The 57,671-nt window shown below is 53.6% G+C and carries 45 protein-coding genes, 1 tRNA gene and 2 pseudogenes (2 of these 48 running past the window's edge); 24 read left to right on the top strand and 24 right to left on the bottom strand.

Annotated elements, in window-relative coordinates; translation table 11 throughout:
* The 6 genes from fimD to MHZ89_RS11940 form a co-directional block, all read right to left on the bottom strand.
* On the bottom strand, positions 1–1,252 hold the 5' portion of the coding sequence (gene fimD / locus MHZ89_RS11915) for an outer membrane usher protein FimD (RefSeq protein ID WP_311783167.1). Its footprint begins 1,247 nt before the window's first position; 1,252 of the gene's 2,499 nt are visible here — the first part of the coding sequence; the start codon lies at positions 1,250–1,252; the stop codon falls past the left edge of the window.
* A gap of 129 nt (positions 1,253–1,381) precedes the next feature.
* Positions 1,382–2,062, bottom strand: coding sequence for a fimbria/pilus periplasmic chaperone (locus tag MHZ89_RS11920; protein WP_311783168.1), 681 nt, complete (start codon positions 2,060–2,062; stop codon positions 1,382–1,384).
* A 51-nt stretch (positions 2,063–2,113) separates the two neighbouring features.
* The gene (locus tag MHZ89_RS11925; protein WP_311783169.1) at positions 2,114–2,698 is read right to left on the bottom strand and encodes a fimbrial protein; all 585 of its coding nucleotides are present in this window, start codon (positions 2,696–2,698) and stop codon (positions 2,114–2,116) included.
* Positions 2,699–2,745: 47 nt separating this feature from the next.
* Entirely contained in the window at positions 2,746–3,291 is a 546-nt protein-coding gene (gene fimA / locus MHZ89_RS11930) for a type 1 fimbrial major subunit FimA (RefSeq protein WP_311783170.1), read from the bottom strand.
* Positions 3,292–3,831: 540 nt separating this feature from the next.
* Positions 3,832–4,413 carry a winged helix-turn-helix domain-containing protein gene (locus MHZ89_RS11935; RefSeq protein ID WP_311783171.1) on the bottom strand — a complete coding sequence of 194 codons (582 nt, stop codon included), beginning with the start codon at positions 4,411–4,413 and terminating at the stop codon, positions 3,832–3,834.
* Between the two features lie 606 nt (positions 4,414–5,019).
* On the bottom strand, positions 5,020–5,733 hold the full coding sequence (locus MHZ89_RS11940) for a GNAT family protein (protein ID WP_311783172.1): 714 nt from the start codon (positions 5,731–5,733) through the stop codon (positions 5,020–5,022).
* 84 nt (positions 5,734–5,817) lie between these two features.
* On the opposite strand from MHZ89_RS11940, the gene MHZ89_RS11945 reads away from it, so the two are divergent.
* Entirely contained in the window at positions 5,818–7,287 is a 1,470-nt protein-coding gene (locus MHZ89_RS11945) for a PLP-dependent aminotransferase family protein (RefSeq protein ID WP_311783173.1), read from the top strand.
* On the opposite strand, the gene MHZ89_RS11950 is transcribed toward MHZ89_RS11945, so the two are convergent.
* Entirely contained in the window at positions 7,280–8,350 is a 1,071-nt protein-coding gene (locus MHZ89_RS11950; protein WP_311783174.1) for a LacI family DNA-binding transcriptional regulator, read from the bottom strand. The genes MHZ89_RS11945 and MHZ89_RS11950 overlap by 8 nt on opposite strands.
* Positions 8,351–8,545: 195 nt before the next feature.
* Between MHZ89_RS11950 and MHZ89_RS11955 the strand changes: the two genes are divergently transcribed.
* From MHZ89_RS11955 to MHZ89_RS11970, 4 genes are all read left to right on the top strand, one after another.
* The gene (locus MHZ89_RS11955; protein WP_120455537.1) at positions 8,546–9,358 is read left to right on the top strand and encodes an ABC transporter substrate-binding protein; all 813 of its coding nucleotides are present in this window, start codon (positions 8,546–8,548) and stop codon (positions 9,356–9,358) included.
* A gap of 73 nt (positions 9,359–9,431) precedes the next feature.
* Positions 9,432–10,241, top strand: a complete 810-nt coding sequence (locus tag MHZ89_RS11960; protein WP_126689067.1) for an amino acid ABC transporter permease — start codon at positions 9,432–9,434, stop codon at positions 10,239–10,241.
* Positions 10,242–10,252: 11 nt separating this feature from the next.
* Complete coding sequence (locus MHZ89_RS11965) at positions 10,253–11,014, top strand: amino acid ABC transporter ATP-binding protein (RefSeq protein WP_158591253.1); 762 nt, start codon at positions 10,253–10,255, stop codon at positions 11,012–11,014.
* Between the two features lie 36 nt (positions 11,015–11,050).
* Positions 11,051–12,163 carry an FAD-binding oxidoreductase gene (locus MHZ89_RS11970; RefSeq protein WP_311783175.1) on the top strand — a complete coding sequence of 371 codons (1,113 nt, stop codon included), beginning with the start codon at positions 11,051–11,053 and terminating at the stop codon, positions 12,161–12,163.
* A 140-nt stretch (positions 12,164–12,303) separates the two neighbouring features.
* Here MHZ89_RS11970 and MHZ89_RS11975 read toward each other — a convergent pair whose 3' ends face one another.
* Together MHZ89_RS11975 and MHZ89_RS11980 are read right to left on the bottom strand one after the other, a co-directional pair.
* Positions 12,304–12,810, bottom strand: a complete 507-nt coding sequence (locus MHZ89_RS11975) for an RcnB family protein (protein ID WP_311783176.1) — start codon at positions 12,808–12,810, stop codon at positions 12,304–12,306.
* A 173-nt stretch (positions 12,811–12,983) separates the two neighbouring features.
* Positions 12,984–13,757, bottom strand: a complete 774-nt coding sequence (locus tag MHZ89_RS11980) for a CDP-diacylglycerol diphosphatase (protein ID WP_409373265.1) — start codon at positions 13,755–13,757, stop codon at positions 12,984–12,986.
* 681 nt (positions 13,758–14,438) lie between these two features.
* Between MHZ89_RS11980 and MHZ89_RS11985 the strand changes: the two are divergent.
* The 4 genes and pseudogenes from MHZ89_RS11985 (at position 14,439) to MHZ89_RS12000 (ending at position 18,319) form a co-directional block, all read left to right on the top strand.
* Positions 14,439–15,200 (top strand): annotated as a pseudogene (locus tag MHZ89_RS11985) (N-acetylmuramoyl-L-alanine amidase).
* A gap of 31 nt (positions 15,201–15,231) precedes the next feature.
* A complete protein-coding gene (locus MHZ89_RS11990; protein WP_311783178.1) occupies positions 15,232–15,984 on the top strand; it encodes a hypothetical protein in 753 nt (250 codons plus the stop codon).
* A gap of 169 nt (positions 15,985–16,153) precedes the next feature.
* The gene (locus MHZ89_RS11995) at positions 16,154–17,224 is read left to right on the top strand and encodes a glycosyl hydrolase family 18 protein (RefSeq protein ID WP_311783179.1); all 1,071 of its coding nucleotides are present in this window, start codon (positions 16,154–16,156) and stop codon (positions 17,222–17,224) included.
* Between the two features lie 180 nt (positions 17,225–17,404).
* On the top strand, positions 17,405–18,319 hold the full coding sequence (locus MHZ89_RS12000) for an N-acetylmuramoyl-L-alanine amidase (RefSeq protein WP_409373266.1): 915 nt from the start codon (positions 17,405–17,407) through the stop codon (positions 18,317–18,319).
* A 383-nt stretch (positions 18,320–18,702) separates the two neighbouring features.
* Here MHZ89_RS12000 and MHZ89_RS12005 read toward each other — a convergent pair whose 3' ends face one another.
* Complete coding sequence (locus tag MHZ89_RS12005) at positions 18,703–19,494, bottom strand: MetQ/NlpA family ABC transporter substrate-binding protein (RefSeq protein WP_311783180.1); 792 nt, start codon at positions 19,492–19,494, stop codon at positions 18,703–18,705.
* A gap of 9 nt (positions 19,495–19,503) precedes the next feature.
* Positions 19,504–20,520, bottom strand: a complete 1,017-nt coding sequence (locus MHZ89_RS12010; RefSeq protein ID WP_311783181.1) for an isopenicillin N synthase family oxygenase — start codon at positions 20,518–20,520, stop codon at positions 19,504–19,506.
* A 496-nt stretch (positions 20,521–21,016) separates the two neighbouring features.
* Between MHZ89_RS12010 and dndB the strand changes: the two genes are divergently transcribed.
* The 4 genes from dndB to dndE are packed head-to-tail and all read left to right on the top strand — an operon-like array spanning position 21,017 to position 26,082.
* Positions 21,017–22,102: a DNA sulfur modification protein DndB gene (gene dndB, locus MHZ89_RS12015; protein WP_311783182.1), complete on the top strand. Its 1,086-nt coding sequence runs from the start codon at positions 21,017–21,019 to the stop codon at positions 22,100–22,102.
* The gene (dndC, locus tag MHZ89_RS12020) at positions 22,099–23,733 is read left to right on the top strand and encodes a DNA phosphorothioation system sulfurtransferase DndC (protein ID WP_311783183.1); all 1,635 of its coding nucleotides are present in this window, start codon (positions 22,099–22,101) and stop codon (positions 23,731–23,733) included. Before dndB ends, dndC begins: the two co-directional genes overlap by 4 nt.
* The gene (gene dndD, locus MHZ89_RS12025) at positions 23,723–25,723 is read left to right on the top strand and encodes a DNA sulfur modification protein DndD (RefSeq protein WP_311783184.1); all 2,001 of its coding nucleotides are present in this window, start codon (positions 23,723–23,725) and stop codon (positions 25,721–25,723) included. Before dndC ends, dndD begins: the two co-directional genes overlap by 11 nt.
* Positions 25,723–26,082 carry a DNA sulfur modification protein DndE gene (gene dndE / locus MHZ89_RS12030; RefSeq protein WP_311783185.1) on the top strand — a complete coding sequence of 120 codons (360 nt, stop codon included), beginning with the start codon at positions 25,723–25,725 and terminating at the stop codon, positions 26,080–26,082. Before dndD ends, dndE begins: the two co-directional genes overlap by 1 nt.
* Before the next feature lie 284 nt (positions 26,083–26,366).
* On the opposite strand, the gene dptH is transcribed toward dndE, so the two are convergent.
* The 5 genes and pseudogenes from dptH to MHZ89_RS12055 form a co-directional block, all read right to left on the bottom strand.
* A complete protein-coding gene (gene dptH / locus MHZ89_RS12035; RefSeq protein ID WP_311783186.1) occupies positions 26,367–31,415 on the bottom strand; it encodes a DNA phosphorothioation-dependent restriction protein DptH in 5,049 nt (1,682 codons plus the stop codon).
* Positions 31,396–32,751: a DNA phosphorothioation-dependent restriction protein DptG gene (dptG, locus tag MHZ89_RS12040; protein ID WP_311783187.1), complete on the bottom strand. Its 1,356-nt coding sequence runs from the start codon at positions 32,749–32,751 to the stop codon at positions 31,396–31,398. Before dptG ends, dptH begins: the two co-directional genes overlap by 20 nt.
* Complete coding sequence (gene dptF, locus MHZ89_RS12045; RefSeq protein WP_058675763.1) at positions 32,751–34,349, bottom strand: DNA phosphorothioation-dependent restriction protein DptF; 1,599 nt, start codon at positions 34,347–34,349, stop codon at positions 32,751–32,753. Before dptF ends, dptG begins: the two co-directional genes overlap by 1 nt.
* A 125-nt stretch (positions 34,350–34,474) precedes the next feature.
* Positions 34,475–35,083, bottom strand: a pseudogene (locus MHZ89_RS12050) (tyrosine-type recombinase/integrase); the annotation flags it as partial.
* A gap of 71 nt (positions 35,084–35,154) precedes the next feature.
* A tRNA-Leu gene (locus MHZ89_RS12055) sits at positions 35,155–35,239 on the bottom strand.
* A gap of 269 nt (positions 35,240–35,508) precedes the next feature.
* Here MHZ89_RS12055 and MHZ89_RS12060 point away from each other — a divergent pair.
* Complete coding sequence (locus MHZ89_RS12060; RefSeq protein ID WP_311783188.1) at positions 35,509–36,030, top strand: DUF2501 domain-containing protein; 522 nt, start codon at positions 35,509–35,511, stop codon at positions 36,028–36,030.
* A gap of 70 nt (positions 36,031–36,100) precedes the next feature.
* Here the strand turns inward: MHZ89_RS12060 and MHZ89_RS12065 are convergent, their stop codons facing one another.
* Positions 36,101–37,483, bottom strand: coding sequence for a PLP-dependent aminotransferase family protein (locus MHZ89_RS12065; protein WP_311783189.1), 1,383 nt, complete (start codon positions 37,481–37,483; stop codon positions 36,101–36,103).
* Positions 37,484–37,578: 95 nt separating this feature from the next.
* On the opposite strand from MHZ89_RS12065, the gene MHZ89_RS12070 reads away from it, so the two are divergent.
* From MHZ89_RS12070 to MHZ89_RS12085, 4 genes are all read left to right on the top strand, one after another.
* Positions 37,579–38,184 (top strand): NAD(P)H-dependent oxidoreductase, encoded by a 606-nt coding sequence (locus tag MHZ89_RS12070; protein ID WP_311783190.1) that lies wholly within the window; start codon positions 37,579–37,581, stop codon positions 38,182–38,184.
* Between the two features lie 14 nt (positions 38,185–38,198).
* Positions 38,199–38,678, top strand: a complete 480-nt coding sequence (locus tag MHZ89_RS12075) for a carboxymuconolactone decarboxylase family protein (RefSeq protein WP_311783191.1) — start codon at positions 38,199–38,201, stop codon at positions 38,676–38,678.
* A 95-nt stretch (positions 38,679–38,773) separates the two neighbouring features.
* Positions 38,774–39,409: a hypothetical protein gene (locus tag MHZ89_RS12080; protein WP_286870780.1), complete on the top strand. Its 636-nt coding sequence runs from the start codon at positions 38,774–38,776 to the stop codon at positions 39,407–39,409.
* A gap of 48 nt (positions 39,410–39,457) precedes the next feature.
* Complete coding sequence (locus MHZ89_RS12085) at positions 39,458–40,135, top strand: MarC family NAAT transporter (RefSeq protein ID WP_311783192.1); 678 nt, start codon at positions 39,458–39,460, stop codon at positions 40,133–40,135.
* A 256-nt stretch (positions 40,136–40,391) separates the two neighbouring features.
* On the opposite strand, the gene MHZ89_RS12090 is transcribed toward MHZ89_RS12085, so the two are convergent.
* Genes MHZ89_RS12090 through MHZ89_RS12100 form a run of 3 tightly spaced genes read right to left on the bottom strand, consistent with a single transcriptional unit; the run spans position 40,392 to position 44,185 of the window.
* A complete protein-coding gene (locus tag MHZ89_RS12090; RefSeq protein WP_120455479.1) occupies positions 40,392–41,648 on the bottom strand; it encodes a cytochrome c in 1,257 nt (418 codons plus the stop codon).
* 4 nt (positions 41,649–41,652) lie between these two features.
* Complete coding sequence (locus tag MHZ89_RS12095; protein WP_120455477.1) at positions 41,653–43,422, bottom strand: GMC family oxidoreductase; 1,770 nt, start codon at positions 43,420–43,422, stop codon at positions 41,653–41,655.
* A 34-nt stretch (positions 43,423–43,456) separates the two neighbouring features.
* Positions 43,457–44,185 carry a gluconate 2-dehydrogenase subunit 3 family protein gene (locus MHZ89_RS12100; protein ID WP_120455475.1) on the bottom strand — a complete coding sequence of 243 codons (729 nt, stop codon included), beginning with the start codon at positions 44,183–44,185 and terminating at the stop codon, positions 43,457–43,459.
* 583 nt (positions 44,186–44,768) lie between these two features.
* Here MHZ89_RS12100 and MHZ89_RS12105 point away from each other — a divergent pair.
* Both MHZ89_RS12105 and MHZ89_RS12110 read left to right on the top strand, forming a co-directional pair.
* On the top strand, positions 44,769–46,340 hold the full coding sequence (locus MHZ89_RS12105) for an ABC transporter substrate-binding protein (protein WP_311783193.1): 1,572 nt from the start codon (positions 44,769–44,771) through the stop codon (positions 46,338–46,340).
* A gap of 73 nt (positions 46,341–46,413) precedes the next feature.
* Entirely contained in the window at positions 46,414–47,694 is a 1,281-nt protein-coding gene (locus MHZ89_RS12110; RefSeq protein WP_311783194.1) for a DUF445 domain-containing protein, read from the top strand.
* A 127-nt stretch (positions 47,695–47,821) separates the two neighbouring features.
* On the opposite strand, the gene lptG is transcribed toward MHZ89_RS12110, so the two are convergent.
* Positions 47,822–48,898 (bottom strand): LPS export ABC transporter permease LptG, encoded by a 1,077-nt coding sequence (gene lptG / locus MHZ89_RS12115; RefSeq protein WP_120455467.1) that lies wholly within the window; start codon positions 48,896–48,898, stop codon positions 47,822–47,824.
* A complete protein-coding gene (lptF, locus tag MHZ89_RS12120) occupies positions 48,898–49,998 on the bottom strand; it encodes an LPS export ABC transporter permease LptF (protein ID WP_311783195.1) in 1,101 nt (366 codons plus the stop codon). The genes lptG and lptF overlap by 1 nt, the downstream gene beginning before the upstream one ends.
* Before the next feature lie 257 nt (positions 49,999–50,255).
* On the opposite strand from lptF, the gene pepA reads away from it, so the two are divergent.
* From pepA to MHZ89_RS12135, 3 genes are all read left to right on the top strand, one after another.
* Positions 50,256–51,767: a leucyl aminopeptidase gene (gene pepA / locus MHZ89_RS12125; RefSeq protein WP_033749345.1), complete on the top strand. Its 1,512-nt coding sequence runs from the start codon at positions 50,256–50,258 to the stop codon at positions 51,765–51,767.
* A 145-nt stretch (positions 51,768–51,912) separates the two neighbouring features.
* Positions 51,913–52,371: a DNA polymerase III subunit chi gene (locus MHZ89_RS12130; RefSeq protein ID WP_120455463.1), complete on the top strand. Its 459-nt coding sequence runs from the start codon at positions 51,913–51,915 to the stop codon at positions 52,369–52,371.
* Positions 52,372–52,376: 5 nt separating this feature from the next.
* Positions 52,377–55,232 (top strand): valine--tRNA ligase, encoded by a 2,856-nt coding sequence (locus tag MHZ89_RS12135; RefSeq protein WP_311783196.1) that lies wholly within the window; start codon positions 52,377–52,379, stop codon positions 55,230–55,232.
* 70 nt (positions 55,233–55,302) lie between these two features.
* On the opposite strand, the gene MHZ89_RS12140 is transcribed toward MHZ89_RS12135, so the two are convergent.
* Complete coding sequence (locus MHZ89_RS12140; protein ID WP_311783197.1) at positions 55,303–56,499, bottom strand: hypothetical protein; 1,197 nt, start codon at positions 56,497–56,499, stop codon at positions 55,303–55,305.
* Positions 56,500–56,595: 96 nt separating this feature from the next.
* Here MHZ89_RS12140 and MHZ89_RS12145 point away from each other — a divergent pair, with 96 nt between their 5' ends.
* Positions 56,596–57,099 (top strand): GNAT family N-acetyltransferase, encoded by a 504-nt coding sequence (locus MHZ89_RS12145; RefSeq protein ID WP_311783198.1) that lies wholly within the window; start codon positions 56,596–56,598, stop codon positions 57,097–57,099.
* A 14-nt stretch (positions 57,100–57,113) separates the two neighbouring features.
* On the opposite strand, the gene miaE is transcribed toward MHZ89_RS12145, so the two are convergent.
* Positions 57,114–57,671 carry the 3' portion of a tRNA isopentenyl-2-thiomethyl-A-37 hydroxylase MiaE gene (gene miaE, locus MHZ89_RS12150; protein ID WP_311783199.1) on the bottom strand. The gene runs 204 nt beyond the window's last position, so only the last 558 of its 762 coding nucleotides appear in the window; its start codon lies off the right edge, out of view; its stop codon occupies positions 57,114–57,116.

Raw genomic sequence — 57,671 nt, forward strand, 5'->3', positions numbered from 1 at the left:
CGTATAAAAAGCGCAGGGACTGCCCTGAGTAATCTTTATCATCTGCGAGCTTGCTCCAGGCCTGAGTCACGTCTAAAGAAACCGCGCCGACATGCCCGATATTTTGCGCAATACCGCCAACGATTGATCTATAACGTTCCGCAAACTGCATCCCGCCATAGAGCGTGCTGCTTTTCGTGATGCCGTACATGGCGGCGCTTTCAGCGAATATCGGTTTCCTGCGGTTGGATGAGCCGCTGCGATACTCGCCCACGTTCATGTTATAAACCACGCGTCCCTCGCGCTGCAGGAACGGTACGGTTGAGTAGGCAACGGTAAAGGTCTGCGTTTTTCCGCTGGTTTCCTCAACCGACACCACCAGGTCACCGCTGGATGACGCAGGCGAAATATCATTAATAACAAAGGGGCCAGGCTGCACGTAGGTGGTATAGATAACGTAGCCATTTTGCCTGATCACCACTTTGGCCTTGCTTTGCGCAATCCCTCTTACCGTCGGCGCGTATCCTTGCTGACTATTGGGATACATACTGTCTGAGGAGTAAAGCCGGAGACCGCGGAAAGAGAGGCTGTCGAAAATTTTGCCGTCTGTTGAGGTATCCCCCAGCACCAGCTGTGATTTCAGCGGAATAATGGCTCTTTCAGCATAGGTGCTGATGCTGTTCCATCTGTTTCGCGTATAGCTGTCGCTCTCGGAATGGGTATAGCTTCCGTTATGCCTTAATCGCCATGGCCCCCAGTTCACGCCGCCATTCAGTCCAAGGTAGATGCTCTCGCTATTGCTGGAGCGATCCCCCGTCAGGGTATAGCTGAGTAGGGAGGCCGGCACGCCTTCGTCCCACTCCTCCGGCGGAATATAACCTTTGGCGGAGTTACTGAGCATCGCCTGGGGAAGGGTAATTTTGAGCTTCAGCTTATCGAAATCAAAGTTTACCGTTGCCTCGGTAATCAGTTTTTTCAGGACGAGACACTGATTACCATCCTGACTTTGCAATTGCGGGAACTGCTTAAAATCCAGGCCAAACCGCCGCAGCCACTTAGCGTTCAGGCAGGGGTAAAGCCCGGTATTGTCATCGCTTTTCGCGACCACATCCTTGTCGGCGTCACGAAACTCAATATCAGAGGCGGTAATAAACTGATCGTTTACATAGATATCCACCCTGTATTTGCCTGGTGCCTGCTTGCCGCTGGTAAAGCGTGAAAGATCGGCGACGGTACTCCCATTTTCCGATAAGAATGCTGGATCAAAATACATCCCTGCCTGAACGCCTGACGAACCGGAAAAAATCGTCATGAATTGCGCGCTCCAAAAGAGTAGCTTTCGGTTCACTTTTCTCATTTTAATAATCCGTATTCACTGGAATAATGGCGAGCAAAGCCTGTATCAGAAAAGCACACCATTATATTTTTTCGTTATTGCACCGTAATCGTTCACAGCTTTATAGGTGATATCTCTTTTTATTGATTTTCCGATATCAACAACTGTTTTACCTTTAGGAGCAACCAGGGTATTTGCCTGTTGTTTGCCACCCACATAAAACTCAACAAGCGAAACGTAGTAAGGCGTTGGGTTATCAATGGTCAGCTTGCTGCCATCAAAATGGAACTTCAGCGCTTCGGGGGCGCTCTCTGACATTAAAGCAAGCTCTTTCGGCCTGACGAAAATTTTAATACGCGACAGCACCGCCATTTTGAGCACGTTTTTATTTTCAAGCTTGTCTTTATCAAACTCCGGTATCGCTTTTGAATTAAGGTAGTAAACGGACTCTCTGTCAGCAGGCAGCGCGCCGCCAACGTAGACGATTCTGAGTGTATTTTCGCTTTTGGCATTACTGACGAACAAAGGCGGCGTAACAATAAAGTCGGATGACTTTTTACCGTTTTTGTCTTCAACCCATGTCTGAATAAGGTAGCGAAGTTTTTCATCCGTATTTTTAACGGCAAGAGACGCCTGCTTATCGCCCTGAGAATAAATTACCCGCGTCGCGCCAAGCAGCACGCCACCCGCTACAGCTGAATAGCTGTTAGCAAATACAAGCGTTAAAAAAACAAAAAGCGAAGCCATTCCTCTTCTCAGAGGAGAACTGAATAGTGTCATTTTAAAATCTCTGCGTTATCAGGGATAAAAAACCTTGAAATTCACTTCGGAGAAAAGCTCTCCGGGACGCACTTCATTTTTTATTACTTTATATTTTGCCAGAAAAGTCAGTAACCCGTCTCTTCCGCGAAACTTAGAACTGCTGAGCACGCTATTAGGAACAAGCGCATTATATTCCTCGTCGAACAGAGCCAGCCCCAGGCCAACTTCTTTATTGCCCCTTTCTTCTTTCAGGGCCGAAGGCGTTTTGTCGGTATAAACCCTGAATAGCGTGCTGTCTTCAGATGCTGTTTCTCCGTTAAAAACGATTTCAATATTTCTTTTTGAGTCAATATTACATTGCCCTACGTAGATCCGGAACGTGACGTACTCTTTGTCAGGATAGAAGCCAACCTCTTTTAGCTGATCGCTTCTGTAACTCCCCATATCAACGATAATATCATCTGAAGCCCGGTTATTGACTGTCACAACGCATGCGCCCTCGATGATATTGCCGCGCAATTTCACCTTGCCCTTGTTATAGATGCCAATATCAGCGGAACACAACGAGCAATAAAGAAGGAGACCAGAAAAAATGAATAAAGAGAAAGTCCGATTAAGCATTTTTTAGTCTCCTTCTTTAGTTCAGATCACTTCACGTTAACGTCAAATTATGAGTAGTTAACGACAAAGGTGACGTCGGCGTTAGCAACACCGGCTGTTGGTGTGGCGCTGGTTGAAACATAGCGTGCGGTGTAGTGCATCGTGTTGGTGCCGTCAGCCAGCGTGAAGGAAGACGTTGCGGTACCCGGCGTTACTTCTTTATCAGCGGTATCCAGGATCTGAATGCCTACGCCAGTTGCCGTGGTCTGGTTAGAAGAGGAGTTAACCGCAAAGAGTTTGTTATTTTCCCCATCGGTCTGACCGGTGAAGGTAACGGTAGCGGCAGTAGAGACAGTGGTGTCACATTCATTCAGCACGATTTCAAAAGGAATCAGCGCCGTTTTATCGCCAACCGCAGAGAAAGCGCCGGTACGGTATTCACCCAGAGCTACAGTTTGATCTGCAGATTCAGTGGCAACCGCGCAAGCGGCATTTACCAGGCTACCCGTAAAGTGAATGGTGCCGCCTGAAGCAGTCACGCTTGATGCTGCCTGAGCGCCGACGTTCGCCAGTAACAGAGAAGCCGCCAGCAGAGCAACTTTCGTTTTACCCATTTTTCTTTTCTCCAGATTTTAATTACACAAAGAGTTTCTATAGGGCTGATAGAGAACAGAACCAGAGTGTATTACGTCTGTTAAGACGCGTTCTCTTCAACGGGGGCTATATTTAGTCATGAAGAGATACAAAAAAAGTGAAAATAAAACATTTAAGCGATAAATTCACAAAACGAAAACGAATTTATTTACTCCTCGCAGGCAGAAAAAAAGCCTTCTTAATTAAAGAGGTAAATAAACACAGGCATTCTTAACAGAAATACAGCATGGATTATAAAACCGGAACGGGAGTTAAATAAAATCGGCGAATAAAAAATACCATCTGGTTATTCCGGTAATAATAAAAGGTCATTACCAGCTTCAGATAAGCCTGAAGCTTAAAGGTATTTTTTTATTACCAGAGGTATTGTAACGCTTTGCGTTAAGAGAGGGGAATTTGCTTCGGAGGAGAAGATAAGGTAAGCACCAGGAAACATGCCCGGAGGCATGCAGTTAAAAGAAGAAGTAGATGAGGCTATTTATATGAAAGAACACAACCCTTCACAAAGCCAGATAAGCCGCCACGACCAGTATACAAACGATGACTGCTATTATCACGCCGCCATATCTGGCTTTAACGGTTGAGATCCAGGGCTTACTGTTATTCTTTTCGGCTTCGCTGGCATCGGAGAGTACCTGTTGATTGTCGTCAGGTAAACTGCTGCTGGTCATTGCGTCGCTATCGGGCGCGCTGGCTTCCTTTGCTTCAGCCTCTGCCTCAACAGACTCAGGATTGAGGTCGCTTTGCTTAATAATCGCTACCTCTTCTGACAGCATAAGCCCTTTGCGCGGCAAGGTGACAATAGCATCATCATCAAAACCGAGCGCTTTTAATCTTTTCCTTAAAATGGATATGCTCTGGTAGTAGGTATTTTTAGTGACGATAATGCCCTTCTTACCCCACACCTCATTAATAAAATCATCATGACTTACTACCTCGCCCTGACGCTCAATCAGTAATAAAAAGCAGCGCGAAGCGGGTTTACTTAAAACAACCTCAGCTATACTGTCATCGAGCGGTCTAAGGACGTTCGTTACAGGATAAAAACAGAGGCGACCATCAATAAGGTAATAGTTTTCCATAAGGTGCTGTCTAAGTAGTCAATTTAACGAGAAACGTTACGTTAACCCCTTATAAAACAGGCTTTACGCACTGAGGCGGGTTAACATTGAGATTTATTCTATTCATCCCTTACTGTTTGAATAGAAATATAATGCCTGAAATGAATCATTCTTATAACGCATTCCATTAATTCACCCCTCACCTGACGATAATCTTTAAGTGATTCCCTGTGCTAACCACTCAGCCACTATATACTCTCATTTTCCTGATTTGAAGAGCTATTTTATTACCCTTTCTATTACATAAACCTTACAAAAAAGATAATGCTGTAAATTTAATAATGATATTCAATGCGTTAGCAAAAAGTCTTTTCAGACACCAGCCTTTAGCAGCCTTAATATATCTTTATTCATTCCAAAATGAGAATATTACCAGCAGCGAGAATGCGACCTCTCTTTTTTTACACAATCAAAATATTCAGATAAAAAAATCAAACTCCATTCTCAAATGAGAATATAAATTACATAACGCCAGGCTTCACGCAGAAAAAATCTGCTATTAATGCTGACGCATCAGCAAAATGAAACGTCAGCATTTAGCCATTTTATACAGGCAACAGCCAAAACCTAAAGGTTCTGGCGCAGCGTCTCCAGCCGCTCCCGCTGCTTCTGTCCGGCATCAAAGTTCTCCTCGGCCAGCCAGCGCTCAAAGCCACCTTTCACCTGCGGCCACTCGCCGTCGATAATCGAGAACCAGCTGGTGTCGCGCGTGCGGCCGCGATACACAATCGCCTGGCGGAACTCGCCCTCATACTGAAAGCCCAGCCTTGCGGCGGCGCGGCGCGAAGGCGCGTTCAGGCTGTCGCATTTCCACTCATAGCGGCGATAGCCGAGCTGCTCGAAGGCGTAGCGCATCAGCAGATAGTGGGCTTCGGTCGCCTGCCGCGTCTGTTTCAGCAGCGGCGAAAAGGCGACGTGCCCGACTTCGATCACGCCATGCTCCGGCGCGATGCGCATCAGCGCCAGCGTGCCCACTGCGCGCCCGCTTTCGCGGTCAACCACGGCGAAGTGCAGCGGATCGCGGCTGTTCTCCATCTGCTGCATATAGCTGAGCCATTCAGCCCGATTGTTAAAAGGCCCGGCGAACAGATAGGTCCAGTCGCGGCCATCCTGCGCCAGCGCCCAGGCGGCAAACAGATCGTCGCTGTGCTGCGCCAGGCTTAGCGGCTCCAGCCGACAGTAGCGTCCCTCCAGCGTCTCGCGCTGCGGAAGCGGGCGCGGCTGCCAGCCCGGCATTGGCTGGCCCACCGGCTGGCCATATTCATTAATGGTGTGTGACATAGCATCTCCTTGTTGTGGTCATCCTGAGATTGCCGCTTTTCTGGTAGGCTAAAAAGCGCCACCGCCAAAGAGAATGATGGATCCATGATGCCTGATGCTCGCCCCTTCCCGACCAGCCAGTTGCTCTCCGCCCCGCTCGCCTTGCGCGACGGCGAAACCCTTCAGCAACAGCTCTTTCTGCGCGTGAAGCGCGCGATCCTGACGGGCCAGCTTCCGGCAGGCACGCGCCTGCCCGCGACGCGCCAGCTGGCGCAGGATCTGCGGATTTCGCGTAACACGGTTATCAATGCCTGGATGCAGCTGCAGGCGGAAGGGTATCTGATTAGCGATCGTCAGGGCAGCCGCGTCAGCCCGATTGCGCTGCCCGCCCCGCCTGCTCTCGCCGTCGGCAGCGAAGCGCCGGTGGCAGACCGGGTGGCGCTGCTGCGTTCCGGCCATCGCTACAGCAGCGAAGAGATGCCGCTGCGCCCCGGCGTGCCGGCGCTGACGCACTTCCCTTTCGCCGCCTGGCGTCGCGCGCTTAGCAGGGTGCTGAGCGACACGCCGCAGCGCCTGCTGGGCTATGGCGATCCGCTGGGGGAAATGGCGCTGCGCGCTGCGCTGGCGCAGCATCTCAGCCTGACGCGCGGCGTGCGCTGCCAGCCGCAGCAGATCGTTATCACCGAGGGCGCGCAGCAGGCGCTGTCGCTCTGCGTCACGCTGCTCAGCAATCCCGGCGATACCGGCTGGGTAGAAGAACCTGGCTATCGCGGCGCGAAAGCGGCCATGCTGGCCGGTAACCTGCGCGTGCAGCCGGTTACGGTGGATGAGCAGGGATTAGCGCCCGATGTCCGGCTGTGGCAGAGCGCTCCGCCGCGTCTGATCTACTGTTCGCCAACCCATCAGTACCCAACCGGCGCGGTGATGAGCGCGGCGCGCAGGCTGGCGCTGCTTGCACAGGCGCAGGCGCATCAGGCGTGGATTATTGAGGATGATTACGACGGCGATTTTCGCTACGTTGGCGAACCGATCGGCGCAATGCAGGGCATGACGCCCGCCGCGCCGGTTATCTATATCGGTTCATTCAGCAAAACGCTGTTTCCCGCGCTGCGCCTGGGATTTATGGTGCTGCCTGCCGCGCTGGCAACCACGCTGCGTCCGGCGCTGCATGAGCTACTGCGCGGCGGCAATCGCCTTGAGCAGCAGGCGCTGGCTGCTTTTATCGCCAGCGGCGACTTTACGCGCCACCTGAGCAAGATGCGCCGTCTTTACCGTCAGCGACAGCAGACGCTGCGGCAGGCACTGCGCGAGACGCTGGGCGAAAGCGCCAGCCTGCTGGGCGGCGAATGCGGCCTGCATCTGGTGCTGCGGCTGGCTGACGAGATCGACGACGTTGCGCTGGCGGCGCGGCTGTGGCAGGCCGGTTACGCCCCTGGCGCGCTCTCCGGCTACTGCTCTGGCGATGCGCCGCCGCGCGGGCTGGTGCTGGGCTACGGCAACACCGGCACCGCGCAGCTAAAGGCGGGCGCGCGACAAATCCGTCGGCTGCTGGACGCCGCGCCGTCCGCTACTTAGCGGGCGCGGCGACAGAGTGCCGCGGAATAAGCTCGGCGCTGAAGGCGGGCAGCGGGCCGACCGGCTCGCCGCGAATGTCGGCAATCAGGCGTCGCGCCGCTTCGCGGCCCATCTCATAGACCGGCTGCGCCACCACCGTCAGCGGCGGCGCGACGATTTCGCTCCAGGGAAAGTTATCGTACATGATGAACGAGAGATCCTGCGGGATACGCAGCCCGCGCTGCGCCACGGCGCGCAGCAGCGACATGGCGACCAGGCTGTCGGAAGCGATCAGCGCGGTCGGCGGCGCGCTGCGCTGCCACAGCGTCTCGACGATGCGCGCGATCTGCGCGTCGCTACCGGCATTCGCCTGGATTAACGAGGTGTCATAGCGACGACCGGCGGCGGCAAAAGCCGCCATCATGCCGCCTACGCGCTGCGCCACCGGCGTCAGACCAAAGTCCGCCGCCTCGCGGTACTCCCCCTCCAGCTCCATGCTGGTGATATAGGCGATGCGCTCGTGTCCCGCCTCCAGCAGTTGCTGCGTCGCCTCACGCGCCACGGCGGTGAAATCGCAGCAGATCGCCTCGACATCGAGATCGATTACCGCGCGATCGAACAGCCTGAGCGCACGTCCCTCTTCCAGAACCTGTAACAGATGGCCGTTTTTCTCCCGCGACGAGTGGCTGGGAGCGACGATAATGCCGTCGACCCGCTTCTCCAGCATTACCCGCACCGCATCCTGCTCGGCCTGCCCTTTCTCGTCGCTGTTGCCCAGCAGCAGATGAAAGCCCGCCTGGCGCGCCACGTCGGCCATGCCGCGCAGAGCCAGACCAAAATGCGGGTTCTCGATATCGCCGACAATCACGCCGATGGTGTTAGATCGCCCGGTGTTCATGGTGCGCGCCACCTCGTTAGGCCGGTAGCCCAGCGATGCCGCCGCGCGGTTGACTCGCGTCTGTACCTCTTCACTGACGGCGCCGTAGCCGCCGAGCGCCCTGGCCGCCTGCGCTTTTGAAACGCTGGCCGCCCGGGCGACGTCAGCAACGGTAGGCGCTTTGGATCGCATTTTTTGAATGGTCATAATTAATTCGAATCACAGGTTGATGACAGGAAGATTGACGTCGAAAAAAGGCTGTGCTTAAACTCATTGTAACGCCTTGAGACCGGTCTCACAACAACTGTGCTCTTGTCGTCACCTGCGTTGAGACCGGTCTCATAACTCTATTACTACCGGCTCGACTGTCTCTGATGTTTAACCTGCAAAAACGGATGAGCTATGAAATCGCCAATTCACCTGAGCGCCCTGTGCGGCGCCGCAATCGCACTCTGTTCACTCTCGTTCAGCACGCTGGCGGCCAGCAGCGATAACCCTTACGGGCTGCTGGAGCCGGGCCACCTGCGCATCGCCAGCGTGGGCGACTCTAAACCCTATACCTTTACCGACGCCAGCGGCCAGTTCACCGGCTTCGACGTGGAGTTCTTTAAAAACGTGGCGCACCGCATGGGCATCGATCAGGTGGATTTCGTCGGACAGGATTTCTCCGCCATCCTGCCCGCCGTCGCCAACGGTCAGTTTGACGCCGCGGTCGCCGCTATCGGCATCACCCCGGCGCGCGAGAAGACGGTGGACTTCTCTACCGGCTATCTGGCGGGCTACCTCACGGTGCTGACGCGCAGCGACAGCGGCGTGAAAAACGTTGAGACGCTGGCGAAGCATCGGCTCGGAGTGGTTCAGGGCACGCTGCAGGAGAACTACGCCGTCCAGCACTTCACCCAGAGCGACGTGGTGCGCTTTCCCGATAATAACGCTGCGGTCTCCGCGCTGAACAACGGCACGCTGGACGCGGTATTCCTCGACTATGAAGCCGCCAAAAGCTATGCCGAGCGCTTCAAGCTGATCTCCGCCGCCGATATTCCGTCGTTCGATGCGCCAGCGGGCGTTGCCATCGCCAAAAATAAACCGGCGTTTAAGGCCGCGCTCGACAAGGCGATCAAAGCCGCCATGCAGGACGGCACCTGGAAACAGCTTTATCAGAAGTGGTTTCCCGGCTCGCCGATGCCTGAGCAGTATCTGCCCGGCGGCCAGTAATGCGTGAGCGCTGAGCGTTCGGCTTTTCACCAGTGACGGCATCGTCCGTCACGCGTACTGATGGAGTACGGCGATGGATCTTCTGACAATGCTTTCCCGCACCTTCTTCGATCTCGACTCAATGAAGGAAGTGCTGCCGCAGCTGCTGGCGACCGGGCTGGTCAATACCCTGATCATCTCTGTTGCCGCCACGCTGCTCGGCACGCTGTTCGGCCTGCTGCTGGCGCTGATGGGCATTTCGCCGTCGCGCTGGCTGCGGCTGCCCGCGCGTCTTTATACCGACCTGTTTCGCGGCCTGCCGTCGATTCTGACCATTCTGCTGATTGGGCAGGGTCTGGCGCGCTTCAGCTATCAACTTTTCGGGCCGACGCCCTACCCGCTCGGCATTTTCGCTCTCAGCCTGATCGCCAGCGCCTATATGGGCGAGATTTTCCGCGCCGGTATTCAGAGCGTAGAGCGCGGGCAGATGGAGGCGTGCCGCGCGCTGGGCATGAGCTACGGCCGCGCGATGCGCCAGGTAGTGATCCCGCAGGGCATCCGCCGCGTGCTGCCCGCTATCGTGAACCAGTTTATCGCCATTATTAAAGACTCGTCGCTGGTCTACCTGCTCGGCCTGATGACCGGCCAGCGCGAGCTGTTCCGCGTCGGACAGGACGCGGCGGTGCTTACCGGCAACCTGTCGCCGCTGATGCTGGCAGGGCTTTTCTATCTGGTGATTACCGTACCACTGACCCATGCGGTGAACTATATCGACGTGCGCTACCGCACCGGTCGTCGTCGCCTCACCGCGCCGCAGAGCGGCCTGAAAGAGGTCGAAGAAGTGCTAAAGCGCCCCGAGGGCGCGCTGACCACACCATCCTTAACCAGCAATCGGGGGCAATAATGAGCGTTGCAATGAAACTGAGTGAACCGCCCGCTGCGGCGAGCTGGAAAGGATCGAGCCTGGAGCTGCGCGATCTCTCGCTGGCCTACGGCCCGATCGAGGTACTGCGTCGCGTGTCGCTGCGCATCGCACCCGGCACCACCACCTGCATTATCGGGCCTTCCGGCTCCGGCAAATCGACCCTGCTGCGCGGCATCAACCGCCTGCATGAACCTAAATCGGGCGACGTGCTGCTGGCGGGACGCTCGGTGCTGAAAGACAAGCCCGACGCGCTGCGGCTGCGTATTGGTATGGTGTTCCAGCACTTCAACCTGTTTCCCGACCACAGCGCGCTGGAGAACGTGGCGCTGGCCCCCTGGAAGGTAAAAGGACTGCCGAAGGCGCAGGCGATGGCGATTGCGCGCCAGCGGCTTGAGGAGGTGGGCTTAGGCCAGCGCGCCGATCACCGCCCGCGCGATCTCTCCGGTGGCCAGCAGCAGCGCGTGGCGATTGCCCGCGCGCTGGCGATGGACCCCGAGGTGATGCTGTTTGACGAGGCGACTTCGGCGCTCGATCCCGAACTGGTGAAAGGGGTGCTGACGCTGATGGCCGATCTCTGTCGGCGCGGCATGACCATGGTGGTGGTCACTCATGAGATGGGCTTCGCCCGCAAGGTCGCCGATCAGGTGGTGTTTATGGACGAAGGGGAGATTGTTGAAGCGGGCCCGCCCGCCGCACTGTTTGACGCGCCCCAGTCGCCGCGCCTGCAACGTTTTCTTTCGGAAGTGCTGTAAGCCTTCTCTCTTTCGTAACGAACAAGGAACCGAATCATGGCTTTTGAACAACTCCCTCGCGTAGTGGTACTGGGCGGCGGCGCGCTTGGCGTCTCCAGCGCGCTGCAGCTGGCGAAACGCGGCGCGGCGGTCACGCTGGTGACTGAGGCAGAACTCTGCTCCGGCGCCTCTGGCCGTTCGCTCTCTTGGCTGAACTCAGCGGGCGAACGCTCCACGCCCTATCACGCGCTGCGCATGGCGGGCATCGATCGCTACCGCACGCTGTTCGCCGAAGATCCCTCGCGCGACTGGCTGCGCTTCGACGGCGGCCTGTACTGGGCGGCGGATGACCTGAGCGGTACGCGCGCGCGCCATGCCTATGAGAAGGCACACGGCTACGACTCGCGGCTGGTCACGCGCGACAGCCTGGCGCAGGCGGATGCACAGGTAGAGGGCGAGGCGCTGGCGCAGGAGGCGATCTTCAACCCTGGCGAAGGCTGGGTCAGCCTGCCGCACCTGGTGGCGCATCTGGCGCATCAGCTGCGCGCGCTGGGCGGCGAGATCGTCGAGCACGCCGGGAAATGTGAAGTCGTGCGTGACGGGCAGCGCGCCAGCGGCATCAGGCTGGCGAGCGGGGATATCCTGCACGCCGACGCGGTGCTGATCGCCTGCGGCCCCGCCACGCCGGATGTGGTCGCGCCGCTCGGCGTCACTATTCCCAACGGTTCGCCCGTTTCCATGCTGGTGATCACGGCACCCAGCGCACACGGGATGAAGGCGGTGCTGAATACGCCACGCGCGGCGGTGCGCCCCAATCCGGGCAAGACGTTCGCGCTGGATCACGACTGGTACGAAGAGGATATTCAGCAACAGGCTGACGGCAGCTACTCCATTGATGAGAGCGTGGTGGCGCAGCTTGCCGCCGAGGCCAGTAAACTAATTAAAGGCGAGCCGCTGCGCGCCGCGAGCTGGAAGCTGGGATTAAAACCGATTCCCGGCGACGGCGAACCGGTGCTGGGCGAGCTGGAGAGCGTGCCGGGCTGCTTTGTCGCCTTTACCCATTCTGGCGCGACCCTGGCGCTGATTGCGGGCGAGCTGCTGGCGGAGGAGATCCTGACGGGCGAGAAGCAGCCGATGCTGGAGAGCTTCCGGCCTGCCCGTTTCGCATAAAAAAGCCGGTCGCGCTGACCGGCTGTCAATTGCTGGTGCCCGTATGGGGCACACGGGCGCGCTGGCCCGGCAACAGGCGCACCTCAGGGATGGGGTGCGTATCCGCGTGGTTAGCGCTGCCTTCTTAGCCGCGCTCGCACTTAGCCACGATAGTAGATATCGCCTGTTTCCGCCTTGAGGATTTTGCCGACGTCATTGGTAATCAACAGATAATTGCCGCCGATATAGGTCCAGTGGCTGCCGGTTTCCGGCGCAGGCAGGTTACGCTTCTGCCATTCAACGATGGTGTAGGTTTTATCCAGATACTGCTGCGGCACGCTGTCGCCGACCTTGTACTCTTTGTAGTCGATGATGACGCGGTCGAGATCGTATTTTGACTGCGGCTGCGAAGTGCCGGCGTTAGCGTCTGGCGCTGGCGAGGGGGTGCTGCCCGCTTCTGGCTCTTCTGCGTTTGGTCCCAGCGGCGGCTGGCCGTTGCTGTCGGTGCTATCGCCCTGCGGCTGCGCATCGGCAGGGGCCTGCTGCTGCACCTGCGGCGGCGGCGGAACGGTATCGTTGGCGTCGCCTTCCGCCTGTGCGGCGGGAACAAGGCTCAGCGAGCCAAACAGTAAACCCGCTAAAAAGAGTGCGTTCTGAGTCCTGCGCATAGTGTTTTCCACGTTGATTGATTTTGTTAACAGTAGACCAGGATAAAGACAATCTGTACAGCCTGTCAGTTCCGTAGCAGCACAGGAAAGGTTCAAATAACAGCTCTCTATCGGGATGAAACCGTCAAATCTAAGCACGGCCTGACTGAACAGAGAAACTGCGCCGAATCACCTTACCTTTCGGCTAAACGGTCAGGCGGCGAAGCAGTAAGGATATCACAGCGTTTATCCAGTAAAGACTCCACCGAAGCGCGATTACCCTTATCCCAGCCGCGCCGCGTGGTCAGCAGGATAAACCCTTTCTCTCCCGAGAAAGTAGTGGGTATTAGCGCCACGCCATACTCCGCCAGCTGTGGCGGCGACAGCTGAAAATAACGCGCCACCGAGGCGATGGGATAGATCCCCATCGCCGTCGGCTGCATCACGCGGCGGGCATAGTAAGTATGGTTCAGCAAGCGGTCGGGCAACGGCCGCCACTGCTCATCAATGTAAGGTCGCTCCGCCTGCAGCTGGCGGCGCACGTCTTCGCGCAGACAGGTGAGATGAATATGCAGTTGATTCTGGCTGCGTCCATACGCAGAGTTAATCGCCATGCCCAGCCTGTCGTCGGGAACGTCGGCGCCATACGCCGCCATCAGGCGGTAGCGCATCAGCCAGGCATAGCCGAAGTAGTCGGTGCGGCCCTCGCGCGACAGTGCCATGCTCTCGATACCGGACATCGCCAGGTTCGGCACCAGAATAAAATGGTAGGGGTAGCGAGGATTCTGCAGGATGCTGAAGCCCTGCTCTTTGCTCTGTGGCTGATAGATCTGCTGGCAGGGCGCCGGGTCGCGCAGATAGTGGTAGTGGGTCATGCAGAGATCCTGCGTCACCATCCATAGCGCGTCGGAGCGCGCGCAGCCGCCCAGCAAGAGCGCCATGGCAGAGAGAATCAATCCTCGAGACATCCGCAACCACATCAGATTCCGCCGCTTATTCTCTTTTACGCCTTGTGAAAGGCTACTCTTAAAGATAATCAAATAGCGAAGCTCCTTGCCCGTTAACTCAGTATTATATAGCCTCTCAACTTATTCTCAGGCCAGAAGAACGATTCGCCCTTGCTGTTAAAAAATCATCCCCTGATGTCGAGTCGCTTTACCTCACGGGGAATAAAATTGTCATACCTCTCCCCTGCGCCTGCCTCTTTTGACATAAACTGATCTAAACAGTAACGGTTTTTATATCACGAAAGCTAATGGTGCTGAATCAAGCTCTACCTAAAACAAATTGACTGGCATCGCCAGTAATTAGCGCCCCGCGTCAGTAACAGAGTTAACAAGACAAGCGGTGTTAATAATAAGCTACACAACAAGGTCTGTTGAAAAATCCGCGTCTGCGCGTTTCGGATATCATCATCCAAATCGCGCCAATAAAATAATAAAAGCAAATTCAGGAAAACCACAGATTAATTAAAGAATGAATCAGTTGAGAGATCAGCTCTGCTTTTTATCCCTATAAAATGAAAACATAAATTAAGAGTCTATTGTGAAAAATGGTTCACAGATCACAGTTCACTGCCTGTATCGGTAGCATATTCTTTAGACAGCCATCAAAAAAAGGACAGTTAACATATAAACAAAGGAGTTAACATGCAGATTGATTACAATAGTTACCGTTCAGTAAAGAGTTTTAATAGCCGCGTACGCTTCCTGGTGATGCATTATACTGCCCTTGATTTTACTGCGTCGGTCAGAGCATTAACTGGCCCGTCAGTCAGCGCCCATTATCTTGTTCCTGATCCTTCAGATAAAACATATATTGATGCAGGCTTTAAAGAGATGCGCGTTTTTAATCTGGTTGATGAAAGCGAACGCGCATGGCATGCCGGTACAAGTGCATGGGCTGGAAGAAGCAATCTTAATGATTCCTCTATTGGAATTGAAATAGTGAATCAGGCTAAGGAAGAGAACGGCGTATTTACTTTTCCGCCTTATCACCCGGCCCAGACAGAGGTGCTGATTGCGCTGGCGACCAATATTATACAGCGTCACCCTGACATTACACCTACCCATGTCGTGGGGCATAGCGATATTGCGCCAGGCAGAAAAATGGACCCAGGCTCTGCCTTCCCCTGAAAAGCGCTTTATACGGCTGGCGTTGGGGCGTGGTTTGATGACCAAACAAAAGACCGCTATATGGGAAAATTTCGCGGTGCGTTACCTGCGAAAGAGCAACTCGTGGAAATGTTCAAAAAGTATGGTTATGACACATCAGGAACCGATAATGAAAAGCAATATTCGCAATTAATCAGAGCCTTTCAGCTACATTTCCGACCATGCAATTACAGCGGTCAAATGGATATTGAAACAGCCGCCATTCTTTATGCGCTGGTAGAGAAATATAAAAATTGATATAGCTATTTATTACATACAGGTAAAGATTATGAATAGATTTATTCTTGGCGGCTGGAGCCAGTCACTGACGGCTAAACCGCTGGAAGAGTTTGATATCATGATGTACGGCATGGTCACTAATCTTGACGGATTAACAACAGGTACATCGTCTCGTCCTGGATGGAGCCCAGAAAGAAACAATAAACCAGAAAACCTCTCTGGCTTTAGCGGGAAGACCTTATGGGTGTATGGAGGAGGCGGATGCGCTCCTGAAGGGCGACCTGCAAATATCCAGGAAGCTCTGAGGATTGCAGAAGCGACCAAAAGCCGCGGCTGGGATGGCGTAGACTTTGACGACGAATGCAATATGAATATTGATTTGGTCATTGAAGCAATGGAACATTTGAAAAAATGCCAGAAAGAAACCAGCTTTGGTTTTACCGCAGGATATGCTTACAACCACCCTGAGACCAATAACGGCAACCTGTTAAACAAGAAAATAATAGCGCTTCACGCCTCAAATCAATGCAATCGCTTCATCCATTATTGCTATGGTGCTTCGATGTGGAGTAAAGAGGACATAATCAACAATGTAACGCCCGCGATTAAAAGATCTTTAGAACACGGCGTTGAAAACAAGAAATGCATTCTTGCGCTTACAACCCGAGGCATGACTGACTGGAACTTAAATTATTTCATCGATCAGGTGCTGGACTTTAATCTGGGAGGCATGTTCATCTGGAAGTATGAAGAGCTAACGAATGAGAGCCTTGCAACCATTAAGAGGCGGCTATGGAAATAAATGTGCAATCAACAGCCATATTCATCACAGTAAGACTTAAAAAAGCGCAGCACGCATAACCCTTCGCATGGTGCCGGTAATACAGCGCCAGCTTTATAAACGTTATCATGGATGAGAGATGGAAAATATAACCAGCAGGCGAGACTTTATCAAAAGGATGATCCTTATAATGTCTTCTACGATGGTTGTCAGCGCCTGTCGTTCAGAGAATGATGAAAAGCGCGATCCCCACGACTCAATGCTGAGCAACAGTATATGGCTACCTGACTGGCGTATGCAGCAATCTCTACGCTCAACGCTTGAAGCGTTACAATATGGCTGCGTCAAGAGTGCATCGCCCTTCTGGTATGAAATTGATAATGCCGGTACCTTGACAGTAAAACCAGGTTCTGACGGGCTGCATATTCCAGATAAAAAAACTATTGGCCTGTTGAAACAAAATCAAGCCCTGGTCACGCCGACCATTACGACGACGCTGATGCCAGACGCGTTTATTCAGCTTTTCAGCGATAACTCCCGCCAGTTAAGCCTGGCAAAGAGGATCACACAGGAAATTATCGAGAATGGCTATGATGGCATTGACCTGGATCTGGAAAATATTGCATTGACCACGGATAGCGCTGTAGCGAGGGAGGTCCGTAAAACCTATACCCGCTTCTGCCAGTCCCTCTCCTCTGAACTTACGCGCGTCAATAAACTGCTGACCATTACCGTTATGCCACGCTGGTCTGATCAATATGAGGTGTGGCGAAATAAGCTGATCCCTGCGGTTTATGATTACAAAGCGCTGTCCGCCGCCGCATCAATACTTCGCGTCATGGCGTATGATCAGCACGCGCCGAATACGCCGCCCGGTCCTGTAGCAGGTTTCGAGTGGGTAAAAAGTATATGCCACTGGACGCGCCAGAACGTCTACGCCACCGATCGGGTAGAGATTGGCATCCCTCTGTATGGACGTGACTGGGGCAAAGGAACAGTTAAAAGCGTACTGTTTGATAATGTCACAGCACTGCTCGAAAAATATCCGCAAAGCGTCGTGACCTACAGCGCCAATGAGAAGGAAGAGACGTTCTCCTATACTGACGCTCAAGGCGCGTCGCATACAGTCTGGTACAGCAGCGATCAAGCCGTGCAAGACAGACTGGCGCTGATTAAAACCTGTGGTTTCCGTGGCGCAGCCTTCTGGGCCGCGTCTTATGAAAGCCCTGATTTATGGCGAACGCTCAGCGAGTTAGCTTAGGTCGCATAAACCTTTTTGCAAAAAAACGTCACCTGCGCTGATAATAAATTTTTCAGGGCTTATATAGTGCTGTAGCGCCCTTATTTCAAAATAATAACTCTGGGAGAATTTTAATAAAAGTCTCTTAACAGCGCGTGGCGGGCAGCCACGTTTCATTCATTTACAGGGAGTTCATATTTAGTGCAGAACTATAATCCTTTATCTCATTTAACATCACTTTACAAGTTAACGTTAACGGCCATTTTAGCTTTAATATTATCAGGCTGCGCATCGCGCCCGTCCATTATAAAGGAGCATGATGGCTATTATGTCAGCCACGACTTCACCTCCGCAGGACAAAACGAACGAATACGCTTTCTTGTTATTCATTACACAGCGCTGGATGATCGTCAGTCACTTAAAACACTGACAGAGGATCAGGTAAGTGCCCATTACCTGATTGCCGCAGAACCCGCATTCATAAAGGGAAAACCGGTCGTGCTGCAACTGGTTGACGAAAACAAGCGCGCATGGCATGCCGGCGTCAGTAACTGGAACGGCAGATCTAACCTGAATGACTCATCGATAGGTATTGAAATCGTTAATGCGGGGTTTACCGACAATATGTTGGGGCAACGTACCTGGTATCCCTATAAGGAAAAACAAATCGCCGCGCTCACCGCTCTGGCGAAGGATATCATCCGCCGCTACCAGATTACCCCTGATAACGTGCTCGGACATAGCGATATCGCGCCTTTACGTAAGCAGGATCCTGGCAAGCTGTTTCCCTGGGAACGTCTGGCGGCATCAGGTATTGGCGCATGGCCCGATCGGCAAACGGTAATCCGCTATCTTGCTGGTCGTTCCCCGAACGCACCGGCTGAAGTCAGCGTTATTCAGGCGCTGCTTAAGCAGTATGGATATGATCACATTCCTCAAAACGGCGTGCTTGACGAGGATACGCAAAAAACCCTTAGCGCATTTCAGATGCATTTCCGACCCAGTGATATTAGCGGGCATGCCGATGCGGAAACCGAAGCGATTGCGCGAGCGCTGGTTGATAAATATCGCCATGACGCCGTACCGGCTTTGGCACCTGAGCACAGTACAGGCTAAACAAGCTGGCACATCTGGCGCAGGTAAGGTCGTTAGAGATAATTTTCAGGGAAAATACGTATGAAAAAGCTTATGCCTTTAGCGCTGATTGTTTTCGAGCTTTCAGCCTGCAGTTACGATAACTACAAAATAACCCCGCCACCGCAAAACCAAGAGCGTACCATGCCGGATATTTTCCAGTCAGTCACGCCGGCTCAGCAGCGGGCCATTATGTCTGGCGAGCGGCCTGACTGGACAGAGACGCCGCCGGTCAAAGTGCCGCATCGTTGAAAGGGTGAACCCGCTCCGCGGACGGCGATACGGATAGACAGCGCTATCGTACCGCAACCGCATGGATAGCAGGAAAACGGGACGCGGTTCCCTCCCGCTTTATCGCGGCCCGGTTACGGATTTACCGGGATCACCGAGCCGTGGTACTGCTGCTCGATAAACTTCGCCACCTGCGGCGAGGCGAGATCTTTCGCCAGCGCTTTAATGCGCGGATCGTTCGCCAGCTTCGGCGTAGTCACCAGCACGTTGGCGTAAGGGTTGCCCTGCGCTTTCTCCAGTGCCAGCGCGTCCTTCGACGGCGTCAGGCCCGCCTGCAGCGCGTAGTTGCCGTTGATCACCGCGAACTGCACGTCATCCAGCGCGCGCGGCAGCTGCGGCGACTCGATCTCGACGATCTTCAGGTGATGCGGGTTGCTGCTGATATCCGCCGGCGTCGCCAGGTTGTTGATGGCGTCGTTCTTGCCCGCCTTCAGGATAATCAGCCCGTTGGCCTGCAGCAGGTAGAGCGCGCGGCTCAGGTTGGTGACGTTGTTCGGCACCGCTACCTGCGCACCGTCCGGGATAGCCTTCAGGGATTTCACCTTGCGCGAGTAGAGCCCCAGCGGCTCGATATGCACCGTCGCCGCCACGTCGAACGTCTCGCCCAGCGCCTTCTCCTGATCGCGCAGGTACGGCACATGCTGGAAGTAGTTGGCGTCGACGTCGCCGCGCGCCAGCAGCTCGTTGGCGTTGAGGTTGCCGTTGAGTTCGATCACCTGCAGATCGAGGTCAGGATCGATCTTCTTCACGTAGTTGAGGATCTCGCTGTGCGGCACCGGATCCGCCGCCACGCGCAGCACCGCCGCCGAACTGGCGCCCGAGAAGAGCGCCGCCAGCGCCAGAGTCGCTACCATCTTCTTTTTCATGCAATGTCCTTATGAAAGTGTCTTGAGATAATCGCCGTAATAGCGCTGCGCCACATCGCGGTGCGAGCGTAAACGTCCTTTAAGGTAGTTCCAGCCCACGTCGCGGATCAGCGGATTGGCGGGATCGCTGGTCGGCCCCAGCGCTTCCGCCGCCAGCGCGTCGGGCAGCTGGTAGATCGGCACCTGGGTGTCGAGCTGCGCGCCGAGGAAAAAGGCGATGGAGATGCGCTCCTGTCCTTCTGGCGGCGAGAGCACGCGGTGCACGGTGGCGCGCAGATAGCCGTTGGTCGCCAGCTCCAGCAGCTCGCCGATATTCACCACGAACGCGCCCGGCTTCGGCGCGGCATCGACCCAGTTTCCCGGCGTCACTTCCACCTGTAGCCCGCGCTGCTCGTCCTGCAGCAGGAAGGTGAGAAAGCCGGAGTCTTTATGCGCGCCGACGCCCTGCTGGCTTTCCTCGGCGCTCTGTCCGGGATAGCGGATCAGCTTGACGTGCTCGTTGGGATAGCGGCCGTAGAGCGCGTCGAAGGCGTCCTCCGGCAGCGACAGCGAACGGGCGAAGGCGCGCAGCAGGCGCAGCGCCACGTTGGTCATCTCCTGCTGCCAGCCGTTGATCACCGGGCGCAGCTGCGGCAGCGCTTCCGGCCAGAGGTTCGGTCCCTGCAGACGCTTCCACGCCGCATCATCCGGCTGCAGCAGCAGCGGCTCGCGATCCGCGCCGATATCGAATTGCTCGCGCTGGTCTCGCTGCTCGCGGGTGTACTCCACGCCCGCCAGGTTGTAGCCGCGGAAGTGCGGCGAGTGGATCATCGAGACGCGCAGCTTCTCTTCCTGCGGCAGATCGAAAAAGGCGCGCGTAATGCTTTGCACGTTCTGCTGCAGTTGCGGGTTGATGCCGTGGTTGATGAGGTAGAAAAAGCCCACGTCGCGTGCGCTTTCGCGTAGGCGGGAGAGAAATTTGGTTTGTTCGGTTTCGCTGCCGGCAAGTTGCGCCAGATCCAGCACCGGTAAGCTTGTCCAGGTCATTGTGCGTTTTCCAGAGAGGATGCCCGGATTTACCCTCGCACTAATAAAACGCATCGGGAAATAGTGAAGCGCTATATGTTATCGCAAGGGGTTTTTAGAAGAAGTTGGGGAAAGGGTATGCGGGAAAGAGATTAGGAGAAATTTAACATCATTTAAAATTTCCTTCCTTACATTAACACAGAGGTTTCTCACCAGATAACATCGATTCCAAATTAAAGACTTATGATTAAAATGCATTCATCTTACTGATTAACATAAATAAATTTCAAGATACCAGTTACGCAATTTTTGCTTTACTTGAGGTATAGGTGCTTTTTGAGAGGCTTCAAAACTCTTTATAACCCTTGAATTTGAAGAATTTTTTTCATTTTCTAGAACGAATTGACTTCAAAATGGAATCTAGTACGCAAATTTTCACGTCAAAAGACTGTAAATCCGCACAGGTATTACGTAAAATATCACGTATCTTTTGAATGAAATTTGCACGGATTACATTATGGCTAGTATTGATGCGGATTACTGCTACTCGTTCCCGGCTATACGTGGCATTCAGGCAGGGCGTCCTTTTTATATCGCTACCTGCCCAATGCGCATCATCCCTAAGATATTCAGTTTTGATGAAAATGACGTTCCTCCAGAGCTACGTGCACAGCGCACCTTGAACAAATCGCGCATTCCCGAAATGGTAAGGTACTTGCTTGAAAACCCTAAAGATTATGTTTTCTCCGCATTAACAGCGTCCATCGCGGTTGACGTTCAGTTTGATGAATTTCCGGGGTCTAACAATCTGGGGACACTATCCGTTCCGATGGATGCACAGATTTTGATCAATGATGGTCAGCATCGTCGTAAGGCGATTGAAGACGCTTTGGAAGCTCGTCCGGAACTTGGGCAGGATAACATTCCAGTGCTGTTTTTTGTTGATGAGGGATTAAAACGCAGTCAGCAAATGTTTGCCGATCTGAACAAATACGCAATACGCCCTAGTCCTTCACTGTCATCACTGTACGATCACCGTGACGCTAGCTCCAGCCTGGCGCGTTATCTGGCTATGTCCGTTGAACCGTTTATTGGGATGACTGAGCTTGAAAAATCTGGTATCAGCCAACGTTCCAACAAATTGTTTACTTTGAGTAGCATCAAGCAGGCAACTCGTGCACTACTGGGAAAAGAACCAAAAGAAGAAAATTTTGAAGAGTGCACTCAACTCGCAACAAATTACTGGAAAGCTATTTTTAACGTCATGCCAGACTGGCAGCTAGCCGCTAAAAAAGAGGTGTCACCTGTTCAGCTACGCCAGGATTACGTGCATGCTCACGGTATTGCTTTGCAGGCGCTCGGACAACTAGGGCATTGCCTGCTGGCAAATTATCCAGAGCACTGGCCAGAGAAAATCGCTGCCCTCAAAACCTTTAACTGGCGCAGAAACAATCCAGATTTGATAAAGCGCGCAATGCAGCACGGTAAGCTGAGTAAAACCAGTTCCGCAATCCAACTTACGTGCAATGCATTAAAGACCGCGCTTTCAATTCCCCTCACTCCTGAAGAACAGGAGCTTGAAACTCAAATGGTTACCTTATGAGTAAATTAGTTCAGGCCTTCGATCTGGCTGAATATGAAGATTTTATTAATCAGGAACAGTTCGTTGGACGTCCCTTAGCCGAATATGTTGCTGAAGTACAAAGAATTTACTGCGCAGATAAGCGTCCGTGGGTGATTGGCTACAGTGGAGGGAAAGATTCTTCCGCCGTGATCACGCTGGTGTATCTGGCATTACTCGGCTTACCCCCGGCAATGCGCAATAAAAATGTTTTTTTGGTCTCATCCGATACGTTGGTTGAAACTCCAGTAGTTGTGGATTTGATTAAGAAAACAATGCTTCAGATCGAGGCGGGTGCAAAGCGTAACGGCCTGCCAATAACTCAACATGCAGTAACGCCCAAAACCAACGAAACCTTCTGGGTAAATTTGCTCGGAAAAGGTTATCCAGCCCCAACCCGTAGCTTCCGTTGGTGTACTGAACGTATGAAGATCAACCCGGTTAGTGACTTTATTAAAGATAAGGTCAGCCAGTTTGATGAAGTCATTGTGGTTCTCGGTTCACGTAGCAGCGAAAGTGCCTCCCGTGCTCAAGTAATTGCAAAACACAAAATCGATGGCTCGCGCCTGGCCCGGCATACCACACTAGCAAACGCATTTATCTATACCCCTATTGATACATGGGATGTAGAAGACGTCTGGAAGCTACTGCGCGGCGCGTTCCGCTATGCCCCTGAAGATATCAACGAGTGGGAAAGCCCGTGGGGGGGAAACAACCGCCCTCTATGGACGCTTTATTTGGATTCTTCTGCACAAGGCGAATGCCCACTTGTTATCGATGAAAGTACCCCGTCATGCGGAAATTCTCGTTTTGGCTGCTGGACTTGTACAGTTGTCACTAAAGATAAAGCGATGGAAAGTCTGATTAAAAGTGGAGAAGAATGGATGTCTCCGCTGTTGAAATATCGCGACCTGTTAGCCTTTACCACCGACCCGGTGAATAAAGACACTTATCGTAATTACAAACGTCGTACAGGCAAAGTGAGTTATCAGTACGCTAAAGAAAGTGATGAACCAGGCGCTGAGCGTAAGCATGTTCCAGGTCCTTACTGGCTAAAATACCGTCAGGAGTGGTTGAGAGAGTTGTTGAAGATTGAGCGTGATTTGAATGCTCAAGGTCATACTATTACGTTGATTACCGAGCCGGAGCTACATGCGATTCGTCAGGAGTGGCTGAAAGATCCTAATGAACCAGACTGGTATGACACACTGCCTGGTATTTACCGTGAAGTGTATCAGCGGGATTTAGACTGGGTGGTTGACGATCAGTCCCGCTTTGATGCCAGTGATGCAGATTTGTTGATACAGATAGCTCAGGGATTTGACGTTGCACCCGAGATGGTCATGAAGCTGATTGAACTGGAAGTGTCAATGGAAGGGCTAAGCCGTCGTCAGGGGATTTTTGACAAACTCGGTACCATTCTAAAACAGGACTGGGGTAGTCTCGAAGAGATCCAGCAGCAACAAGCAGCACTACAAAAACGTAACGACCGGGATATTCACCAGGAAGAAGTCACCAGACTGGAAGCTGAACTTCAGGTTCTACAGCGAAGAATTGTCGATGCCAGTGAATCCTCTGTTTTAGTCGAGGAGGAAAACGAACGTGCTCATTAAACAACTAGTGTTACATAATTTTCGGGTATTTAACGGTACTCATACCATTGATCTGGCCCCCAGAAAGCGCCCACACGATTTGAATCCACGACCTATTGTACTGTTTGGTGGTTTAAACGGTGCAGGGAAAACGTCGATCCTATCAGCGATCCGTCTAGCACTATATGGTCGGCTGGCGTTTGGCCTTGCCACTCAACAACAGGAATATGTCGAGCAACTTAGTTCGTTAATTCACAACGGTGCGTACGATATTGAACAACCTGAGGAAGCCGCTGTCGAATTGACCTTTACCTATAATAAGGGCGGCCATGAAGCGGAATTTACCGTTACGCGAACCTGGAAAAAAGGTAAGAAAGATCGCCTATCTCTGCAACAGGATGGACAGCCACTCAGTGAGCTGGATTACGATCAGTGCCAGGGGTTTCTTAATGAATTAATCCCGCATGGCATTGCCGATCTGTTCTTTTTTGATGGCGAGAAAATTGCGGAGCTGGCGGAAGATGAATCCGGCAATATTTTGCGTACCGCAGTGCGCCGTTTATTAGGTCTGGATCTGATATCCAAACTGCGTAATGACTTAATGATTTTTGTTAAGCGCCAGCAAGCCAGCCAGTTGGTGGGTTCTCAACAACAGCAGATTGCAGAGCTTGAAAAACAAAGTAAAGAATTGGCCTGCCAGACTGAAGAGATACTGGAAAGAGCCGATTTTGCCAAATCGCGGATTGAGTTTATTTCTAAAGATATCATCCGTTATGAAGGTTTGCTAAATGCTCAGGGGGGGGCTTTTGCCCAGACAAAAGCGCAGGAAAAGCAGAAAGTTGATGCGTTATTGAAAGATAAGGAACGTCTGGAAAAAGCACTGCGTCAGGAATGTGATGGGCCGCTACCTTATGCGCTTGCGCCCACTATTTTGTCTCGTTTACTGCAACAAATTACTGATGAAACGCAGATTAAACAGGCAAAAAGCTTTGAAAAAGAGCTGAGCCAGTTTTTAACGCAACTCAGAAATGATATTGCATTTCGTTCTGAGGGAACTGGCAAAATAGCAGCTGAAGCGATTACCGATAATCTAAAAGAGTATATGGCAACTAAGCCTAAAGGCGATTTGCTGTTTGATATCTCTGAACGTGAAGCCGGTATGCTCCAACAGTCGATTGAACAAGACAGCAAAAAGGCATGGCAACGCTTCGATCTTTACCGTACCCAGTTATCAGAGACTGAACAGCAGTTAGAGCAGGCTGCTGCAAATATTGCCCGCGCCCCGGAAGACGACCAGTTAATGGAGCTCTTTGAGAAGCTACGCGAACTGGATAAGCAACGTGAAAAACAGCGGCAAAAATATCTTTCATTGCTGGAAGATGCTAAACGAATTAAGCAACAGCAACTGGATTGCGTTCGTCAGGTACAAAAAATGCATGATGTTGCCCGAAGTCAGCATGGCTTGAGTAGCGCCTTTAAAAACGCTCAAGAAACGATTAATTTACTCGATCGATACAGTGATGTATTAACGCAGGCAAGAGTGAAAACACTGTCAGCGAATTTCGAAATAGCCTATCGCAAACTGGCCCGTAAAGAAGATTTACAACTTAGTGCGCACATTAACCCAGAGACGTTTGACGTAGAGCTGATTGATGAACAAGGATCCGTCATAAAACGTAAGCTGCTTTCTGCCGGTGAAAAGCAAATTTATGCAATTGCTATTCTTGAGGCTTTAGCAAAAACCTCAGGCCGTGATTTACCGGTGATTATCGATACGCCATTAGGACGTCTGGATTCTCAGCATCGGGATAAACTGATTAACCACTATTTCCCGTTTGCCAGCCATCAGGTAGTGCTGCTATCTACTGATACGGAAGTGGATGAGCGTTATTTTGTTGATCAATTGCGTGATGATATCTCTCATGCTTATGAGATTGTGTTTAATGCACATACCAAATCGTCTGCACTGAAACCTGGCTATTTCTGGGAATTAACTAAGGAGGCGATCTGATGCTCCCGAATCGAATGGTGCTTAGTCGTCAGACTGAAGAGCAGCTTAAAAAATTGAAAGGATATACAGGGATTACGCCCAATGTCGCTGCTCGACTGGCATTTTTCCGTTCGCTAGAGAGCGAGTTCCGTTATTCGCCTGAGCGGGATACCAAGAAGCTGGATGGCTCGCTGGTACTGGATAAAATTACGTGGCTGGGGGAGACATTACAGACTACAGAATTGGTATTGAAGATGCTTTATCCACAGATGACGCAGAAGGATATGATTAAAGCCTGGGCAGCACATGTTGAGGATGGGATTGCGGGGTTAAGAAACTATCGCTCTGTAAAAGATTTTGTATATGGAGTATACAAATAATGGAAAATAATAAGTCGATATTCACCCCATCTTTGCTAACAAAGCATGAAAATGGCACACTAACAACGGTAATCTGTATTAGTCGCGACTTGATCTGACATATGGTAATCCCCCCGAAAAATCGATGCAGGCATAAGTAGAATTTTCTCCTAACCTGAATGCAGGGGGGATTACCAGTGCATATAACAACATCAAAGGATTATGAGGGGCCCTTTAGTCCCCTCGCCGCCAGCACGAAATTAACTAAATTTTTCAGAAAGCTAAGATCCATAGACCTACCAGGCTCAACCCTTAGAATTGTTCAGGCGGGATAACATGGAGGAAACCTTCACTTTCTTAACACTCATCTTCAACTGACCGTTATCCAAATGGTAGCCAACTGATAAACACTGTCCTTTGGATAGGTCTCCTAGTTGCTTTTCCCACTCAGCCTGCTTTGTACCTGGCATGCTCAGTTCAAGAATTTTCGCGTACGTCTTTGTCTCTGTTTTTGCTGGTGCAAAAATCAGCTTGTGACACGCCTGGAATAAACGATCTTGCTCATCTTTACGCAGCATACTTAGCGTTTGAGTCGCCAGAATTAGGGATACCCCAAACTTGCGTCCTTCCGTTAACATTTTGCCCAATGGGCTCTCCAAGCGATGATCGAGGTTCTGCACTTCATCCAATACAATAGGAATCGGTTTTTCCTTACTACCGTAACTACATGCGTAGGAGTATAGATCCCAAAGTAAAAACTCAGTACAAAGCATTGAAATATCGTGGTTAAGCGACGCAAGTTGCATAATTGTTGAGCGGTGATATTCACTCTCAAACACATCATTCCAACTTTTATCACTGTCAGATGAAAACAAGTTAGACTTAACAAGAGGAGCCAGCTTGCTTGCAAGTGCTGGTCCTGCAGTTTCTTCCTCGTTTAGGTCATCCAACATATTCTGTAAGCTATAAGCACTACCATATCGTTGGACACCAGATTCAATCACTTCATTGAGCACTGCGATCTGGCGCTCGCCAATTGTCGAATATACCTTGTTAAAAACAGAGGCTACCCTTCCAGCCACCATATGAGGCTTCTCTTCGAGAAAAATCCCGCCAAAATCTTGCTTTTGAGCTCTAAATGGCGACATACCAAATGGCTCATTACAAAGAATATTGGATTTAGGATTTGTTCGTTCAATAAACTCCGGCTCAAGGTGATTCGGCAAGAATCCGTTTGTATAATCAATCACCAGCGACCGAATTTGAGCATCGGCCAAGCTCATCAACAAACCTTGTATACAGTAGGTCTTACCCTGCCCTGAGCTACCGAAAATGATCAGGTGACGGTTTGCTAAATCCTTGTGCCCGTACTCCCAGAAAACTTTTTCGCCGGTAAGCGTATTCTGACCAATTTCAACTCGGCATTCACTCGCATAATCTGGGGTTGGCTCTGCAGCTAACTTTGACGGCTCCTCTGTTTGGAGGTTCGGTTTTAAATCCTCTGGCTTATCGACCACAACGTCTAATGGAACGAGCGACTCTCTTTTTTTCAAAGCTGTCTGCCCCACCAACATATACTCCGCCGGCACATGGCAGATCTGTGCGATGTCCTTTTCGTTCATTAATACTTGAAGCGGGTGTTGCACCAGTGAAGGCAGCAAAGACATAGGAAGGTCAACCTTCAACACGCCATCCTGCATGTTATAGCCAGGTTCGAAACAGCTTCCGCTTTCAAGGTGGCTAACCACTAGACCTGCTGGATAGTTCTCAAGCTCCGCAATCGCGTAGTTACCGCGTAGCCACTCTTCTTTCTCTGCCAGCAGGGCTTCGAAATAGTCATTGCTGAATACGTTGTACAGACGGTATTTGTCGATTTGCATCAACACTTGGCGGATAAACAAGCCTCGGTATAGCTTCGACGCCAGTGTCTCGTCGCTCAAAAGCTCTGTTAGATAGCGGCGAAGCTCATTCGCTTGCTGTACTGCTTTTTTGTAGTCTGGCGTGGAGCCTGCTTTCACTTCGACAGGAAGCAAATAAAGGTTACCCTCTTTAAAGCCCACCAGCAGTATATCATCTGAAATCGCGCCTTTTTTATATCTCTGCACATTGCGTGAGAAGTCACTGTCGGTCATTTTCAGGCCGATGTTACCCGACACGCGGATCATTTCACCAACTGAGAGCGGAACCCAGGTGATATCAGATTGGTGCACCAGACACGTCGCAAATTTATAGGCGCCGATAATGCCAGTTCGCTCTTTGCGAATGGTGTCGTTGCAAGTCAACATCTTCAGTAGCCAATCACCATTGAAGGCATTGAACTCGTTAATCTGCTTGCCGCCACTTTGTGCAACCACCCTTTCGAACAAACCACGCTGTGCCGTCACGGTTATCGCATCGTAGCTGGCTGAGCTGGTGTACTGATCAGAATAATGAATAAGCACGATACATTGATTGGCGTGGAAGAAGTCTAGCGTCACTTTCGGGTCGATGATGGTGGTCCAAATCGAGCTGTCATAAGAGCGCGCTAGCAGAGATTTAAAGTCTTCACTGACCGCAAGAGCAGGAGCATTGGCCCCCGTGTATTGTGTGCTGGGCTTAAATGCTGGTTCTATTAACGAGCCAACATACTTCGCTATTTCCAAGTGTGGTTGGTTACTATATTGAACGTTTTGCAAACCAAATGCAGTGAAGTATGAGCCTTCATCACTTTTAGAAGCGTCGCCCGTCAGCAGACCATCACACGCAATACCACTAGGCATGTCGTCAACGCTCAAGGTCGTTAACTTCACGTTGTCGTTGTTTCTGAAAAAAGACAGGTGCGAGTAGGCTTGCCCTTCGCGTTCACTTTGAGCATTGGTAAACTTGCTGTAAGTTAGCCGGGTTCGCAGAATATCGATAATGGTGTCGGCATTTTCTCGCACTTTCTCTCGGTCCAATTCCAACCAAGACTTTAATTCTTCGTAATTGAACGTTTCTGCAAACTGGTCAAATGCATTGAAAACCAGCTCATCATCGTAGAGGTTGACATGAATTGATGCCGCTTTATCGAGGTTATCTTTTACATAGTCAACCAAACCGAGGAATAACTCTTCTGCACGATCTTGATTCACGGCATTCACCAACACACTCTTCTCTGAGCCGGTAAACAAGTGGCGAAACGCTTTTTGGAACTCGTTGATCTTTTCTTTAACCAGCTTGCGAACGAACTTCAGACAACTTTTCTGGTGAGGGACACTTTTAACCCAAAACCCGTTTTCTGTTACTTGCTGGTTGTAGGCAAACCCATGCTTGGGATGATAGACATACGGAAGCAGTCCACTTGGCCCCAAGCGATTGAACGTGACAGTTGGCAAGTCAGCAAAGCTGTCATCTTTTTGCATTTCATTACAAAGATTTAAGTAGTAAGCCAACACCATTGGGTGGAATGGCGAGTAATATTCTTCACCATTCTCGCGAACCAAACCGATTTGCATCACAAGCTTTTGCTCTTTGGTAAGCATGCCACCAGTTGGGATCGCGTTGAAATAATCAAGGAATGCATCCACGGTCGCTTTCACGAGTGCCGTAAATATAGGCCCCCACGAAACCAACGAAATAGTTGTTCGTCGGCTCGCTAGATAGTCAAACAGTGCTTGGTATGCTGAGTGAAGACCGTCATCAATAGACCTTAACTGTTCCAACGCCATGCTGTTGGATTCCGCTAGGTAGACTTGCTTTTGCTGAACGAAACACTCTTCCCAACGAAGTAGGCTAATGCGCGGCTCCATGACGCGAAATTCACTATGATCGATCGCGACAACGTCTTTACTCGGATAAAGCTCGCCAAACACGTGATCGTCAAACAATTTGTGGAAGCGAGATTGGTTAAGCAGCAATGGGAAGGACAGGCTGCTTTCTACCTGTTCACCCTCAATATAAAATGTCAGGGAATTATCACCTGATTTCACCACAAAGCTGATTTCTTCTGACTCGTTGGCCAAAGATTCAAAATCGACAACACCAAATTCTGCGCGGTCAACCACTTCACCGACATCATCTAGGCTTCGGTTTGCAGTTAGCGCCGGGTTAATAACCAAGCTGTTGTCTACCGTTTTCAAGGTAAGGCGTTTTTTTGAAGGCTCAACGGCGAAAATGTTTTTGAATGCCTCGAGGTGAAACTCGCCTTTTCTGACAACCAAGCAACGGAAGTTATGGTGTTCAGAGGTATTGTCACGCTTCAATGCTAGCGTGAAAAACAAAGGCTCATTGGCATAACTAGCTGCTAGAGTAGCGTTTGCCCCTTTACTAGTTAGGCGCGTGCTGATGACTTCTTGTTTGCCAAGTGCATTCGCTGGCGAGACTTTAAACTGCTCTTTTCTTAAATCGCTGATGCCAGAAAAGCTCAGTTTAAGTTCAAACTCACTTTGCCCTTCTTCCAGTGCAATAATCAAGTGACGGTCACGCAATCCTGCTTTAGTTTCTTTTGGGTAGCGACCAATCACTTGCGCATTATTGGTCTCGTCTTCACCTTCATGCTTAAGGTTCTGAATCTTATTCCTTTTGATCTCTTCTCGATAAGTTTCAAACTCCACATCTTTCCAACCATCGTCAGAAAAATGTTCTTTGATAAACCTACTACTAAAGCCTTTCAGCCTTTCTTCGAGTTGCTGACCAAAATGCTCTACTTCAAACGACAACTCTTGGTAAAGCGTACGGTTTTCTTCTAGGCGCTGTTTGATCTGTTTTTTATTGCCCGATAACTCAGCAACAAAAGGATCCTCAAACATGCCTAGCTCTCTGAAACACAGCTCGCCATCCTCAACTGCCTTGTATAAAGACTCGAAACCGAACATGGTCGCACCATCTTCCAAAATCGCGTCAAATTGGTCGTCCAAAAGGCAAAGCGAAACGTCTCGAGATTTGTCAGATTGCTCAATAAAGCCACTAAGAGCGAATTTGATTTTCCCTGGACTCCACACCTGGCCAGACTGGCCAAGATCTTCCGCCGAGTTGATGAGAGTATCTAGGCGACTATTGTGAATCACCACCAGTGCACAGCCCTTCAACGGACCTTCCTGGCTTGCTATTTCGTCACGCAAATTAGAGATGTAGTTTTCGGTAAAGCCCGTTTCACACGCATCTTCGCTATGAAGCACTGGCACCACTTTGCAGTCTTCTAGGTCTAAATAGCTCAGCGCTACACCATTGCGAGCTTCGCTCTCTCCTCCTTTTCGCGCTAAGAGCGCATCGAAAAGTCGCTGACTATTAGCATGGTCAGGAGAGTTAAACTGGTAGCGATAGCCTGCGCGGATGTTTCCTTTCGCGTGCAGTAAAAACTGCTCAACCAGAAACGATTCAAATTGTTTTGCGCACATACACTGCATCTCCACTATCACTCATGCGTTCAACGTTGCCAATTCGCTCATAGAACTTAATAAGCTCTTGTTCTGTCTGCTTATCAACAAAAATCCCCCTTTGCTGTAAGCCAATTATCAGCTCATGGAAGCGAAGCTTTTCTTCCTTACCCACCACCAGGTTAGTAAGCAAAATAATGTGGTCTTGAGTGAGTACTAACACCCGACCAGAGCGACCACGAGCTTGCACGAAACCAGTAGCCATGTTTTCTTCAACCGCTTTAATATATTTTTTGATAGTCCCCGGACGGTCGGTTTTAGGGTCTCTGAACTGTTCTTCAGCAAGCTTCAAAGCATATTCCAACCAATCAATTGCGGTTTCTGCTTTTTCAGGTATTGCTGTTTCAAGTTTTCTGTTGTGGCGAAACATTTTTGCGTAATTTTCAATATACCCAGCTAGATCACTCCGCTCTGAACTCTTAATATCCTTTGCCAATTGCCACAAAGGTTTTTTTAATTTTTCTGGGTTTGGTTGAAGATTTTCCAGCATAGAGAGGAAGGGAAACAGCTTGAAAGACGATTCGCTAAAAAGCTTGTAACCGTGCTTTTTGATATGGATACGTTCACTGCTGGCGCGCTCATGATCCATGATGAAATACAGCGGTTTCGCGGTTGGGGCTTCACCTGTTTTCCAATCCGACAAAGATAGGCTTAATTGAGCCGTATAAGCAAAGCCATAGAATGCCAAGAAACGCTCGAACTCATCCAACAGGTATTTCGGATAACCAGTTAAAAACTCGAGGTCACGTTTAAACGCCTCTGCTATATAGGGCAAATATGGTGACTCGGTCACTTGGAAGTCCTTGTCACGATCTGACTTTGTTTTGTCTAAAAGCGTTTTAAGAAACTCCTCTTCGAGGAAGTTCAAGTTAGATTCAAATCGTTCAATTTGCTGTCCTTGAAGTAAGTTAATAAACAAGGATGCCATTCGCATGTCGCGCGTGTACTTGTTATCTTGACTCTTCTGGCTCTTAAACAACAGAAACTCAGGGGTTACCGAGAATATATTTTCATTAGTGAAATACATATCTTCAATTACACTCCAAAATTCCTCTTCACCCAATTTGTTTTGTAAGTTGTTTTTGCAATCCGCAGTAAAATCTTGGTAATTGTACTTTTCTATTTTTTTACAAAGTAATCCACGCAGGACTAAGCCCACGACTGATGACCAGTCAAAATCATTGCCTTGCGTACGAATGGGAATGTAACTGCTCAACGTATTCTTATTTTGGAACTTATCAGCTACCGTTTGTGGCAAACCGGCCTTTATCGGTAATGTGAAATTATCGGTCGTCATTAGTGCATACCACTCACTTCAAAATAGTCACTTTCTTCTTTCACGATTTTGTAGCGCTTATCACCCTTGAGAATAAAAAAGGTCTCTTTTTGCTTAGCTACTGTCAGCATCTGTTCCAATGCTTCATCAAGTAACAAAACAGCATTTTTGTCGTGCTTGTTAGGGCGATACCCCTGCCCAATCTTGACCAAAAGCTCAAGTAGTTTGACGCTAATTGGCATTGGCTTAAGCGATTGTTCATCGACTTTCAGATACACATTGAAGGTGCCTATTTTTTCGAGTGTACTGTTTTGTATTGCTGAAAAATCGGCCTTAACTTCAAGAGACACCGCCGTTTTGTAGCCATTAAGCTCAGAAACTAAATACTCGTCTTTGTCGAGTGTTGGGGCATGACGATTACAATAGCGGTGAAGCGCTGCGATCAGCGTTTCTTTGTAGAAACTGCCAAGCAGTTTGCGCATCTTTCCTGAACCATCGAAATCACGATGTCGCATCCAGACAGATGCATAGGTTTCTACCAGATTGTTTGTGAACTCGTTTTGGATAGGCGTTACAAACTCATTGCTGAGCTCTTTGTCACCCCGAAGCAAATAGAAAAGGCGAAGAAAAGACGTTGCTTTGGTTACCTCGTAAAAACCAAGCTCGTTAATTTTAGATCTAAACGCATTGAAACGCTCATCTTCAATGCCCAGCTCATGCTGAAGCACAAACTCATCGACGGTGCGCGTGTGCAGATTACTTGGGTCAAAACCCTGTATACGGGATAACAGCTCGTTATCACTGCCTGCAAACAAGTTGTCGAACAAGTAGCCATCCGCCGCGAGCAACTGGAAAATGAAATCCAGTAACGCTCGGGCCGTGAGGAACTGATCTTTGATAAGACGGGCTTTGAGTAATAAGCCGATCAGAGATTCCTGAACTGAAGGGCGACTCAGCAGCGCATAGTTTGCCGTCAGGCGAGTATGACCTAGAGATTTGAGCTCTTTGTCATAAAGCGCATAGAAAGGATTCTCAAGCGTTTGTGCTGTCAATCTTTTTAGAAATTTTTCTGCAAAGTCTGATGCACAGCCCTCAGCATTGAAGGTGAATTTTGGATAGTCTTCAAAATCCAAGAATACGTACTGCTTTGGAATTGCTGATCGCTTACGAGAGAGAAAGTCTCTGAGCACCTTTTTGATGTCGCTATGCTCTTTGGAACCTTCTTCTGCATAATTGCCGAGCATACCAACGTTAATACCCACAACAAGTGGTTTATGACTTTGCTTGAACTGGGTGAATCTTTGATCAAGAGCTTGAATGGCTGTCTGGCTTGGATTGAAGCTGTGAGTCGCATCCAAATGGAAGTCATGAGTCACTTTGTGCTTTTGGCTGTACTGCGTCAAGATCTCAGACTTGCCATCACCACTACTTCCGCATAGGAAGATGACTTGATTGGACTTAGCAGATAGGAGTGCTTTTTTAAAATCCGCTTCTATATCTGTCGTGATGTATATGTATCTCTTGAATCCAACGAGGTGATCTTGATAGTGCTCTCTCTCGGTACTGACCGCATACGGTGAAGACTTTGAGAGAATGCTGAGAGCTTGTGCAAATTTCAACGGTCATATTCCTTGAAATAATCAATAGGTTAAATATTACTAAAAAATGCACTGTATTACTGTGATTTCAATACGAATATAGAGTGTCATCATAATGGACAAAAATCGATGAAAGAGACTGTAATTTAAATTGTGTATCTGCCTGTTTTTGATATGTTCCTCCTGTGACCTGCTCCCCGGTTGATCTTCGCATAGTCAAACGGCGTAATCCCTTTCTCCCGGTTCGCATCCAGAAAATCAGCCCACCACTGCAGCATCAGTCTGCGCTCATCCAGATGCTCGGCCTTATGAATATAAGCCGCACGCACAGAGTTACGCTCCATATGGCTCATTTGCCGTTCCACTGCATCCCTCGACCACAATCCAGACTCAATCAATGAACTACAGGCCATTGTCCTGAAACCATGCCCACAAACCTCTACCTTTGTGTCATAACCCATAACGCGCAGGGCCTTGTTCACCGTGTTTTCACTCATCGGTTTGCGATGGTCGTGATCGCCAATGAAAACAAAATCGCGATCGCCACTAAGTTTGTGAACGTGTTTAAGGATTGCTAACGCTTGATGGGAAAGCGGCATAAGTTGAGGCGTACGCATTTTGAGGCACGCTGCAAATGCTTACCCTTCAATAAGTTCTCGCTCGGCTGGAATCGTCCGGATAGATGTTTCAAAATCGATCCCAAGTCAACGAGCAAAGAGCAGTTCGCTGGAGCGGATGAAGACAAGAAGATATAACGGGAATGATGGTTACATACTAAATTCCAGACACAAAAAAAGCCGCCCATAAGCGACTTCTTTCTTTTCCGTGGTGCCGAAGGCCGGACTCGAACCGGCACGTATTTCTACGGTTGATTTTGAATCAACTGCGTCTACCGATTTCGCCACTCCGGCACGGAAGGGATGCGGAAAACGTTGAGGATTATACCCTTACCCACCAGCCGCGCAACCGGAATCACCTTCCCTGCGCGCTAAACGTCCAAAAAAGCGCCATACCTCCTTTCGCCCCGCCCCGCACCCGCACGCCCCAGCCCTTCCCCTACAGAATCCTCCGATTCCACCCTTCTCGCCTCCCGCACTCGGAACTTTCCCACCTCAGATTCCTCTTAGCAAAACTGGCGCAGCAACTCACCGCGCGCAGGTTGAACATTAACGAGGGTAAAATGAATAAAACCACGCTAAGCACGATTTTGGGGATGGGGTTCAGCGCGCTGCTGCTGGCAGGCAGCGCATCGGCGGCAAGCTGGCAGGATCAGCTGAGCAGCGCGGCGTCGCAGCTCAGCCAGCAGAACAACAGCAACACCAGCGCGACCAACAGCACCGCGCAGAACGGCGGACTCTCGCTCGGCTCGCTGACGGGTCTGCTGAACGGCGGCGATAAGGCGGTCAGCGCCAACAGCATGACCAACGCCGCAGGCGTGATGCAGTACTGCGTGCAGCACAACGTAGTCGATAACAACGTGAAGTCGGTGAAAGAGCAGGTGCTGGACAAGCTCGGTTTGAGCACCCAGACGGCGCAGACGCAGAACACCGACTATCAGCAGGGTATCGCCGGCCTGCTTAACACCGGCAACGGTCAGCAGCTGAATCTTCAGAGCCTGAGCAACTCGCCGATGGGCGAGAAGCTGAAAACCAAAGCCTGCGACGTCGTACTGAAGCAGGGCAAAAAATACATCGGCATGTAATCCGCCGCTGTACAGGCGCGAGCTGTCCCTCGCGCCTCTCTTTCCGCGCAACGGCCTTCTAAACCGTTGATCACGCCATCGCCCTTCTCGTCTCCTCTTCCACGCCTTGCAGCAGCGCCAGCGCCTGCTCATAGGATCGAATATTGGTATAGCCAATCACCAGTCCGTAGCGCTTCTGCGTCTGCATATACCAGCCGGAGAGCGGCAGTACGCGCAGCTGATGACGCTGCCACACCTCTGCCAGCGCCACGTCCTGAATGCCGCGCCGCAGAAAGGCGACGATATGCATGCCGCCGTCGGTCAGCTCATACTCAAACAGATCCGGGAAGCAGGCCTGCAATGCGTCGAGCATCATGCGTCGCCGCTGCTGGTAGAGAATGCGCATCTTTTTAATATGCCGATAAAAGTGCCCTTCGCTGAGAAACTGCGCGAGGATTTTCTGCGGCAGCAGCGGCAGCCCGTTCTCCAGAATCTCGCCCAGCTCGCGAAAGCGCGCCAGCGTCGCCTGTGGCATCACCAGATAGCCGATGCGCATCGCAGGCATAATGGTTTTACTGAAGGTGCCGGTATAGATCACCCGGTCGTGCGTATCGAGGCTTTTTAACGCCGGGATCACCTTGCGCGTGTAGTGAAACTCCCCGTCATAGTCATCCTCAATGATCCAGCTGTTGTTCTCCTGCGCCCACGCCAGCAGCTGATGCTTGCGCGGCAGTGACAGCGTGACCGCCAGCGGGCTCTGATGGGTTGGCGTCACCACCGCAAAGCGCGCATCGGCGTGATAGCGCAGCAGATGATCGACGTTGATCCCTTTGCGATCGACCGGCACGTAGTGCAGGTTCGGCGCGATCCGCTTCAGCAGCTTCTGCCCGAAGAAGTAGCCGGGATCTTCAAATAGCACCTTGTCGCCCGCCTGCGCCAGCACCGCCAGAATCAGCCGCAGGTTGGCGCGGTAGCCGCTGGTGATAAAGATCTGCTCCGGCTGGCAGTCGAGCCCGCGTGAAATGTTGAGATAGCTGGCAATGGCCTCGCGCAGCGGCAGATAGCCCATCACCGGCGGGATCAGCATCTCGTCCGGGCGCAGGCTGCGCGCCGCTTTACCGGCGATCAGCAGCCACTTCTTCAGCGGAAAGGCGTCCAGCGACGGAATGCCGAGCCGCATCTCGCCCTTGTTCTCCCGCTGCTCAATGCGCAGCGGCAGGTCGCTCTCCTCTGGCTGCCACGCTGGCTCCTCTTTCGTGACAACCGTAAGCGCCGGATTGACGCGCGTGCCCCTGGCGCCCTGGCTGACGAAGTAGCCTTCGCCTACAAGGATCTCATAGGCGGTCTCTACCGTTTTGCGCGCGACGCGCAGCTCGCTGGCCAGCACGCGGATCGCCGGCACGCGGTCGCCCGGCTTCAGCACGCCAGCCTGGATCTGCTGGCGATAGCGCGCGTAAATCTCTCTGTAGCCCACCGCTATGTCCTACCTGTTTTCACGTTTTATGGCCCTTTTTACTCTGACATAGAAGCTTATCATGCCTCCATTGTTTAGCCGCGAAAGAGTCACTTATGAAGCTACTGCATATCAAAGTCAGCCCCGATATCAGCGGATCCGCGTCGCGCGCTGCCTCGGCGCATCTGGTCGAGCGGCTGCGCGCCCACCATCCGCAACTGGAAGAGACGGTGCTGGATCTGGCGCAGCATCCGCTGCCGCATCTGGACGCCTTTACCATCGGCGCCTTTTTTACGCCGCCGGAGGCGCGCACCGGTGCCCAGCGCAGCGCTATCGAAACTTCGGAAAAGCTGGTGGATCAGCTGTTCGCCTGCGACACGCTGGTGATCTCGTCGCCGATGTGGAACCTCGGCCTGCCTTCGGTGCTGAAGGCCTGGTTCGATCATATTACCCGCGCCGGCCGCACCTTCGCCTTTACCTCTGACGGCAGCAAAGTCGGGCTGGTCCAGGGCAAAAAGGTCTACAGCGTGGTCGCCAGCGGCAGCGTCTTCGCCCACGGCCCCTTTATGCAGGATGACCAGTTCACGCCCTACGTGCGCGTCGCGCTCGCCTACATCGGTATTGAGGATGTGGAATTTATCCGCGTCGACGGCACGCACGATCCCGTCAGCCGCGCCACTGCGCTGCCCCATGCGTTAAACACTATCAACTCACTGTTCTGAAAGAGGAAAACATCATGACATCACGCGTTAACCATTTTAAAACCGTTCCGGCGCTGGCCAAAACTCTGGGCGATGTCTCAATGGCGTTACGCAAAACCACGCTGGATGCCACGCTGAAGCATCTGGTGGATATCCGCGCCTCGCAGATGAATCACTGCGCGTTCTGCCTCGATATGCACGTAAAAGAGGCGAAGCTGCACGGCGAGCGCGAGCTGCGTCTGCATCACGTCGCCATCTGGCGCGAGTCGCCGCTGTTTAGCGCGCGTGAGAAGGCGGCGCTGGCGCTGACCGAGGCCCTGACGCGCATCGGCGAGCAGGGCGTCAGCGAGGCGCTCTACGGCGAGCTGCGCGAGCACTTCTCCGAGGTGGAGATCAGCGAGCTGGCCTTTACCATCGCGGTGATCAACAGCTGGAACCGCCTGCAGATCCTGTCGCAGATGGCGCCGGGCGCGCTCGACAGCGCCTACGGGCTGGATCGCGCTGAATTACATTAATTTTTAATGCCAGCAGCACAGGCTGCTGGCCTCCCCATGTTTTTCTGCGCGCCCTGAGGCTATAGTGAGGTTTTGCACTCCAAAGGACAGCACGCATGAAAGGCATCAACATTGCGATTTACTTCGATCCCGATCTCATTTTCGCGACCGTGCATCAGCCGGACGGCAGCTATCTGAGCAAAAACTTTCAGTACGACGATGCGGTTATTGAAGAGATCTACCAGTGGCTGGAACAGTTCACGCCGAATCGCACCCATATCTGCCTGCTTGAGCACGACACCGCCGATATCCTCGCCGACGAACTGGTGGATAACGGCTATCACGTTCATCGCGTCAGCACCCATCTGATGCTGGAGTGGTTTACCTCCTCGCCGCCCGCCACGCCGGACGGCACGCCGGTGCGCGCGCTGCTACGCTATCTGGAAGAGGAGAAGCCGGAAGAGTATGTGTCGCGCACGCCGCAGATTGAGGCGCTGCTCGATATGTTCGACGATCTCGACGCGCTGGAAGAGGTGGAAGAGGAAGACGACGAAGACAGCCTGCCGGATGACGTGCTGCGCCTGGTGAAGCAGAAGAAGATCACCGCGCTCGCCGCTGCGCAGAGCCTGATCCCGGAGCTAAGCGAACGCATTCGCGAGCACCTGATGCGCTATCCGGAGCTGATGACGCCCGAGCTGCTGGAAGATTTTTTCCCGGAGCTGCTGGAAGCGATGGAGCGCCCCAAACACTAACCCTTCCTGGAAACTGCGCGCCTGTTCGCGCCATGAAAGAGGACGCTTATGCAGGCGTTATTTGAAGCCATTGGACTCGGGCTGATCGTGCTGCTGCCGCTCGCCAACCCGCTCACCACCGTGGCGCTGTTCCTCGGGCTGGCGGGCGAGATGAACTTCAGCGAGCGCAACCGTCAGGCGCTTCAGGCTTCCATCTATGTTTTCGCCATTATGATGGTGGCCTGGTACGCGGGCAATGCGGTGCTTAACACCTTCGGCATCTCCATTCCCGGCCTGCGCATCGCGGGCGGGCTGATCGTCGCCTTTATCGGCTTTCGCATGCTGTTTCCCGCGCAGCCGGTCGGCCATTCGGTAGAGGCGCAGCACAAGCAGGATGAGCTGGAGAACAGCACTATCCGGCAGGAGCCGGTCAATATCGCCTTTGTGCCGCTGGCGATGCCGAGCACCGCCGGTCCCGGCACCATCGCGATGATTATCAGCTCCGCCTCAACGGTGAAAAGCGGCGTCGATTTTCCCGCGTGGGTGATTGCCGTAGCGCCGCCGCTTACCTTTCTGCTGGTAGCGCTGATCCTGTGGGTCGCGCTGCGCAGTTCAGGCAGCATTATGAAGCTGGTGGGGAAAGGCGGTATTGAGGCGATTTCGCGCCTGATGGGCTTTTTGCTGGTCTGTATGGGCGTGCAGTTTGTGATTAACGGCGTGCTGGAAGTGGGACATAACTTCCATTAAGGCCAATGTCGAAGAGCGCACGTCGGGCAGTCAAAATCTTCTATCAGACGGCTAACAAACTTGATACGCGGGTGACATGGCCCGAAGAGCAAAGCGTCCCGCGACAGGGATGTCGCGGGCCGAGCGGGCAAGGATGCGTAAAGCGCCTTTGCGATCGGGCCTTGTCACCCGCGTCTGCACATAACAGCCAACAAAAAAGGGCGCCGCGGCGCCCTTCTCTTACTTCTCAGCCGTCTGAAAGAAGACGCAGTGCCTTTTAGTCGTGCTTCAGCGACTTCCGCACATCCGCAACCTGATCCTTGCTCACCGCTGGCGCATTGTTGCTCCAGCCCTGACGGATAAAGGTCGCGAGCTGCGCCACTTCGTCGTCGCTCAGGCGCTTGCCGAAGCCGGGCATCGCCAGCGTTGACGGCGCTTTCTCCGTCGACGGCTGCTGCGCGCCTTCCAGGATGGTGTGGATCAGCCCGGTCGGATCTTTGGCGTTAACAATCGTCGCCTGATCCAGCTCCGGGAAGACGCCTGGCGCGCCCTTGCCGGTCACAAAGTGGCAGGCACCGCAGTTGTCGATATAAAGACGCTCGCCCTCGGTCAGGTTCTTCGCCGCCGTCAGCTTCGCTTCAGTCTTCTGCTGCGCCTGGACGTTGTAAGCCTGCAGCGGCGGATTGCCGCCGAGGAACTTCAGATACGCCGCGACCGCCTTGAGATCGGCGTCGGTCATGTGCGAGCTGCTGTGCTCAATCACCGACTTCATCTCGCCACCTACCGCCGCTTTATCGTTGCGGCCGGTCTGCAGGTAATCGACGATCTCCTGCTCGCTCCAGCGCGGCAGACCGCGCAGCGACGGCACGTCCCAGTCGTTCAGGCTGCCGCCCGCGAGGAACTTCGCATCGCCGCTGTCCAGCGCCTTCTCGTTCATGCCGATGCCGCGCGGCGTATGGCAGCTGCCGCAGTGGCCCAGGCTCTCGACGATATAGGCGCCGCGGTTGATCTCTTCAGAGGCACCGCCGATCGGCTGGAACGGCTTGTCGCTGGTAAAGGCCCAGTTCCAGAAGCGCATGCCCCAGCGCTGGCTGAACGGGAAGCTGAGGCGGGTTTCCGGCGGCTGCTCGGCGCTCGGCTTCACGCCTTTCATAAAGTAGACATACAGCGCGTGCATATCTTCGTCGCTGATTTTGGCGTAGTCCGGGTAAGGCATCGCCGGATAGAGGCGCGAGCCATCCGGCAGCACCCCTTTGCGCACCGCGTCAGAGAACTGCTGTTCGCTGTAGTTGCCGATGCCGTGAGCTTTGTCCGGAGTAATATTGGTTGAATAGATGGTGCCGAGGTTCGAATCAATCGCCAGGCCGCCGGAATAGTCCGGCTTGCCCGCGAGCGAGTGACAGGCCATACAGTCGCCGAGGCGCGACAGGTATTCGCCTTTCTTAATCAGCTGGGCCTCATCTTCCGCGTGCGCAGGAGCAGCCATGCATCCCAGCAGCACGGCGTTGGCGAGTAACAATGATTTCAGTTTCATATGCTTATGCCTGTACCAGTGGACCGGGGTTTTTCAGATACTGTTCCTTGATCGCCTGCGCCGCCATCAGGGTAATCGCGCCGATGGTATCGGTCGGGTTCGCCTGGAAGTTCTGCGGGAAAGCGTTGCCGCCCGGTACAAACACGTTATGCACGTCCCAGCTCTGCAGATACTTGTTCAGCGCAGAGGTTTTCGGGTTGTCGCCCATTACCGCGCCGCCCACGTTGTGGGTAGAGACGTACTTGGTCAGGTCGAAGTTGGCGTCCATCGGCAGGAAGCTCATGCTCATGCTGTCCGGGTTCAGCTCTTTGCCGATATTGCCGACGATGCCTTTCAGGTACTGCTGCAGCTTGAGCTCGTTCTGTTTCCAGTTAAAGGTCATGCGCAGCAGCGGCTGGCCGCGGTGGTCGGTGTAGTTCGGATCGAGATCCAGATAGACATCGCGGTACGACTGGCAGGTCGTGGTGATGCTGATCTTCATGGAGTGGCCGTACCACTCTTCCAGACCCTCTTTGTAGCCCATGCCCCAGCTCGGCGTGCCTTTCGGCAGCGAGGTGGCGATTGGCGTACCGGTAGCCTGCGAGCTGTGGATCTTCGCGCCGCCAAGGAAGCCGAGTCCAGGACCGTCGAAGTTACCCGGAGAGATGTCGTTGAACATCTGGCCGGTGGCGCCTGCGGTGGCGTACGGGTTGAAGTTTTTGTCTTTGAAGAACAGGGTCGCGCCGCCGTTCGACAGGAAGGCGTAGTTACGCCCTACCACACCCTCTTCGGTAATCGGGTTATAAGGCTTGCCGATGCCGGAGAGCAGCATCAGGCGCACGTTATAGAGCTGGAAGCTGGAGAGCACGACGATCTTCGCCGGCTGGAATACTTCGTTGCCGTCCACGTCGTAGTAGATCACGCCTTTGGCGGTCTTCTTGTCGTCGTGCAGCACCACTTTCACCACTTCCGCGTGCACTTCGTAGGAGAAGTTCGGCATGCGCTTCAGCGCATCCATCACCGCGGTCTGCGGCGACGCTTTGGAGTAGTTCAGACACGGATATTTTGAGCAATAGCCGCAGTAGTTGCAGGGCGCAATCTGGTTGCCGTACGGGTTTTTCCACGCGCGGGAGACGCACGCCGACGGGTTCGGGAACGGATGGTAGCCCAGCTTCGTCGCCGCTTCTTTAAACATCACGTTGTTCAGCGTGTCTTCCAGCGCCGGCAGCGGATAAGGCTCGGAGCGCGGGCCTTCGAACGGGTCGCCGCCTTCCAGAATCTGACCGCGCAGGTTGCCGGTGTTGCCCGACTGGCCGCAGATCAGCTCGAACTTGTAGTAATAGGGCTCGATCTCATCCCAGGTGAACGGGAAGTCCATCACGCGCATATCTTCCTGCAGGATGCCCGGCTTGTAGGCCTCGTCCACGTAGGTTTTCAGCTTGATGTCAGTCGGTGTCGGACGGATCAGTACCGCCGTCCAGTGCATGCCTGCGCCGCCCACGCCGGTGCCCGGCGCGAACGCGCCCCATTTACGGGTTGGCAATGCGGTCTGGGTGGTGTCGTAACGTACGGTGACCGCCACTTCTTTCGGCGTGGCGAACACTTTGTTGCGTACGTTATAGGCGTATTCGTCAGCCGGTTTCGGGTAGGCGAAATCGGGGTAGTCGCGCTCGCCGCCGCGCTCTAAGGCGCGCACTTCGAGGCCCGCCAGCGCCAGTTCGATACTCATCAGCGAGCCGGCCCAGCCGAGGCCGCAAACAACGACGTCGACTTCTTTTTTAGTAATCTGTGCCATGATAATCCTGTCTCAAATACCTGATTCAGCGCCGTTAAGCGCGTTCACCCAAAAGGCTGACCGGCCCCAGCGGATAAGGCACGTTGTGCTGCTTCACCCATTCGGTAAAGCTGGCGCGCGCGCCGGGGAAGCCGATGGCGATCCAGGCTTTCATGCCTTTGTTGCCGCCGTACATCGGATCCGCGAGATAGCCATGTTTGGTATCAGAGAGCAGCTGGCTGAAGAACTGCGACGCTTTCATATTGGGTTCGCCCAGCGCGGCGAAGTCGATGCCGTTCTTGTTGAGTTTGGTCAACACGTCATCTTTCTCTTCCAGCGTGAGCTGCTGGAACGGCTTGTTGTAGGTGGTCTGCACCCACTGCGTCACCAGCTTGATAGCGGTGTGGTACATCTGCTGCGGAGTAAACGGGATCTGGTAGCCGAAGGTTGGGTCGGCATGAACGTTGAACGGGCCCTGCAGATAGATCTCGTCGCCGAACTCGCTGGTCTGCAGCTGCTGGTCGATAAAGATCGGCACGTTGGTTTCCAGCGCGCCTGGCGCTTTGCCTTTGCCGCCTGCCGGGATCAGGCGATCGGTTGCCGCCAGAATAAACTGCCATTCGTCCGCGCTAAAAAAGCCCGGTTTATAGTCAGCCAGCTCCGGCGCGGCCATTTCTGCCGCCTGCGCCGCAGTCAGCCCTTTTAATACCAGGTCACTTAGCGGTAACGCCAGTAAAGACCCGAGCAAAAACTTTCGTCTGGTGGTGGGTTTTTCAAGAAGCATAGCGGCACGACTCTCACTTGCTGTAAAAGTAATATATTTGTTAAACACAAATCTTATCGGTTAATTACGCGGCAATATTAGGGATATAAATATTTCTAAATGTAAAAATGCAATTTTAAATGTGTTTTAGTGAAAAATTATCATTGTGTTACTGGAGAGTTACAGGCGGGTAACAGCTTTTGCAGGCAGGAATTTTGTTTAAAACCGCACAATCGTTAGTTATTTAGCCAGAAAATTTGTGCGCAGCCCCAGTTTTATTTACGGTGAGTGACAGTTGCCGAAAATAATCAATCAAAAAAAATCATACTTCCATACAAGAGAGTCATTCTTATTAGCAACGATATATTCACTGAATTACAGCAGCAATGAAATATAGCTGAAAATGTGATCGCTATTGAATCTCATCCCTGTTTCGCACCCGCACAATATTTCCGCAGTTTATTTTGAGAACAGCGGCAAGTTGCTGGCGAATAATGCAGCAATTTCAGACGATTTTTTTCTGCAAAGCTCATAACAAAGCGGCATTTTGACTCTGTCCGGCGACGGATAAAGTAGGTTTATCAACTACTCAGGATAAACTTCTATGCGACGCATATTGCTTTTAATCTCAGGCGTGCTGTTGCTGGCGCTTCAGGTACAGGCCAGCACGCCAAAAGATACGCTGATTATCGCCGTACCGCTCGACGGCATTATCAGTTTCGATCCGGCAGAGAGCTTTGAAACGGTCAGCAACAGCAGCCTGCGTAATGTTTACCAGACGCTGGCGGAGCCGGATCAGGACGACCCGCAGAAGCTCTCGCCGCTGCTGGCGCGCAGCTGGCAACAGGGCGCGACGCCGCACAGCCTGGTCTTCAACCTTAATCCCGACGCCCGCTTCGTCTGCGGCAACCCGGTGACCGCGCAGGATGTGGTCTTCTCCCTGACGCGCGCGGTGAAGCTGAACAAAGCGCCCTCGTTTATTCTCGGCGAGTTTGGCTGGACGCCTGACAATATCGACAGCCAGTTTACGGTAGTCAACGACCACCAGCTGACGATCCGCTGGCCCGCGCAGATCGGCCAGGATCTGGCGCTGCGCCTGCTGACCGCGCCGGTCAGTTCGGTAGTCGACAGCAAAACCGCGCTGCAGCACGCCAGCAATAACGACACCGGCAACGGCTGGCTGAAAACCCACTCGGCGGGCAGCGGCGCCTTCTCGATTAAGCAGTTTGTCCCTCTGCAGGCGCTGGTGCTGGAGGCCAACCCCTACGCCGCGCCGCAGCCGCACCTGAAGCGCGTGCTGCTGAAGGGCGTCGCTGATGCCAGTACGCGTCGCCTGCTGGTGCAGCAGGGCGATGCGGATGTCGCCTACCAGCTCGGCCCCGATCAGATTGCAGCGCTGAAGAGCGACGCGAATGTGCGTATCGACGCCTTCCCGTCGAGCCTGATTTACTATCTCGGCTTTAATACCAAAAACGCGAAGCAGCCTGCACTCGGCAATCCGGCGCTGTGGCAGGCGGCGCGCTGGCTGGTGGACTACGACAGCATCGCCAGCCAGCTATTGAAAGGCCAGTACCGCATCCACCAGAGCTTTCTGCCGGACGGCTTTGACGGCGCGCTGAACAGCACGCCCTTCCACTACGACGTCGATAAAGCCAAAGAGATTTTAACGCGCGTCGGCATCGCGCCGGGCGCGCATATCGCCCTGACGGTGGTCAATCAGCCGCCCTATATCGACGTGGCGCAGGCCCTGCAGGCGAGCTTCGCAAAGGCGGACGTCAATCTGGATATTCAGCCGGTGGCGGAGTCGGAGCTGTGGAGCAAGATGCGCGCGCGCGATTTCCAGTCAATCTTTATCTACTGGGGCGCGGACTATATCGATCCGAACACCAACGCCAGTACCTTCGCTTATAACGTGCCGGGCGGTGCTAAAACGCTGGCCTGGCGCGTAGGCTGGGAGATCCCTGAACTGAGCGCCGAGACGCGTAAGGCGGCAGGCGAAAGCGATGCGACGCAGCGGCGCGCGCTCTACACCCATTTGCAGACCGAGGTGCAGCAGAACTCGCCATTCGTCACTATTCTGCAGGGCGCGCAGCAGGTAGCGGTGCGGAAGAACCTCAGCAACGTCAAACAGGGCATCGGCGTCAGCATGCTGCGGATGGATGAGGTGCAGAAATAATTCGCGGCATGCCCGGCAGCCTGCTCCGCTGAGACGGTTTCCGCAGCGGTTTGGCCTCTGCTAAGCTGTGTGCATGGATAAATTACGCGAACTCAAACGGACAAAACGTCTGGCGCTCGGCCTGCTGCTGCTGGCCGCCGCCATCTTTATCACCACGCTTTTTCTGCCGCCCAACTTCTGGGTGAGCGGCGTCAAGGCGATCGCTGAAGCGGCGATGGTCGGCGCGCTGGCGGACTGGTTCGCCGTAGTGGCACTGTTTCGCCGCGTGCCGGTGCCTTTTATTTCGCGCCATACGGCGATTATTCCCCGTAATAAAGAGCGTATCGGCGACAACCTGGGCCGCTTCGTGCAGGAGAAGTTTCTCGATACCGACTCGCTGCTGGCGCTGATCCGCCGTCACGATCCGGCGCAGATGCTGGCGCAGTGGCTCAATGCGCCGGGCAATGCCGATCGTATCGGTCGTCATCTGCTGCAGGTGATGCGCGGTTTCCTCGATCTTACCGACGACGCGCGCATCCAAGACTTTATGCGCCGCGCGGTACATCGCGCCATCGACAAGGTGGATCTGTCGCAGACCAGCGCGGTGCTGCTGGAGAGTCTTACCAAAAACAACCGTCATCAGGAGCTGCTCGACGCGGCGATAGAGCAGCTGCTGCGTCTGCTGCATAAGCCCGCCACGCGCGATTTTATCGCCATGCAGATTGTGCGCTGGCTGAAGCGCGAGCATCCCATTAAGGCCAAAATGTTGCCGACCGAGTGGCTGGGCGAGCACAGCGCGGAGCTGGTCGCCAACGCGGTGGATTCCGTCCTCGACGACGTGGCGGCCGATCAGGGACACGAGCTGCGCCTCGGCTTTAACCGCGCGGTGGATAGGCTGATTGAGAAGCTGAAGCACGACCCGGAGATGGCGGCGCGCGCTGAAGAGATTAAACGCTGGATAAAAGAGGACGCCTCGCTGAACCGCTATATCGGCGAGCTGTGGAACGATCTGCGTACCTGGCTGAAGAGCGACCTCAACAGCGACGACTCACGCGTGCAGGAGAAAGTACGTCAGGCGGCGCTGTGGCTGGGTGAGAACCTGGCGCGCGACGACGCGCTGCGCGCCTCGATGAACCGCCATCTGGAGGACGCCGCACGCAGCGTCGCGCCGGAGTTCGCCGCCTTTCTGACGCGTCATATCAGCGATACGGTGAAGAGCTGGGACGCACACGAAATGTCGCAGCAGATTGAGCTGAATATCGGCAGGGATCTGCAGTTTATTCGCATCAACGGCACGCTGGTGGGCGGCACTATTGGACTGATTCTCTATCTGCTGTCGCAGCTTCCGGCGCTCTGGCCTTTGCTGGTGCGGTAACGCGCAAGGTAAAGAGAGACAAGGCAGAATCTGTGGGCGCATCTCAGCTTATATGCTGCCGGTTTCAGTGGGTGCGACATCACCAATAAAAAAGGCCGCTTACGCGGCCTTTTTTATTCTGAGACGGTTAACGTCGCTTAATCAGCAGGAACAGGCTAATCGCGAAGAACGCGGCGCTGGGAAGGATAGCGCCCAGCACCGGCGGCAGGCCGTAAACCAGGCTCAGCGGACCAAAAATCTGATCCAGCACGTAGAACAGGAAGCCGAAGCTGATACCGGTCACCACGCGCACCCCCATCGACACGCTGCGCAGCGGGCCAAAGATAAACGACAGCGCCATCAGCATCATCACCGCCACCGACAACGGCTGGAAGATTTTGCTCCACATATTGAGCCGGTAACGACCCGACTCCTGGCCGCTCTGCTTCAGGTATTTGCTGTAGTTATAGAGCCCGCGGATCGACAGCGCGTCGGGATCGAGCGCCACCACGCCGAGCTTGTCCGGCGTCAGGTTGGTTTTCCATTCGCCGCTCAGGCTCTGCGAGCCGCTAATCTGCTTCGGATCGTTCAGGTCTGACTCATCCACCTGCGCCAGATTCCAGCGCTTGTTGTTCTGATCCCAGGTCGCGCTGGCGGCGTAGCGCACGCTCTTCAGGCGGCGGTCGTCGCTAAAGCTGTAGATGCTGACGCCGTCGAGCTGGTTATCACCGCGCACCCGTTCGATATAGATAAAGTTATTGCCGTCTTTCGCCCACAGGCCGTTCTGCGTCGATACCAGCGCGCCGCCGTAGAGCTGCGTCGCACGATAGTTACGCGCCATCTGCTCGCCCGCTGGCGCCAGAAACTCGCCGATCGCCATAGTGAGCAGCACCAGCGGAATAGCGGTTTTCATCACCGACAGCGCGACCTGCATGCGGGTAAAGCCCGCCGCCTGCATAACGACCAGCTCGCTGCGCTGCGCCAGCGTGCCCAGGCCGAGCAGCGCGCCGAGCAGCGCCGCCATCGGGAAGAAGATCTCCACATCCTTCGGCACGCTGAGCAGCGTGTAGTAACCAGCGGCGAGCGCGGTATAAGCGCCCTGCCCGGTTTTACGCAGCTGATCGACGAACTTGATGATGCCGGAGAGCGACACCAGCATGAACAGCGTCAGCATGATGGTATTGAAAATGGTTTTACCGATATAACGGTCGAGAACGCGAAACATCAGACGGAACCTCCGCGGCTGAAGCGGGCGCGCACGCGACGCATCGGCACCGTATCCCACAGGTTAAGCACTATCGCCAGCAGCAGATAGCCGACATTCACTGTCCACATCCAGATAGCGGGATCGAGCCGCCCTTTCGCCGCATTCGACCTCAGCGAGCTTTGCAGCAGGAAGAAGATCAGATAGAGCAGCATCGCCGGCAGCATCGACAGTACGCGACCCTGGCGCGGGTTAACCACGCTAAGCGGCACCACCATCAGCGCCATCACCAGTACGGCGAAGATCAGCGTAAAGCGCCAGTGCAGCTCCGAACGGAACGCTGGCGTGTCATTGCTTAACAGCGTGGTGAGATCGGACTGTTCGGCGTCGTTCGGATCGAGCGTCGCCTCTTTGTAGCCGACTCGTGCCTGGTAGTTAGTGAAGTCAGTAATACGGAAGTCGCGCAGCATCGCTGTGCCTTCGAAACGCGTGCCTTTATCCAGCGTCACGACCTGCGAGCCATCTTTATGCTGCTCCATATGGCCGCTGTCCGCCAGCACCACGGAGGGACGCGCATTGCCTTTGGCGCGCAGCTGCGCCAGGAAGACGTTGCCGAACTGGTTGCCCTTCACGTTTTCGATAAAGAGCACCGAATTGCCGTCGCTGGAGCTCTGGAACTGCCCGGCCGCCAGCGCCGCCGCGCCTGGGTTGGCTTTGGCGTTTTGCGTCACCTCATCCTGATAGCGCGAGGACCAGGGGCCGAGCCAGATAACATTGACCGCCGCCACGGCAGAGGTGAGCAGCATCAGCACCATCGCCGCCTTTACCAGCACGCTTTTGCCTAACCCGCAGGCGTGCATTACGGTGATTTCGCTGTCGGTATAGAGCTTGCCCAGCGTCATAAGGATCGCCAGAAACAGGCTTAACGGCAGAATAAGTTGTGCCATTTCAGGCACGCCAAGCCCTAACAGAGTCAGAACGAGATTTGTTGGGATTTCGCCGTCCACCGCAGCCCCTAAAATCCGCACTAACTTCTGACAAAAGAAGATAAGCAGCAGGATGAAAAGGATAGCCAGCTGGCTTTTGAGCGTTTCCCGAACCAGATATCTAATGATGATCACGCTTAGTACGCCTGTGATAACTTGTCTTTTTGCAGGAAAATCGCTAGTTTCAACGCTTATCAGCCATTTTTCTTCATCAATGGCCCACGTCGCAGCTAAAATGGTATGACAAATGCGTCAGGGTGGTGAAAATTAACGCGTTGCCACACTAAACGTAGTTCGAACGTTGATTACCACCAAACTTTTTACCTCTGTGGTATCAAGCGGACCATTCTAGCGACAGCCGCGGCCGTTGTCTTTAAGATTCAGGAGAGTGCATGGAGTTCAGTGTAAAAAGCGGAAGCCCGGAGAAACAGCGCAGCGCCTGCATTGTTGTCGGTGTTTTCGAGCCGCGTCGTCTGTCGCCGATCGCCGAGCAGCTAGACAAAATCAGCGATGGCTACATCAGCGCCCTGCTGCGCCGCGGCGAGCTGGAAGGCAAAGTGGGCCAGACCCTGCTGCTGCATCATGTACCCAATATTCTTTCCGAGCGCATTCTGCTGATTGGCTGCGGCAAAGAGCGCGAACTGGATGAGCGCCAGTACAAGCAGGTCATCCAGAAGACCATTAATACGCTGAACGACACCGGCTCGATGGAAGCGGTCTGCTTTCTGACCGAGCTGCATGTAAAAAGCCGCAATACCTACTGGAAAGTGCGTCAGGCGGTCGAAACCTCTAAAGAAGCGCTTTATAACTTCGACCAGCTGAAAAGCAATAAAACCGAGCCGCGCCGTCCGCTGCGCAAGCTGGTGTTCAACGTGCCGACGCGCCGCGAACTCACCAGCGGCGAACGCGCCATTCAGCATGGCCTGGCGGTCGCAGCCGGCGTGAAGGCGGCGAAGGATCTCGGCAATATGCCGCCGAACATCTGCAACGCGGCCTATCTCGCCTCGCAGGCGCGCCAGCTGGCGGACGCCTACAGCAAAAACGTCACGACCCGCGTTATCGGCGAGCAGCAGATGAAAGAGCTGGGCATGAACGCCTATCTCGCGGTAGGCGCAGGCTCGCAGAACGAGTCGCTGATGTCGGTCATTGAGTACAAAGGCAATCCCGATGCGGAAGCGCGCCCGATTGTGCTGGTGGGCAAAGGGCTGACCTTTGACTCTGGCGGCATCTCCATCAAACCCGCCGAATCGATGGATGAGATGAAGTACGACATGTGCGGCGCGGCGTCGGTCTACGGCGTGATGCGTATGGTGGCCGAGCTGAACCTGCCGCTTAACGTGGTCGGCGTGCTGGCGGGCTGCGAAAATATGCCGGACGGTCGCGCCATGCGTCCGGGCGACGTTCTGACCACGATGTCGGGCCAGACGGTGGAAGTGCTGAATACCGATGCGGAAGGCCGTCTGGTGCTGTGCGACGCGCTGACCTACGTCGAACGCTTCGATCCGGAAGTGGTGATCGACGTGGCGACCCTGACCGGCGCCTGCGTCATCGCGCTGGGCCACCACGTCAGCGGCCTGCTGTCGAACCATAACCCGCTGGCGCACGAGCTGATCGGCGCCTCCGAGCAGTCCGGCGACCGCGCCTGGCGTCTGCCGATGGCGGACGAATATCAGGAGCAGCTGGAATCGAACTTCGCCGACATGGCGAATATCGGCGGCCGTCCCGGCGGCGCAATCACCGCGGCCTGCTTCCTGGCGCGCTTTGCGCGTAAATATAACTGGGCGCACCTGGATATCGCCGGCACCGCCTGGCGCTCCGGCAAAGCCAAAGGCGCAACCGGTCGTCCGGTGCCGATGCTGTCGCAGTTCCTGCTGAACCGTGCCGGTCTGAACGGCGACGACTGACGGCCCGACGCGCGCCGCTCTCAGGAGCGGCGCGTACGCCGCAAATTGATTTCACACGCCGCCGCCTCCATATCCACCTTATCGGGAAGTGCTACCGCGCGCCTTAGCTGGTAACATCGACACCTCTCACCCACAAGGCCTTTCCATGAAAAACGCAACCTTCTACGTAATGGAATCGGACTCGCACAGCGAGGAGCTGAGCGCCATTGAGGCGCTGGTGTGCGATCTGGCGGAAACGCGCTGGCGGGCGGGCAAACGCATTTTGATCGCCTGTGAAAACGAGCAGCAGGCCATTCGTCTCGACGAGGCGCTGTGGCAGCGTCCGGCCAGCGCCTTCGTACCGCACAATCTGGCGGGCGAAGGTCCGCGCTACGGCGCGCCGGTCGAACTGGCCTGGCCGCAGCGTCGCGGCAGTTCGCCGCGCGATCTGCTGATCAGCCTGCTGCCGCAGTTTGCAGATTTTGCTACTGCTTTCCATGAAGTGATAGACTTCGTACCCTACGAAGAGTCTCAGAAACAGCTGGCGCGCGACCGCTATAAAGCGTACCGCAGCGTTGGTTTCCAATTGAATACGGCCACGCCGCCACAGCCGCAAACGACATAGCAGAAATGGAAAAAACATATAACCCGCAAGATATCGAGCAGCCGCTTTACGAGCACTGGGAAGAGCAAGGCTATTTCAAGCCTAACGGCGATACCAGCCAGGAAAGCTTCTGCATTATGATCCCGCCGCCGAACGTCACCGGCAGCCTGCACATGGGTCACGCCTTCCAGCAGACCATCATGGACACCATGATCCGCTACCAGCGCATGCAGGGCAAAAACACGCTGTGGCAGGTGGGCACCGACCATGCGGGTATCGCCACCCAGATGGTGGTGGAGCGCAAGATCGCCGCCGAAGAGGGCAAAACGCGCCAGGATTACGGTCGCGACGCCTTTATCGACAAAATCTGGCAGTGGAAAGCAGAATCGGGCGGCACGATTACGCGCCAGATGCGTCGCCTCGGCAACTCCGTGGACTGGGAGCGCGAGCGCTTCACCATGGATGACGGCCTCTCCAACGCGGTGAAAGAGGTGTTTGTTCGCCTCCATAAAGAGAATCTCATCTATCGCGGCAAGCGCCTGGTGAACTGGGATCCGAAACTGCGCACCGCGATTTCCGATCTCGAAGTGGAAAACCGCGAGAGCAAAGGCTCGATGTGGCACATCCGCTATCCGCTGGCAGACGGCGTGAAAACCGCCGAAGGCAAAGATTATCTGGTGGTCGCCACCACCCGTCCGGAAACCCTGCTGGGCGATACCGGCGTGGCGGTTAACCCGGAAGACCCGCGCTACAAAGATCTGATCGGCAAAGAGGTGATCCTGCCGCTGGTGAACCGTCGCATTCCCATCGTGGGCGACGAGCACGCCGATATGGAGAAAGGCACCGGCTGCGTAAAAATCACGCCGGCGCACGACTTCAACGACTATGAAGTCGGCCGCCGCCATAAGCTGCCGATGATCAATATTCTGACCTTTGACGGCGATATCCGCGAGCGCGCTCAGGTGTATGACACCAACGGCGAAGTCAGCGACGCCTGCTCAGACGAGATCCCGGCGCAGTTCCAGAAGATGGAGCGTTTCGCCGCGCGTAAGGCGATTGTCGCCGCCGTGGACGAGCTGGGCCTGCTGGACGAGATCAAACCGCACGACCTGACCGTACCTTATGGCGATCGCGGCGGCGTGGTGATTGAGCCGATGCTGACCGATCAGTGGTACGTGCGTACCGCGCCGCTGGCGAAAGTCGCGGTCGAGGCGGTGGAAAACGGTGATATCCAGTTCGTACCGAAGCAGTATGAAAATATGTACTTCTCCTGGATGCGCGACATTCAGGACTGGTGTATCTCGCGCCAGCTGTGGTGGGGCCACCGCATTCCGGCCTGGTACGACAACGACGGCAACGTCTATGTTGGCCGCAGCGAAGAAGAAGTGCGCAGCGAGAACAACCTGGGCGCGGACGTGGCGCTGCGTCAGGATGAAGATGTGCTCGACACCTGGTTCTCCTCTGGCCTGTGGACCTTCTCTACGCTCGGCTGGCCGGAGAACACCGAAGCGCTGCGTCAGTTCCACCCGACCAGCGTGCTGGTCAGCGGCTTCGACATTATCTTCTTCTGGATTGCCCGCATGATCATGTTGACCATGCACTTCATCAAAGATGAAGACGGCAAGCCGCAGGTGCCGTTCAAGACTGTCTATATGACCGGTCTGATCCGCGACGAAGAAGGCCAGAAGATGTCAAAATCCAAAGGCAACGTTATCGACCCGCTGGATATGGTCGACGGCATCTCGCTGGAAGATTTGCTGGAGAAGCGCACCGGCAACATGATGCAGCCGCAGCTGGCGGAGAAGATCCGCAAGCGCACCGAGAAGCAGTTCCCGGCGGGCATCGAGCCGTCAGGTACCGATGCGCTGCGCTTTACCCTGGCGGCGCTGGCGTCGACCGGCCGCGATATCAACTGGGATATGAAGCGTCTTGAAGGTTATCGCAACTTCTGCAACAAGCTGTGGAACGCCAGCCGCTTTGTGCTGATGAACACCGAAGATCAGGATTGCGGTCAGAACGGCGGCGAAATGACGCTGTCGCTGGCGGATCGCTGGATCCTCGCCGAATTTAACAGCACGGTGAAAGCGTACCGCGAAGCGCTGGACAGCTATCGTTTCGATATCGCCGCCAACCTGCTCTACGACTTCACCTGGAACCAGTTCTGCGACTGGTACCTGGAGCTGACCAAGCCGGTAATGAACAGCGGCAGCGAAGCGGAGCTGCGCGGCACGCGCAACACGCTGGTAACGGTGCTGGAAGCGTTGCTGCGCCTCGCCCACCCGATTATTCCGTTTATCACCGAGACCATCTGGCAGCGTGTGAAGGTGCTGAAAAATATCAGCGACGACACCATTATGCTGCAGCCTTTCCCGCAGTACGACGCGGCGAAAGAGGATGCGGAAGCGATGGCAGATATCGAGTGGATGAAGCAGGCGATCGTCGCGGTGCGTAATATCCGCGCCGAGATGAATATCGCCCTGAGCAAACCGCTCGACGTGCTGCTGCGCGACTGCTCTCCGGCTGCGCTGCGCCGCGTGGAAGCGAACCGCACTTTCCTGTCGCGCCTGGCGCGTCTGGAGAGCCTGACTGTCCTGCCGGCTGGCGAAAAAGGTCCGGTTTCCGTGACCAAAATCGTTGAAGGCGCCGAGCTGCTGATCCCGATGGCGGGTCTGGTGGACAAGGCGGCGGAGCTGGATCGTCTGGCGAAAGAGCTGGGCAAGCTCGACGTCGAGATTGAGAAGATTCAGGTCAAGCTGGCGAACGACGGCTTTGTTTCGCGCGCGCCGGAAGCGGTGGTGGCGAAGGAACGCGAGCGTGTCGCCGAGCTGGAGCAGTCAAAAGCGAAGCTGATTGAACAGCAGGCAGTGATCGCGGCGCTCTGATTTACGTCATGCCCGTAAAAAAACCCTGCGCTCCGGCGCGGGGTTTTTATTGTCTGACGTCGAAGATAACTTAACGTGGTTTGACGTTAAACAGCGGGACGAGCGCCGCGCTCGACCTGAGCTGATCGCTTTTCGCCAGCAGGCAATACTGACTCATGGCCGTCAGTTCCGCTTTCGCTTTTTCATCCGTCTGCCAGGTAAAGGCGTTATTTTTTAACGCGGTTTCCCTCAGCGCTTTGAGCACCCTGGGGCAGATAAGGTGCGTTTCGCCATTCGAAAAAGCTTCAATGCCTGCAATCAACCGTTCTCCTCTGGAGGTGATTTTGCTCGCTCCCCAGATCTTCTTTGGAAAATAATAGTCGGGAAAGCTATCCGCTTTAAAAGCAAATAACCGCTCATGCCATGAAGCCATGCCGACTATTTCAATCGAGCGTTGATTGATCTGAATAAGCTGAACGGAAAACAGCGAAAAAACGGCAATCACAATCGCGGGAGAAAAAGCCATAACCGGTTTTATACCGTAGCGTGTCTTATCCTTGTTCATGGTTAACGCTAGTAACACTGGCAGAAAAAGAAAGATATACATAATCACAATCACAGCATACTGGAGCAGCAAACTGCGGTCTGAAAAATAGATGTCTGACTGCAACAAAAAAAGCAGCGGTAAAAAAGAGAGGCCCGCGATAAGGACTGCAAACAGGGTATAACGGAGATTAATAATCGCCGTCCGGGTCGCTGTTTCTGCTATCAGAAATGCCCATTTCCGCTTGTCTGCCAGGCCATCCTTTCCGGTCTGAATCTGCTTTAAGCGTTTGAGAAGCTCGCGATGGTGCTTTTGCCGCTGACAGTTAAAGCGATAGTTTAAAAAAGAATGAATAAAAAACAGCACAATGCAGGCTAAAACAGCATGCCATGCTGAGATCTTTTCCTCCGTGAACATAAGCGTGAGCGCTGCCACAACCGCCGCTAAAGCGGTAGCCGCACAGCATCCCTCATTATATTTTATCTTTAGCTTTGTCTTTTTATTGCTCTGCTCGCCTGTCAGAGAGGAAAATGCCGAGGGGATTAGTAAAGTTAGGGCAAAAGCGCTACAGAATAATAGCGAGGTAATTAACACCGCAATCACGCCAGTGACGTTATTAATAATCAGCGGAAAAATATCCAGCCGACCTATCCATCTCAGGTAACCCCATGCATTAATAAATCCCGCAAAAATAAATAATGGGAAAAACGCCTTAAGCTTTTTAAAAATACGTAATAACACCATATCCAGCCTCCATGCCTCATAACGAATATTGCTTTTCCCTGACGATAATGCTATTTCTGGTGAATGTCTAACCGATGTTAACCACCCTATTTCGCTATGATCCCTGCAACCCAGCCTACACTAACGCTGCGTCCTATTAGCGCTGCCGACAATCCCCATATCGCCCGGGTGATCCGCACCGTCTCCGCGGAGTTCGGCCTGACCGCCGACAAAGGCTATACCGTGGCCGATCCGCAGCTCGACAGCCTGTATGAACTCTACAGCACCGAACACAGCGCCTACTGGATTGTGGAACATCAGGGAAAGGTGATGGGCGGCGGCGGCATCGCCCCGCTCGCCTGTAGCGCGCCCGATATCTGCGAGCTGCAAAAGATGTATTTCCTGCCAGAGGTGCGCGGCTTTGGCGTAGCGCGCGAGCTGGCGCTGCGTGCTATGGAGCATGCGCGTCAGCGCGGCTTCCGCCGCTGCTATCTGGAAACCACCGGCAGCTTAACGCGCGCTATCAAACTCTATGAGTCGCTGGGATTTGAGCGTATCGACAACGCGCTGGGCTGTACCGGCCATGGCGACTGCGAATACAGAATGTTGAAAGCGCTGTAGCCGCGCTTTCCCTGTCAGAATGCCGGCACGCCGCTGTGAAAACGCAGCTCCGCGTCCGGTTCGCTAATCAGCTTTGCCTCCGCTTCGCCAATGGCGCGCACGCGCGGCGCGATATCCTTCGGCGAGATCTGCGCCGCCAGGGCTAAATAGTCCTGATAGTGGCGCGCTTCCGAACGCAGCAGCGAGATATAGAACTTCTCCAGCTCCGCATCCAGCCAGGGCGCCAGGCTGGCGAAGCGTTCGCAGGAGCGCGCTTCGATATAGGCGCCGCAGATAAGCTTGTCCACCAGCGTATCGGGCTCGTGGGTAGTGATTTCGCGCAGCAGTCCTTTGGCATAGCGGCTGGAGGTGATCTTTTTATAGGGCAAGCCGCGCGCCTGCATAATCTCCCATACCTGATAAAAGTGGTGCAGCTCCTCTTTAATCAGCAGCACCATTTTCTCTACCAGATCGTCCGCCCAGGGGAGTTCGTTGCGCACAATAATGCTTTTGGACAGATTCTTATGGGCCTGAATAAACTGGCTGTCGGGGTGCTCGCGGAAAATAAAATCTTCATAGGGCTTAAGCCAGGC

The organism is Pantoea sp. ACRSB (genome assembly GCF_022346905.1).
GTDB classification, from domain to species: domain Bacteria; phylum Pseudomonadota; class Gammaproteobacteria; order Enterobacterales; family Enterobacteriaceae; genus Pantoea; species Pantoea piersonii.

What these genes read in the sequence shown, in the direction of transcription:
- MHZ89_RS11975 (WP_311783176.1), bottom strand. Translation starts at nt 12,810, where the DNA reads ATGCGCAGGACTCAGAACGCACTCTTTTTAGCGGGTTTACTGTTTGGC.
- MHZ89_RS11945 (WP_311783173.1), top strand. Translation starts at nt 5,818, where the DNA reads ATGATGCCTGATGCTCGCCCCTTCCCGACCAGCCAGTTGCTCTCCGCC.
- fimA (WP_311783170.1), bottom strand. Translation starts at nt 3,291, where the DNA reads ATGGGTAAAACGAAAGTTGCTCTGCTGGCGGCTTCTCTGTTACTGGCG.
- MHZ89_RS12010 (WP_311783181.1), bottom strand. Translation starts at nt 20,520, where the DNA reads ATGACCTGGACAAGCTTACCGGTGCTGGATCTGGCGCAACTTGCCGGC.
- pepA (WP_033749345.1), top strand. Translation starts at nt 50,256, where the DNA reads ATGGAGTTCAGTGTAAAAAGCGGAAGCCCGGAGAAACAGCGCAGCGCC.
- MHZ89_RS11940 (WP_311783172.1), bottom strand. Translation starts at nt 5,733, where the DNA reads ATGTCACACACCATTAATGAATATGGCCAGCCGGTGGGCCAGCCAATG.
- MHZ89_RS11935 (WP_311783171.1), bottom strand. Translation starts at nt 4,413, where the DNA reads ATGGAAAACTATTACCTTATTGATGGTCGCCTCTGTTTTTATCCTGTA.
- MHZ89_RS12005 (WP_311783180.1), bottom strand. Translation starts at nt 19,494, where the DNA reads ATGAAAAAGAAGATGGTAGCGACTCTGGCGCTGGCGGCGCTCTTCTCG.
- dndC (WP_311783183.1), top strand. Translation starts at nt 22,099, where the DNA reads ATGAGTAAATTAGTTCAGGCCTTCGATCTGGCTGAATATGAAGATTTT.
- MHZ89_RS12140 (WP_311783197.1), bottom strand. Translation starts at nt 56,499, where the DNA reads ATGGTGTTATTACGTATTTTTAAAAAGCTTAAGGCGTTTTTCCCATTA.
- MHZ89_RS12075 (WP_311783191.1), top strand. Translation starts at nt 38,199, where the DNA reads ATGACATCACGCGTTAACCATTTTAAAACCGTTCCGGCGCTGGCCAAA.
- MHZ89_RS11990 (WP_311783178.1), top strand. Translation starts at nt 15,232, where the DNA reads ATGAATAGATTTATTCTTGGCGGCTGGAGCCAGTCACTGACGGCTAAA.
- MHZ89_RS12100 (WP_120455475.1), bottom strand. Translation starts at nt 44,185, where the DNA reads ATGCTTCTTGAAAAACCCACCACCAGACGAAAGTTTTTGCTCGGGTCT.
- MHZ89_RS11965 (WP_158591253.1), top strand. Translation starts at nt 10,253, where the DNA reads ATGAAACTGAGTGAACCGCCCGCTGCGGCGAGCTGGAAAGGATCGAGC.
- MHZ89_RS12130 (WP_120455463.1), top strand. Translation starts at nt 51,913, where the DNA reads ATGAAAAACGCAACCTTCTACGTAATGGAATCGGACTCGCACAGCGAG.
- MHZ89_RS11980 (WP_409373265.1), bottom strand. Translation starts at nt 13,757, where the DNA reads ATGTCTCGAGGATTGATTCTCTCTGCCATGGCGCTCTTGCTGGGCGGC.
- dndE (WP_311783185.1), top strand. Translation starts at nt 25,723, where the DNA reads ATGCTCCCGAATCGAATGGTGCTTAGTCGTCAGACTGAAGAGCAGCTT.
- MHZ89_RS11925 (WP_311783169.1), bottom strand. Translation starts at nt 2,698, where the DNA reads ATGCTTAATCGGACTTTCTCTTTATTCATTTTTTCTGGTCTCCTTCTT.
- MHZ89_RS12080 (WP_286870780.1), top strand. Translation starts at nt 38,774, where the DNA reads ATGAAAGGCATCAACATTGCGATTTACTTCGATCCCGATCTCATTTTC.
- lptG (WP_120455467.1), bottom strand. Translation starts at nt 48,898, where the DNA reads ATGTTTCGCGTTCTCGACCGTTATATCGGTAAAACCATTTTCAATACC.
- MHZ89_RS12110 (WP_311783194.1), top strand. Translation starts at nt 46,414, where the DNA reads ATGGATAAATTACGCGAACTCAAACGGACAAAACGTCTGGCGCTCGGC.
- MHZ89_RS12095 (WP_120455477.1), bottom strand. Translation starts at nt 43,422, where the DNA reads ATGGCACAGATTACTAAAAAAGAAGTCGACGTCGTTGTTTGCGGCCTC.
- MHZ89_RS12070 (WP_311783190.1), top strand. Translation starts at nt 37,579, where the DNA reads ATGAAGCTACTGCATATCAAAGTCAGCCCCGATATCAGCGGATCCGCG.
- dptG (WP_311783187.1), bottom strand. Translation starts at nt 32,751, where the DNA reads ATGACGACCGATAATTTCACATTACCGATAAAGGCCGGTTTGCCACAA.
- MHZ89_RS11955 (WP_120455537.1), top strand. Translation starts at nt 8,546, where the DNA reads ATGAAATCGCCAATTCACCTGAGCGCCCTGTGCGGCGCCGCAATCGCA.
- MHZ89_RS11960 (WP_126689067.1), top strand. Translation starts at nt 9,432, where the DNA reads ATGGATCTTCTGACAATGCTTTCCCGCACCTTCTTCGATCTCGACTCA.
- MHZ89_RS12105 (WP_311783193.1), top strand. Translation starts at nt 44,769, where the DNA reads ATGCGACGCATATTGCTTTTAATCTCAGGCGTGCTGTTGCTGGCGCTT.
- MHZ89_RS12090 (WP_120455479.1), bottom strand. Translation starts at nt 41,648, where the DNA reads ATGAAACTGAAATCATTGTTACTCGCCAACGCCGTGCTGCTGGGATGC.
- MHZ89_RS12085 (WP_311783192.1), top strand. Translation starts at nt 39,458, where the DNA reads ATGCAGGCGTTATTTGAAGCCATTGGACTCGGGCTGATCGTGCTGCTG.
- MHZ89_RS12060 (WP_311783188.1), top strand. Translation starts at nt 35,509, where the DNA reads ATGAATAAAACCACGCTAAGCACGATTTTGGGGATGGGGTTCAGCGCG.
- dndB (WP_311783182.1), top strand. Translation starts at nt 21,017, where the DNA reads ATGGCTAGTATTGATGCGGATTACTGCTACTCGTTCCCGGCTATACGT.
- MHZ89_RS11920 (WP_311783168.1), bottom strand. Translation starts at nt 2,062, where the DNA reads ATGGCTTCGCTTTTTGTTTTTTTAACGCTTGTATTTGCTAACAGCTAT.
- MHZ89_RS11995 (WP_311783179.1), top strand. Translation starts at nt 16,154, where the DNA reads ATGTCTTCTACGATGGTTGTCAGCGCCTGTCGTTCAGAGAATGATGAA.
- dptH (WP_311783186.1), bottom strand. Translation starts at nt 31,415, where the DNA reads ATGTGCGCAAAACAATTTGAATCGTTTCTGGTTGAGCAGTTTTTACTG.
- MHZ89_RS11970 (WP_311783175.1), top strand. Translation starts at nt 11,051, where the DNA reads ATGGCTTTTGAACAACTCCCTCGCGTAGTGGTACTGGGCGGCGGCGCG.
- MHZ89_RS12145 (WP_311783198.1), top strand. Translation starts at nt 56,596, where the DNA reads ATGATCCCTGCAACCCAGCCTACACTAACGCTGCGTCCTATTAGCGCT.
- MHZ89_RS11950 (WP_311783174.1), bottom strand. Translation starts at nt 8,350, where the DNA reads ATGACCATTCAAAAAATGCGATCCAAAGCGCCTACCGTTGCTGACGTC.
- MHZ89_RS12135 (WP_311783196.1), top strand. Translation starts at nt 52,377, where the DNA reads ATGGAAAAAACATATAACCCGCAAGATATCGAGCAGCCGCTTTACGAG.